This is a genomic window from Bradyrhizobium sp. CCBAU 25338, from assembly GCF_028128965.1.
In the GTDB taxonomy this organism is placed as follows: domain Bacteria; phylum Pseudomonadota; class Alphaproteobacteria; order Rhizobiales; family Xanthobacteraceae; genus Bradyrhizobium; species Bradyrhizobium liaoningense.
On the sequence record NZ_LFKY01000003.1, the window covers coordinates 64140 to 120160 of the forward strand.

The following is a 56021-nucleotide window of genomic DNA, read 5'->3' on the forward strand; positions in this document are numbered from 1 at the left end:
CAAAATCACGCGCGCGCAGTCATGCTGATAGATCCGCGCGCGAATGGAATTACATGAGCAGCAACGCTTGTTGGTTCGGGTTGTAAGGCTGGCCCAGTTAATAAACTTCTATAAATGCGGGTCGTCCGCTTTGCCCGCAACAAACGATCGACGGCATACATCCTGTAACATTTGCGGGATGCAACTTGAAGCACGAAGCTGAATTCCAGCGCCCGGCCATCGAGCCGCGCAGAAAATCCTCAAGGAAGGCGGCATAAACGCACCGAGAAAGGAATACATGATCTCGCGTACACACTACTTGGGTTCGAGCGTCTGATCCGGCCGCAAAACGATCGCACAAAAAAAGTTCGTTGCCGACAGGCCGTCGACGAAGGCTGTACGTCAACCGACAGATTCAGGTTCGAAGTCGGCGACCACTTTCGAAGCAGCCCGAGGGCCTGGCAGTGGATGTTATCGCGTACGTGCTCATCCCTTTCACACTTTCGATAGAGCGGTGCAGACACTTGGAGAGAGCAAATCGCCCAATTGAAGTCGCAAACGGAGTCCGCGAAAGAAGTACCGTGTGCAAGCTTCGCACTGCGGCGGGTCCTCTTTCAGCCCGCGCGACTAAGGCGGGCCGTTGGCGATCGCCCGAGAGGATTTTATGCGCATGTAGCGCCCTGCAAGAGCATGATCTTCTGCCGAGCCGGCTGATAGATTACATCACGTGATACAGAAAATGTCACGAGGCACAGCAGCCCAATCGGCCAAGAATGGTCAGTCCAGGTAACCCCAACCGAGGTTAGCCAATGCAGAAGCCAACACGCTGTCCCCACGTCGACGACGGTGCGCCGTCCGGTGCGCTGCTTACCCGTTACGATGAGGGACATCTCGCCACCTATTCGCGGATGCTGGATGCCGACAGGGAAGGGGCCGATTGGCGCAAGGTGTCACGGATCATCCTGCATATCGATCCCGAACGCGAGCCAGCGCGTGCTAGGCGCGCTTTCGACAGCCATTTGGCCCGCGCGAAGTGGATGACCGAGTATGGTTACAGACAGCTATTGCGTGGCGGTGTTACGGGCCATGAGCTGAGCGACGGCAAGCTGTCGTGACCACAGTTGGTCCGCTGACCACCAATGACGGCCGGGGGTCTTTCTCTATCCACCCGCCCTTCCATCTCCGTGAGGCTGAGCGAGCTGAACTCGGCATTCTCTTAGCCACGACCTGACAGGAAGCGACGGCGCCTATCGGCGGAAGGCGCCGATCGTGTTGCGCCGCGATCCCAAGCGTGAACCAAACGATGCCCACAGAATGCTTGAGCTCAATTCAATAAAACAAGGCAGCCGGACGGCCATTCAAAAATGCGGGGTTATCGCTGATGACTTAACGTGACACCGAGTTTCAACGCCCTTCTGCCGCAACGCGGCCGCGCTCCGCTTCAACAGCTTTGCGATTTCCGATACGGGTGTTCGCGCCCTTGAATTTGCTTGGGGAGTTTGACGTCGGTCGGCGTGTAAGCCTTGCGCTTTAGCCAATTACATCTCGAATAGCGTCAAATTGCGCAGCACGCGGTTTGGTTGATCAAGTGTGAGAGACCGGCAAACAGTGCAACCATTTATGAACGGAATGGACCGCGTCGCCAGCCTCGGCATTGGATTCAGTGAGGACGAGCTTGTCGGCTTAAACGACGAGGCTGCCGTGTTCGCCCTTGCGCACGTTGGCCTTATGGTCCAGCGCCTGTTTGAACGTCATCCAAATCGGCGATCGGTAGCCTTTGGTTACGGCTTCCGGTCACAGCATGTGAACATTGATACCTTGCTACGGGATGCCATTGGCGCCCAGGGGCCGCGCGATATGCCCGCTGTCATTACCGGCATTCCAAGGCTTGATCCAGGGTCGCACGCCGTCTTCGACCTCGCGGACGATTTGGTCGGATGCGTTGACAGATGTCTGCGTCCTTGTCGTTGCCTTTCATGGCTTGAGGGTTGCGGCATGCAACCGACTAGCCGCGCGGCGATGAGCGGGGGTAGCGGTCAGGGTAAAAAAGCAGGGGGGTTGCGACCCCGGATGCTTGGTCCGGGACTACACGGCCCGTGCTTTTTGGCCTTGACAGAGGGCCGCAGGCCCCTCGACCAGTTTCTCGGTTCGGAACATCGCACTTCTCCTTGTGCGGCGAGAACACGGACTTTCATCTAAATGGTAGGCGATAGCCAGTGTTTTAACCGATCGAGGAATGGCAAGCTTCGAGACATGAAGCCTCGTGCGCTACTGGCCTGGAACGTCCGTCGGATCCGCATCAAACGTGGCATGTCGCAGGAACGATTGGCTCGCACGGCGGGGATCGATCGTTCCTACTTGGCCGGTCTTGAGCGCCAATCGAAAAATCCGACGATTGATGTTCTCGATCGCATTTCCGAAGCGCTCGGCGTTCATCCGTCCGATCTCTTTGTTGATCCGTCGAGCTGTGCGAGCATTCTCAAGATTTCGCCCCGGCCTAAGCGGCCGCGTCTGCTTCGCAAGAACGGGTAGCATTCATACGCGACGGGAGAGCAACACAAGCCATCTCGATAACGCGACGCCGGTCGGCAGGATTATGCAGCGCTCAGAATGTTTTCCCATGAGGCACGTCTCTTCGAGAGGCATAGCGCGAAGCCATAATGACTGCACGAAAATATTTTATCTAATCCCTACAGGTTCTTTGGCCGAATCGACGCAAGCCGCTCGCTCGCTACCGCGCCCTGGAGGCCGCGCTTTGCGAGCGGCCCGCTCAGACTCGCGGCAGCTGATTCAGGAGACACTAGGGTGCGCTTCGGTAACATTGTCATCTGAGCCAATATGAGGGGGCAGTTTTCCATGGCGCGCGGCACAATTACGATAACACGCACGATTGTGGTCATACGATTTCTCGAAGTGAGCACGACAGATGTCGGATGCATGCGTGCCTATTCCATCCTTCCTATCTGGCACATAGAAGCGCGCCACGGACTTTCTCCAATTTTGATTTACGGAATCACGACTACGGATGGATGAGATCTGCTGCCCTCTCTCCGATCATAATAGACGTTGCGTTGGTATTCCCAGCGATATGACGAGGAAAGATGGAGGCGTCCGCAACCCACAAATTCTCAGTACCTCTCACTCTGAGAGAAGGCGTGAGAACCGCACGATCGTCTGTTCCCATGCGGCAAGTTCCGACGGGATGAAAGAAGGGGACAGTCGCTTTCCGAATATACGCTTCATCTGCCTGCCGCCCGGCCCCTGGTACGGGTGCGTCCCTGAACTTGACGACATGAGAGCCGAACGGAGGCATAGAGCAGATCTTCCGGACCCAATCCAATCCACGCATAACTCCCTCAAAATCATCAGGATGTTCAAGCAAGCGCGGAAAGATGGCGATTGGAGCGAGAGGATCGTTCGATGTCAGTTCGAGATGACCCGTGCTCTTCGGATAATTGACGTTCACGAGGATGGTCACCAGGTTAGCTCTCGGGGTTTTCAGCCTTCCATTCTCCTTGGTGAGGCCGAACGGGAAGAGGTGAAATTGCAGATCCGGCTCAGCAAGCTCAGGAGACGATCTGAGAAAGGCGAGGACTTGCGCCGTCGGCACGCTCATGAACCCCGACCGTTTGAAGACCCACTCCGCCAAGGCGAGTGCTCCCCTTACCGGATGCGACAGTGCATTCGCGGTCTCTACATCGAGTTCGGCAAGGACATACAGACCCGGGTGCTCCATCAAATTCCGTCCAACCTCAGGACTTTCCACACGGGGAATAATGCCATGTTTTGTGAGATGACGGGGATCACCGACACCGGAAAGCATCAACAAGTGCGGGGAATTGATGGAGCCGGCCGAAAGAATGACACCCTTTCTTGCGACGAAATCGACATCTTGTCCGCGATGCGTGGCGGCAACGCCCCTCGCGCGCGTCTTGTCAAACAGAATGTGGCGAACGATCGTCTCGTCCAAGAACGTCAGATCACTGGCTGATAGCTTTGGCCGTATGAAGGCCTCGAAGGCCGAAAGCCGACGCCCGGCGCGCGTCGATCCTTGGTTCCAGGCAACTCCCTCGTGCGAGGCACCGTTCAAATCCTCATTGAAGGGAATGCCAGCGGCTTGAAAGCTATCGATAAACTTTTGTGAAATGGGGTGACGCCAACGTAAAGCTGAGACCCGTTGAGGTCCGAGCCCTCCGCGAAATTGATTGTCTCTGTCCTCATCCGCCGTCTCCATTTTTCGGAAGTACGGCAACACGTCCTTCCATCCCCATCCTCTGTTGCCCAGCGCCTCCCAAGCGTCATAGTCCCGCGCGGCCCCGCGGATGAAGATCATCCCATTTATGGCAGATGAACCTCCCGGCACCTTGCCACGAGGCCAGTCCTCGACCACGCCGCCCCTGCTCGGATCTGGCTTCGTCTTGTAAGCCCAGTCGTACCGTCTATTCCCGATCGTATAAACGAGGGCACCCGGAACATGAGACAGATTGAGACGCTCCTTCTTCCCGGCTTCCAGCAACAGGACCGATTGTTTTCGCTCAACCAATCGCGCCGCCAGAGGACATCCCGCACTTCCGGATCCTACGACAATGTAGTCAAACTCCATGCTGTTCACTCTCCGAATAGGAGCGCCATTGGATGGCCGCGCAATCCTGCAAAGTCATTGATGGTGCGGGTCTATTTCTGTCAGATGGCAAGCAGCCAATTCATCGCGTCCGCGTGCCGCGAGCGGCGGATCATCAATGGCGCACTTATCGAGCGCGAACGGGCAGCGTGGTCTAAAACTGCAGCCTGCTGGGATGTGGATTGGGTTGGGCGGCTCACCTTCCAGGAGGTAGGTCTCAGCCTTGAAAGGACGTTCCTCAACCGCCGGTACCGCGCTCAAGAGCGCACGGGTATAGGGGTGTCTCGGCTCGATGAAGGTGGTCCGATTGTCAGCCAGTTCCACCAAGCGCCCCAGATAAATCACGGCGATGCGATTGCAGGCTCGCCGCACCATCCCAAGATCGTGTGAGATGTAGATGTAGGTAATTCCGCGTTGGTCCTGAAGCCGCTGAAAAAGGGCGAGCAGCTTGCGCTGCTCGACCTGGTCGAGCGCCGATAGCGTCTCATCAAGAATGAGCAACTCGGGATCGAGAACGAGGGCCCGGGCGATACTCACACGTTGACGCTGCCCGGCGCTCAATCCGACCGGAAGTTTGCCGAACAGGTCGAGAGACAGTCCGACTTCCTGCATGGTCGCCGCAACCCGATCGCGGATCTCGGAACGCGACAACCCTCCATGGACGTAGAGAGGTTCGGCGATGGTTCGCCCGATCGAAAGATGAGGCGGAATGGAGCTAAACGGATCTTGCAGGAGAAGCTGGAATTTCCTTCGGAGCGCCAATAGGCGCTTGGCCTTCATAGACGCGATATCTTCGCCCATGAACAAGATCTGCCCTGAATCCGGGACCTCCAGGCGGCTCAGGAGACGCGAAAGCGTTGACTTCCCGCACCCCGATTCGCCGACGATCGCCAAATTGTCACCTCGTCGAACGTCGAACGAAGCGTCCCGCACCGCGTGCACGAACTGGTTTGCAAACAGCTTGTTTCTATCCCTCGCGGGATAAATCCGGCTGACGTTTCGCACCGACAGAATGACATCATTTGCGGCAGGTGACACCTCATCTGCAACGGCTTCAGTCGAGCTCTGCCATATGCGGGGGATGTCCGCTATCAACTGCTTTGTATAGGCATGTTGCGGAGCCGCGAGCAATTTCTGAACGCTTTGCGTCTCGACGACGCGGCCGCCTGCGAGAACAAGAACCCGGTGCGCGATTTCGTTGATGACCCCGAAAGAAGATGAAACGAACAGAATCGCCGTCTTGAAATCCCGCTGCAACTCGCGCAGGAGCCGAAGGATTTGAGCAGCGACGGTAACGTCAAGAGGTTGCGTAATGTTGTCGGCGACCAGAAGGTCCGGGTTCGTCACGAGCGCATCCACGATCAGGGCGCGTTGCATCATTCCGCCGCTGAACTGGAACGGAAACTCCTCAAATCGCTGTTTCGCGCCGGGCATCTTTACGGCATCGAGCAGGCGTATGACACGTCCCTCTGCCTCGCCGTTGGAGATATCAGGCTCGATGGATTTGAGTTTTTCGACGATTTGCCGGCCAACCGGAAGGGTTGGATCGAGAGCACTGGCGGGATCGGAGCCTATGTAGGCAATCTTGCGCCCACGGAGCGCCTGCATTTTTGCCCGGGGTAGTCTCAGAAGATCGTTGCCGCGATAACTGATAGCGCCCGATTCGATTTCGAGTGGGCTGGTGACCCACCTGACAAGCGCCCGCGACAGCACCGTCTTTCCCGAGCCGCTCTCGCCGATGATGCCGAGCACTTCGTTTTCACCGACACTCAGATTGACGTCGGTGAGCACGGCGCGCGTTCCGCGCGGCCCGAGATCAAGGGTGACGGTCAGATTGCGGACATCAAGAATGTTGACCGGCGATATCATTCGAATCCTAGCAAGATCTTGTTGCGAGATCGCTCGAGAGCTCCTCCCATGATGTTGATGCAACAGAGTGTGATCGCGAGCAGGAGGCCTGGCACCGTGGTGATCCACCAGGCATTCAAAATGTACTTCGTGCCGTCAGCGATGATGGTGCCGAATGTCGGGGTGGGCGGCTGAATGCCGATCCCGATAAAGCCCAGCACAGCCTCGAAAATCATCATGCGGGCAATGTCCAGGATTGCGACAAAGGCGATCGGAGGCAAGATGTTGGGCGCGATATGAACGAGCAGGACCCGCGCGTCTGAGGCGCCGAGAATCTTTATCGCTCGAACATATTCTTTGCGGCGCTCGGACAGGGTCACACTGCGCGCTACGCGAGAATACGCCGGCCAGCCGGCAAGAATCAGAACAAGGATGATGGCCAGCGGAGTGGGACGTGAAACGCCGAGAACTGTGATCGCCAGAATGATCGCGGGAATCGACATCTGCGCGTCTGTGATCCGCATCAAGAGCAAGCCGGCCCATCCGCCGAAATAGCCTGAGATCATGCCAATGGCTGAGCCAAGGATGAACATTCCCGCAACGCTCGTGATGCCGATCAGCAGGGCATTCCGAAGACCGATGAGGGAGCGGGTAAACAGATCACGGCCGAGTTGATCGGTGCCAAACAGATAAGGCCAGCTCGAATGATCCAGCAGTGCCGGTGACAGGAATTTCTTGCTGACATTGAATTGGGTCGGCGACAGATTGAGAATGTAGGGTCCCAGGACAGAAAGGATGATCAGCAGGCAAAACAGGGCAAATCCAATCCTGAACTCAGTTGTTCGCCATGCCTGCACGAAGATGCTGGCCGCGATGCCGCGACCTCGTGTTGCCGCAGGGCTGTCGGTCCTGGCCGAAAGTTCCGTCGATGCTAGTATTGGAGCCTCCTGTCGATCGCCATCGCTGCAAAGTCGACGAGAATATTGAGCATCACCAAGGTCGCACAGGCGAGGATCGCGATGGCCTGGATAACTGGGAAATCCCGTTGGAAGACCGCGTTGATCATCAAAAGGCCAACGCCGGGATAGTTGAAGACGTATTCGACGACGAACAGACCACCAAGCAAAACCCCAATGGCCTGTATCCCGAGTACATTGAGGACGGGGATGCTCGAATTGCGCAGCACGTGCGCGACAATCATTCGGCTGCGCGAGAGACCGCGAATCTCACCCTGCGACACGTATGGCTCGACAAGATTTCCGCTCACCGAGACCGAGACGGACCGAATGAGGGTCGGAGCAAGTTCGATCGCGAGAACAATGGCGGGCAAGATTGCGTAGCTCGGCCCCTGATAGCCGATCGCCGGCAGCCATCCGGCCTTGGCGGAGACGAGAAAGATGAGAACGAGGGCCAGCCATACATTGGGAAGTGAGACCAGGACGGAAGCCAAATGCAGTGCAAGCCGATCCGGCCATCGTCCTGATCTCAAGCCCGCGGCTATGCCGATCGGGAGCGCGATTGCCAAGGCAAACAGGAATGCAAGGCCAGCAAGGAGCAGGCTGAAGGGTAGACTGGTTGTGATGAGGCCCAAAACGGATGCACGGTTGGCGGCATCGAAAGTCGAGCCGCCTCGCGAGCCGCCAGTGCTGCCGCCTTGTGCGCTTCTGACGAAAGAGCTCCCGAAATCCCCCGTCAGGATTTGCGCGACATAGCGGCCGAATTGAACCGGGATTGGATCCCTCAGGCCCATATCTTTGGCGGTCTGCTCTGCGACAGATACTGACGCCATTGGCCCCAGCATCATACGCACAGGGTCGCCGGGAACGACGCGCAGCAGCGTAAAGATGAGCATCGTCACGAGGACGACCAATACCAACCCTTGTGCAAGGCGCCGAGCGAAAAAGTCGAGCGCAAACAGCATGTCGGCTCCTGGCCTCCCAAAGACTTTTGCTGCGGCCCCTTTAGCTCAGGTCCGCCTTGCTCAGGTCAATCGGCCCGTTGGGGAAATAGTATGCCCCCGTCAGATTCCTGGCTGCGGCATGGAAGGTCACGGCGGAAAAGAGCGACAAGCTCGGAACCTTGTTTGCGAGAGTGGGAAACGTCTCATTCTTGAAAATGCTGCGGCGCTCTTCCGGGTTTGTAGCGGCGCGTTCCTTGTCTAGCGCCGCGTCAATTTCCCGGTCGTTGATCCCAGTGATCAGCGCGGCGCTTGAATGCCAGTTCGGTCGAAGCACGAGATCCGGCTCCGGCGATCCGGTCATCCAGCCGACGTCGCACATGTGGCCCTGGCCCTGGCCGTCAGCGCGGCGATAGATCGCCTGCTCCCACGCGGCCGGTTCAAGAACAGTCAGGCGAACATCAAGCCCCTGTTCTGCGAGCATCGCTGTGATCAGCTCGCCATACTCTTTCGTCTTCGGATAGAACCCGATCGAGGTGATATATTCGAGTTGCGGCAGCCCCCTTCCCTTGGGAAACCCTGCCTCGGCGAGAAGCTTCTGGCAGGCATCCGGATCGAACTTGGGATAATCAGGAATGTCCGTGAAGCCGAACTTGGTCGGCGAAATATAGCAGTTAGACGGTGTGGCCGCCTCGCCCATCAGCGACAGGATTTGATCGCGGTCGATGGCGTGGCAAACTGCGCGGCGAATGCGTGCGTCGTTGAAGGGAGGCTTGTTGCACCGGAAGTGCAAATATTTGTTTTCGGTCGTCAGCGCCCTGTGGGTGGTGACTTTCGGGTTGCTTGACAACGAGGCGTATTGCTCGGGCTCCAGCCGTTCGGCAATGTGATATTCGCCGTTCAACAGGCCCAGCGCGCGCGTGTTGGCGTCCGGAACGTAGGCATAGACGATCCGATCGATCTTGGGACGTCCGCCGTAGAATTCATCATTCGCTTCGAGGCTGTTCCTGTCTCCCTGCGTGCCCGCATATTTGAAGGCGTTCGTGCCGTTCGGGCGCTTTTGGAGGAGCGCGGGATCGGCAATATCCTTTGCCGACAGGATTGGAAGGAAGCTCGAAATGAACCAGAAGGCAGACGCGGGGTAGCCGTGTTTTTCGGTCTTCAACCGGACCGTCAGTTTGTCGACGACCTCGACATCAACGCGGCCCGGATAGAGGGCGGATGCCGGGCGCGCCGGATTGGAGGCATACTCCATGGTCGCCTTAACATCTTCAGCACCGAACTCCTTGCCATCGTGGAATTTGACGCCGTCCCGAAGCTTGAACTCCAGGGTGTGCGCATCAATCAGCTTCCAACTGGTGGCGAGGTCCGGGGTCAGCTCTTCAGACTTACCCTCCCGCATTTCGCAGCGTGTCAGATGATTGAATACGAACTTTTCTAACTTCAACTGCCCCAGGGTCGTGTGAGAGGTCGGATCCCAATTGCCGGTGACCGCGCCCATCGACGCCAGCACGAGGGTTTTACTTTGCGCCGCCTTCGCTGGGAGCGGTTTGAGACCCGCTCCGCTAGCCACGGCAACTGCTCCGGCTCCTGCAAGCAACTCTCTCCGTGTTACCATTTCGGGTCCCCTCTTCTTGGGTTAGACGCGCAAACAGCGCGCTTGATGAGCGCTCTCTTCACATAAATTGGTCCAGGACCGCGCTTTCCAGCGCGATGCTGATCTGCTTCATCTCGCCCGCGAGCTGATCAGGCAGGCCTGCGCGAACCTTCGTGCCTTCACGAAGAGCGCAATTGCGCGCAGCAGCGCGGCTAGGTGATGGTCCGCCGACGACGCTGTTGAGACGAATGTAACTATGGCCCATGTCACAACGCCTCCGTCCTTCAGGCAACGCGGTAGCGGTTGATCACACCTGGATCAGGGTCGAGGCCAAGCCCCGGCCCCGTCGGCACGGCAACCTTTCCATTGACCGGAAGCGTAGCACCGCCGTAGATCTCGGCCTCGAAGTCGCAATAGAGCCGCTCGAGCATCGGGACTGATCGCTGCGCCGCATTGAGGTGTATGGTCGCGACCTGGCCGGGGCCGAAGATTGCACAATGCGGCACGAATTCGATTGATTCAGCCTGACAAAGCGATGCGATCTTCACGAGCTCGGAAATACCGCCAGCTTTCGCGACATCAGGCTGCGCAATGTCGATGGCCCCTGCGGCGATCATCGCAACAAAATCATGCAGGCTGCCGGCATTTTCGCCGGCGGCGATGTGGTGCCGCCCGGTTGAACGAATGCGGGCCAGCCCAGCATAGTTCTCTGGTGGCCAGACCGGCTCCTCCAGCCAGTACAGATTGAGAGGCTCGAGAAGCCGATCGTATTTGAGCGCCTCCGCCACCGGCCATGGGCAATTGGTATCCAGCATGACGGCGGCCTGCGCCCCTGCGGCTTCGACGGCGGCGTGGATTTCGTCCTCGGTGATCTCGTGCAACTTGATGTAACGATATCCGCGCTCAATTGCCTGCCGGGTGGCCCTGACGACATCGGCGCAATTGCCGTAGCGCATCAGACTGGCATAGACCTCGACTTCGCTGGCGAATGCACCGCCTAGCAATGCGGTGAGCGGCAGTCCGGAGATCTTGCCGAGGATGTCCCACAGGGCGATGTCGACCGCCGAGACGCCATAGATGATAGGGCCCACGCGGCCAAAATTCTGGAGCCGGAATTCCACATCATACTTGATCTTGCCGATTTCCAGGGCGCTCCTGCCGATCACGAGCGGTAACACGCGCGTCTCGATCATCGCCTTCAGCGACTTGTCCTCGCACCGCGAGAAGGCTTCGCCCCACCCCACGATGCCCTGTTCGGTTTCCAGTCTCACCAACAGCGTGTCGAACTGCAGTTTCGGCGCTCCGCCGAAGCTCCAAGGCGGCACTCCGCCGGATTCGAACGGAATCGATACCAGGATCGCATCCGCCTTTACGATCTTGTGAGAGGCGGCTGACGACGAAAGGCGCTGCAGACCGGCGAAGCTAACGCCCTTGGTTTCGGAAATGCGCAAGCAAGGCCCCGCTCAACTGCCGATTGTCGACAATTAACAAACAGCACGATTTCTCTGGTGTCAATGGCGAATGTTCGCCAATATCTGCCGGGACCTCAGAACGAACATTCCGCGCAAAACGCGGTTGGAGGAAAAATGGCTGCTAAGATCATCTCGGGATTGGTCGAGAAGCGGAGTTTGGACCGTGCGGCTGCCGATGTTATCCGGCAGGCGATCACCAGTGGCGCCTTGACGCCAGGAAAGCGACTGACAGAGACCGAACTGTCCACGGAGCTCAACCTGTCGCGCAGCACGATACGAGCGGCGCTGCAGCGGCTGATGAGCGAGGGCCTGGTGAAGCAGAAGCCTTACTTGGGCTGGGAGGTCGCGAGCTTGTCATCCAATGATGCATGGGAGCTCTACACACTTCGATCCAGCCTGGAGAGCCTTGCCGCGCAGCTCGCTGCCGCCAACCCGAATCGGAGGCAACCGATCGAGGCGGCTTTCGAGGATCTGAAGGCGGCCGCGAAAAGCCGCAACCAGAAGCGGATTACTGATAGTGATCTTGCGCTTCACAAGGCGATCGTCGTCCTTTCCGGGCACAAGCGCCTCGCCGATCACTACGGGTTGGTCGAACAACAGGTTCGGATGTACATGGCTTCTTCGAACGCAATCCTCGAACGGCCCGAGATGGTCATCTCAAACCACCAGAAAATGATCAGCGCGCTGCTCAGGGGCGATGCAGCCGCCTCCGAACGTTACGCCCGCGAGCACAACAAGACCTCAGGCCAGCTTCTCATTCGGCACATACAGGAAAAAGAGACGAAACAGACCAACAAAGCGACTTCGCGCAAGCTCTAGGGAGGTAAGGCATGCGCAGTCAGCGACCGCAAAATTCGCGCAGCCGGCTGGGCCGGATCATTCGTGACATTCGCGGCAGGATCGAGGAGCAGCCGTGTTGGAGGATCGGCAAATACAGCGACAACCCGTTGCCTTCCAGGTTGCAGATGCCTTGCGTTCAGAATCGAGGTCCCCTCCCGTTGATATCGGTTACCAACCCAGTCCCCATGCCGAACGTTGCCGGAATGATCTGCCAGGCGATAAACGGGCCTTGCTGATCGGCCTAAGATCTGCCGAGCGTACGATTGAAAGCCGCGGATCGTCCTCAGCCACCTGCGCACTGTGCTCTTGATTGTCCTCTGAACAACGGACGCAAAAGCGGAAGAGAGAGAGAGGGAGAGGGAGAGAGAGAGAGAGAGAGAGAGAGAGAGAGAGAGAGAGAGAGAGAGAGAACGGAATTTATCAGACGGCGAGTAGCCTGTAGTTGTCTTTTTCTCTCAAGCACCTAAGGATTGAAACAACCTCGGTGCTGGAATACGTATGCCGGCCGAAGTCGGAGGAGCTGACGCAACACAATTTATGGAGGGGCAAGAAAACACTTGGCCCCAAAACTCACCATAGGGCTTTGAGCGTGGCTGTGGAATTTCGAGATCTACGCTGGGCGATCGCTGCGTCCCAGCATCGAAGCATCCGTCAAGCGGCAGAGACGCTTAGAATCAAGCAGTCGACGCTCAGTCGCTGTCTTCGAAATCTCGAACACACGTTGGGCAGCAAACTATTCGAGCGTACCAACGGAGGTACGCGACCAACGATGGAAGGTCGAGAATTCCTCGAGGATGCCCGGCGCATCGTAGGCGAAGCCGAAGCAATGGCCGCTCGCCTCAAGACCCGCTCGCGTCGCGAGAGTGGTCGGTTGACCATCGGGATCCACACCTCCCTGTCAGCCGGCAATCTCCGAGCCACCCTCCTCGAGCACCGGCACCGCTTTCCCGATGCCGATAGACAGTTTGTCGACGGCGCGAGCGAGCATCTCATTTCGGACCTCGCCAGCTCAGCCATCGATGTCGCTGTCGTGGCAGATCCCAATCCGAATTGGAGCGGCAAGTCATTGGTGCTCTGGAGCGAACGTGTTATTGCAGCCCTCCCTGCGAAACATCCTCTGGCAAGTCATGACGTAGTTCACTGGGGCGAACTGCGGCGCGAACCGCTTTTGATGTCACAGCGTGGCCCCGGACCGGAACTCCTCAAGCTTCTCATCAGCAAATTAGGATCTTCCGATCCTTGCAAGCTGCTTCGCCATGATGTGGGGCTCGACCGGCTTCTTTGCATGGTGGGCATGGACTTCGGTATTCTCCTCGCCCTGGAAAGTGCGACTGGCGCGACTTATCCCGGTGTCATCTTCCGGGAGGTGCATGATGCAGAGGGGCCGACGCGGCTAAGCTTCCGCGTCTATTGGCGGCAGTCCAACGGCAATCCATTAGTACGTCCGTTTCTCGACTTGATTCGCGAACGCTATCCAGATCTTTCCGCCGACCCGGGCGGGAGTTGAGCAGCACTTCGCCGGGCCTTCGCAAAGGAGCGGTCGGTCGCCATGAAACGCTCGGTCATCGGCGCGATCAATTTAGGCTCGGCCGGCGTCGTAGCACCTCAGCTGCGCGTCAGAATCTCGGCGTAGCTTTTGAGATCCCTGAAGACCGCCGCGGGCAGCTCGATCGTGGGTTTAACCGGTTTGTCATCTTCAAGCGGTCCTCCAAGCTTGAGCTTCGTCACTGTCTTCCTCCCTTGTACGGCGCGTCGTGGTATTGGCCGTATCCTTTGCAGCCACCCAGGGATGCTGGATCAGTAGTGTTCCGACCTCCAACTCATGGCTGACGGCGGTACTGTTAAAAAAAGCCAGGACGGCAACACCGGCAATCGGCGAAAGCAATGCCCTTGCACTCGCCATTCATCGTGGGTTCGCGCCGAAGCCGCCAACGATTATCCAAACCCATTAAGCGATTATGCCGCCATCGGCGATGGTTCCGTCGCTGACCGGCACGATGTCCAGATGGTCGTCCTTGCGCCGGCTCAGGGCGGCGTCGCTCCTGCTCGCTCCATCCGTCGCATTGGGCTGCGGCGTTGCCATCGGATCGGACCGACGGCAGCGCGCGCAAGCCGCTGCCTCCCGCGCGTTCAGGCCGGCGCACGCTGGCTTCCCCCCGCAGGGTCGCTGCGGTAGCGGCTGGCCGAGGTCTGGTAGTACTGCGCGCGGATGGCCGCCATGGCCTCGATCAACGGTCCCCACGGCGCCGGAAAGCGTTCTTCCGCCATCACCCGGTGCAGCATGCGCGTATGAGGCGCTCGATCACCAGCTCTGTCACTTCCGGCTGGCGTTCTCCAGCTTCGAGCACGCCCATGTCGTGCTCGGCGGCGAAAGCTTCGTCGCTCTGGTCGAGGGCTTGCAGAACGCCCTGTGGGCGCTCGGCGGCGTGCCGCGAGGGCATCGCAGCGATAGCCTGTCAATGTCGTTCCGGAATCCGGCAGCCGACGCGCGGGAGGATCTGACACAGCGCTACGCCGCGCCGCATCAGACATTGTCAGAACTCCGAAGGAACGCTTTCTAAGCTGGACAACAGCTGCCCGTCAGCTCGCCATCAGCTTGTCTGGGTATCCTCGCAGCAGGGCCTAAGCAGCCCGAATTGATGCGTAGAGACTAGCGCAGCACAGAAAGGTGAATCGTCGTGTATGATCGAATCAGTGGCTCATCCACATGCACTAGACAAGCTGACGAACCGAGTCAGTCGGTGGATAGCGGCAGCTTTACGGAAACACTTGCAGATCTCGCGCCTCAGTGGAGCTCACAACCGGGGGAGTTGCCTGACAAGATGGGGACCTGCTGCAGCAAGCCACATACCTCGGATGCAAACGTTCAAACTTCTAGCGCCTCCGACCCCAGTACATCCTCTCCAGAGAGTCCGGCCACCTCCTTGTTTGAATACAGAACGGCCGACCTGCGTGATGCGAATGTGGACGGGATCTGCGTTGGGCTGACTGCGGAGTGGTTCCGCAATCTTAACAACAGCCCATCAACCCGAATGAGTGCGCTCACACCCGGATCGCAAACGCATACCTCAGCGGCTGAACGGCAGCAGCAATATCAAAATCTCAAGGATCAGTTGCGGAGCAGGGGAGCAGGATCTTCTCAGGCCGACCTTCAGGCACAAAATACCATTTTGGAGGACGCAGGCTTGGAACCGGCTGGAGAAGAGAAGAGATTCGCATTCGGCAAGTCTTCGAACGTCAAGCGCATGGTGAACGAAATCAACGAAGATGGATCGAACCATTTGCTCAGCTTGTATTTCGCCGAAGGCGGCGCACACACAGTGGCGACGTCGGCCTCGAATGGAAGGACCACGGTTTTCGACCCTAACTATGGAGAATTTACTGTTCGATCAGATCCGGACCAGATGGCTTCATTGTTACAAAGCCTCGCCAATCGTTACAGGAATCCCAACGGGCAGCATTTGTCGACAATCACGACGCAAAGGATGCAGTGAGTTGGGCCTTCAGGCCGGTGGTGATTGACGCCTTCTGTGGGCGCGGATGCGTCGGCCGGACGGTCGCGGCGTCGGGGACCAAATCTGCGGCGGATAGCCGGCTGCGTGCCGGCTGGCGAGTGTGCCGGCATCGAAAGCGGGGGCGCCGGCCCCCCGCTATCCATGACGGCCGGCACAAATTGCAGTTCTGTTTCGGGTTGATATGCCTACCCGCGGGCCGGCTCGGGCGCCGACCACGTGGCCGGTCGACAGTCTGAAGGTATGGATGGCCAGCGAAGTGGCTGCTTCGGCTCATTATCGTCAACTGGATCACGCCGTAGGGGACGTCCTGTGTACCCTTAGAATCAGGCGATCGGCACGACGAACAGCGCGATCCCATCGCTCGCTCGCCCGCGTCTGCCAGGCAGAGGATTCCAGTCCGCGGCCAAATTGATGGTGTGTTTTCAACATTACGGAGCTTGTCGTTCTGCGCGCTGGCGTTTTGCTCCATGGAACAGAACGCGCTACTGATCAGATCGGATATTCACCAGTATCTCCCCGGAGACGATTTCGGGGTCCCCAAGATGGAGGTCATGCAGACTCGCTTGAACGATCTCCAAGACCTTTTTGTTCGCTGCATTGGCGCTTTCGCGACCCTCGAATATCATCACAGCGATACCGACGCCTTCACCTCCGTCGAGGACATAGTACGATTTGAATCCATGAGATTCCCTTAGGATCTGACCGATGCCGCTTTTCGCGCGGCGGGCGGCATCCGCAACCGAACGAATCTTGGTGTACTTGCGAATGACCATGTACATTGAATCACCACACATCTCATTTCTACCTTACGTATCAAAGCACACTGGACCGGCGCTAGACTAGGTCCTAGTTCCATGAATGAGCATGCGGCTGGGCAAAGCCGCGCGTGATGGATCCCAGAGGATCTCCTATGCCGGAAACGCGTTCTCGTTGGATTGTCCTACGCACAGATGGCGCGTACGATCGCACCGTGCGCGGCAGGCCTATCGCGATCATCTTGCTCGCGCTAAATGAATGAACGAGGAGCGCGAATCTTCTGCGCGCTAAAAGCACACGTTTCCACCAGGACCATCTTTGTACGCCTGCCGACGTTTGGATCGGTCCGATAGATAGAAGGGCGTGTCTCGAGTACAAGCAATGACAATTCGGCTATCCGGATTTTTCGTGTGGACTCGCGGGCGAGTTCACGTTTCTCCGAACTGACGTGCTTAGGCCGGCCGGTCCCGACGGACCGGGCGAGGAGCCCGGGTCGCCAGCGCCGGCCAAGCCGTCGTACCGCGCTTTCGGTGAGGACGTGATAGCGTCGCTTCCGTGGCTCATGGTTGCGAGTTCGGATCTTCGATGGCAATCTCGGAGGCGTAGGCATGGAAGTCCGTTATCTGATCCGCGGCTTCCAGCATTTTTCCCAACGTGGCAGCATCGCCGTAGATCGACAGCCGATCTTCGAAGGCTTGGTCGAGTGCCATTCCGCGCGCTAGCGCCTCGCTTTCGCCAGAGACCGGGTTTCTGCGTCCGAAGAAGGGGCGGAAACCTGCTCGACCTTGAATTCGATGCTGTCGTCTGACGGCGGCGTCTCGGCACGAAGTCGCGTCTCGACATGGCCGCGACGCGCTCGGACACCCGTCCTTGGATGGCTCTCAAAGCCGCTTCGATATGTTGGAGATCGACCCTGTCCTTGCCTCTCGGGCTCTGTTTCGTCAGGCGCAGTCCTTCGAGGTCGAGTACGTTGATCGGACCCCATTGCGTCGAGGTCCTCCGGACGTGCGGTTTGAGTTCATGGTAGGCCAGTCCGCATGCCGCCGGCAAAACGTCGACGACGAACTATCGATCACCCGGATCACGCCCGGGCCGCTCGGCGTACCGGCATCCCTCACCGTGAATTGGTCGTCGGCGATCTCGAAAGGCTCCTTCGCCGCGCCGTCCGGCAGTTCGCTCAAGGCCGCGGTCCAGCGTCGATTGTTTTCCGGGGTCGTGGGACGAGAATATCGACGTCACCGGTCTGGCGCGTCAGTGCGTTGAAGGAAAGCGCATAGCCGCAGATTAGCACGTTGGCAAAATAAGTCGGGTTGTCAACTTTGCCGTTGGTGCGGTAGCGGCGGATCGTGAAGTTGGCATCGAGGGCAAGGCCGGCCGCAGCAGCGCGCGTGCGTCCTTCGGGTCTCCCAGCAGCGCCAGCGCAGGGCATCTACGATCGGTCGCCATTGCGGTATTGGTAGCGCGGGCATGTGACGCTGCTCGGTGACGCCGCCCACCCGATGGTGCAGCATTTCGGGCAAGGTGCCGGGCAAGCCATCGAGGATTTGCTGCTGTTGCCGTGGTCGGCATATCTACACCGGCTTTTTCAACTTCCTATGAAGTTGGGGCTTGGGCTAAGCGCACCCGAAAACAAGGGGACATAATACGGCGTCAAAGAAAAACCCCGGCATTGGTGCCGGGGTTCTGTAATTCTCGTTTCGCGGCTGGATCAGAAGTCCATGCCTCCCATGCCGCCGCCCGGAGGCATGGCCGGGCCGGCTGCGGCCTTCTTCGGCAGCTCGGCGACCATCGCTTCCGTCGTGATCAGCAGCGCCGCCACGGAGGAGGCATTCTGGATAGCGGTGCGCACGACCTTGGTCGGGTCGATGATGCCCTTGGAGACGAGGTTGCCGTACTCGCCGGTCTGCGAGTCGAAGCCGTAGGCGTACTGATCCTTCTCGAGGATCTTGCCGACGATGACCGAACCGTCTTCGCCGGCGTTGATCGCGATCTGGCGGGCCGGCCAGGACAGTGCCTTGCGCACGATCTCGACGCCAGTCTTCTGGTCGTCGTTCTTGGTGCGCAGACCCTTGAGCTGTTCGGAGGCACGGAGAAGAGCGACGCCGCCGCCCGGGACGATGCCTTCCTCGACAGCCGCACGGGTCGCATGCATCGCGTCATCAACGCGATCCTTGCGCTCCTTCACCTCGACCTCGGTCGCGCCGCCGACGCGGATCACCGCCACGCCGCCCGCGAGCTTGGCGAGACGCTCCTGGAGCTTCTCACGGTCGTAGTCCGAGGTGGTCTCCTCGATCTGCGCCTTGATCTGGGCAACGCGAGCCTCGATGTCGGCCTTCTTGCCGGCGCCGTTGACGATCGTGGTGTTCTCCTTGTCGATCATCACCTTCTTGGCGCGACCGAGCATCTGCAGCGTGACGTTCTCGAGCTTGATGCCGAGGTCTTCCGAGATCGCCTGGCCGCCGGTCAGGATCGCGATGTCCTGCAGCATGGCCTTGCGGCGATCGCCGAAGCCCGGAGCCTTGACGGCCGCGACCTTCAGACCACCGCGGAGGCGATTCACGACCAGGGTCGCAAGCGCTTCGCCTTCGACGTCCTCGGCGACGATGACCAGCGGCTTGCCGGTCTGCACCACGGCCTCGAGCAGCGGCAGCAGCTCGTTCAGCGAGGAGAGCTTCTTCTCGTTGATCAGGATGTAGGCGTCGTCCATCTCAACGCGCATCTTGTCGGCGTTGGTGACGAAGTAGGGCGAGATGTAGCCGCGGTCGAACTGCATGCCCTCGACGACGTCGAGCTCGGTCTCGAGCGACCTGGCTTCCTCGACGGTGATGACACCCTCGTTGCCGACCTTCTTCATGGCGTCGGAGAGGAACTTGCCGATCTCGGCATCGCCGTTGGCGGAAATGGTGCCGACTTGGGCGATCTCCTCGTTCGAGGTGACCTTCTTCGAGTTCTTCTGGAGATCCGCGACGACGGCTTCGACCGCGAGGTCGATACCGCGCTTCAGGTCCATCGGGTTCATGCCGGCGGCGACCGACTTGGCGCCTTCGCGCACGATGGCAGCGGCGAGCACGGTCGCGGTGGTGGTGCCGTCGCCGGCCGCGTCAGCGGACTTGGAGGCGACTTCGCGGACCATCTGCGCGCCCATGTTCTCGAACTTGTCGTCGAGCTCGATCTCCTTGGCCACGGTGACGCCGTCCTTGGTGATGCGCGGCGCGCCGAACGACTTCTCGAGCACCACGTTGCGGCCCTTCGGGCCGAGCGTGACCTTCACGGCGTTAGCGAGGATATCGACACCGCGCAGCATGCGGTCGCGGGCGTCGACGCCGAATTTCACTTCTTTGGCTGACATATTGGTTTCCCTGAGTTGTCTTGGTCTCATCTCACCCTTGGCGAGACGCCCGGCAGGCGCTCCTCAGGGGTGAGCGGTGCGAGCGGTTGGTTAGGCGGCCTTCTTCTTCGAAGCGGGAGCTTCGAGCACGCCCATGATGTCGCTTTCCTTCATGATCAACAGGTCCTGGCCGTCGATCTTGACCTCGGTGCCCGACCACTTGCCGAACAGGACACGGTCGCCGACCTGGACGTCGATCGGGGTCAGTTTGCCGCTCTCGTCGCGGCCACCGGGGCCAACGGCGATGACTTCGCCCTGCGAGGGCTTTTCCTTGGCACTATCCGGAATGATGATGCCGCCAGCGGTCTTCTCTTCTGCGTCGATACGCTTGACCACGACGCGGTCGTGAAGCGGACGGAATTTCATGCAGCCCTCCTAAGCATTTGCACGAGTTAGAGATTTTGGAATGCTAGCAATCGATGCCCGTGAGTGCTAGTCACGGGCCGAGCTGAGATAGGATAGGATTTTTGCGGGAGCAAGGGGCTCTGGCAGAAAAATAGGCGCTCAGGACGGTCGCCTGCCATCAGTCTCTATGGCTAACTGGAGACGTGCTCGGCTGAGGTTAGCTGGTATACCTGTCGCACGCCCAATCAAACCGGCAAGTCGCCAGCGCTCGCCCAAAACGTAGTGGCTACGGTCGGCTTACCAACGCGAATAGAGACCACGCCTTCCAGCCCGTCTTGCAGGCATGCTTGAACATATCCTGGCCGTCGATCTCGAAGCTTTCGCTGAATTGGATCGCCGTGCCAGAAATGATCTTACGCAGCAGCGTCTTGCGCTCGAACAACGTCACACTGCGCAGATCGCGACCGTTCAGGTATAGAAGGTCAAAAGCCACCATCACGATCTTCGTCGAGCGGCCTTTGAGTTCATTCTGAAGAACAGAGAAGTCGGTCGTGCCGTCGTCAGCCGGAAGGGCTCCGCTCTTGCCCCTCGATCGACCGCGCCGCCCGACGGCCAGTGGGTGTTTCGAACTCGTGATGGAAATAGTACTCGACCGCTTCCTTGCCGCGTCCTTCAAAGACCTTGCACCCCTGCGAAAGAACCATGCCCCGGTTGCAGATGCGGACGAACTCCATCTGGACTTATCCGTCTCGTCGATCCCATCACCCGGATCTCCCGTGAAGTGCCGACCGACAAAAAGATTTCAACGGCGATGGCATTTCGGATATCCGGATCTCTCGGCCGATCCAGGACCGAGGTGAACAGCATTTCGCCGTACCTTCGCAAAGGCGCGGCCGGTTGCCATGAAACGCTCGATCATCGTCGCGATGAATTTGGCAGGCTCAGCCGGCGTCGTCGTGGCTCCGCTACGCATCAAAATCCGCGTAGCTTTTGAGATCCATGAAGACCGCCGCCGGCAGCCCGATCGTGAGCTTGACGGGCCCTGTCGTCTTGAAGTGGTCGAAGCTTGAGATTCATCCCGGTGTTCCTCCCTTCACCTTTCAACAGGAGTGCGGTATTGCGCGAGTTTCTCACTGTCGCGACTAGGCAGGAACGGCGAACGAAGACGTTGCGTCCAGCATTATCGGCTGACGGACCGACGTAGCCGCGGTGTCGCATAGAATGGCGCCAGTGCTTGCTGTGATCGTCCCACAGTACCGGAAGGCTGAACCTCCGCCGCCGCCGACGCTGGCGCTCCTAATCGCTGAACCTAGCGCTGGCGGCCGAAGCACCCACCGGAAAGCGAACCAGACCCATGCGATGATCTGAAGGACAAGATTGGAGATAAAGGCTGTCTGGTAGGCGATCTCCGGATAATGCCCCGCCTGAGGCGTCCAATGTTCAAGGACGACGCCAGTGGCATATTGCAGGACAAACGCTCCACCGATATGGAGCACGTTCAGCGCAGCATTGGCCCGTCCGGCAAGTTCTTTCGGGAAATAACTAGCCAGGAGCACATAGCTAAGCACTGTAGCTGCGCCGACGGCGGCCACAGCGGCCCACAGGACGTATGATGACAACGGCCATCGCAGGATAATCGCGAGTTGCACGGCAATGAACAGAAGGCCGACGACCGCGAGGAGCGCCTCTGTTCCAATGCCATAGCGACGCAGCCGGTCAGCCAGAACGCCTAGCAGGAGCGCACCCAGGCTGAGCGCGACGGCCATGACAAACAAATGTTGCACCAAAGCAGCGCGATCAAGTCCCTCGACGTCAGTGAACCACTGCGCCGCCCAAAGTCCCTGCAGCGCCCAGGCGGTGCCGACGGAAGTCGCTGATAGCGGCGCCAGACGCCAGAAATGCGGATCGGTATAAATCTTCTTCAAGCTGGCCATGGCTGTTCCACGCAGGACCGGCGTTGCCGATGCACTCTCCGGCACCAAGAGATAGATCATCGCCGAACAGCCGGCCGTGACGACAGCGAACAATGCGAACAGCGTCCTCCACCCCACCCAAGCCAGCAACAGCTGCGCCGGCGAGGTCGCGGTTACCGCTCCCAATGCACCGAGCATGACCATCAGGCCGTTGAGAAACGGAAGACGGTCGTTCGGAAACCAGAGAACGAGGGCTTTCAATCCGGCGGTCAGGCTCGCGGCGACGCCGAGACCGAGTAGCGCCCGGCCTAGAAGCAGCATGAGCAAATTGTCTGACGTAGCAAACAATGCGGCGCCGACCGCAGCAGCAACCAGCAGCACACTCTGGATCAGCCGCGGACCATACCGATCCAGAAGGATGCCGACCGGTATCTGCGCCGCCGCGAAGGTGAGAAAATAGACCGATGTCAGCAAGCCAAGATCACCAGCGTCGAGCCCCAACTCCAATGTCAGGGGAGCGGCGACCAAGGCGTTGATTGTCCTGCGTAATCCAAACTGCAAGGCGGCATATCCGCCCATGCTCAATCCGACCAGGTGTGCGTGTTCGACGACGAGGCCACGCATGACGGCGGCGATATCGTTCACAGCAAGCTCCCAGCCATACAGAGTTGGATCGTCAGGAACGTCGCTGGGGGCATATCCGCGGGCATTGAAGGTGATGCAGCGATAAGCACGAGAAAAGTAGCGAACCTGGGTTTCCCATTCGCGGCTATCTGAGCCGAGCTCGTGCAGGAAAATGATCGGATGACCTTCCCCGGCTTCCTCAAAATAAAGATTCACACCCGCGGCATCGATATATGGCATCTGACTTCACCTGAACGCGTCTACGTGAGCAAAATCCTGGTCTATGACCGGATTTGACTTGATGGGCTTCGGTCCCGGCCACCTCTCGAAGGCAACACTGAACGATCGTCCCTTTGCGTCCGTTCCTTGACCTGCTTCGCGAGCGTTATCCGGATCTTTCCGCCGGCCCTGGCGAGGGTTGAGCAGTATTACGCCGTGCCTTCGCAAAGGCACGGTCGGTTGCCATAAAGCGCTCGATCATCGGCGCGATCAATTTTGCAGGCTCGGTCGCCGTCGTCGCGCCCCCGCTACGCGTCAGAATCTCGGCATAGCTTTTGAGGTCCCTGAAGACCGTCGCCGGCAGTTCGACAGTGAGCTTGACCGGTTTATCGTCTTCGAGTGGTCCAAGCTTGAGCTTCGTCATCGCGCACCTTTTTGCCCATAGGCAGCCAGCACCAGGTCACGCGTGACGATCACGCGGACCGGGAAACCTGGCCGGATGGTCAGCGTCGGCTGAATGTTGAGCTGGCGCTGTACGATCTGCTGGCCGGTCTGGCTGATGCTGTTGGACGCGCCGCTACGGATCGCTTGAACGAGATTGTTCTCGTTCTGACTGGTGCCCGCCTCCGCTCCCACGCTGAGCATGGTCGAGAGAGCGGCAGCCTTGAACAGCATGCCCCAGTGGTTGTCGACCTCGTCCTCGAGGCCGGCATAACCACCTGTGTCGGCGCCGGGCTGGCGCTCCAGCACAATCGAGCTGCCGTCGGGCATGATGATGCGGGTCCAGACCAAGAGGATGCGGGACTGGCCGAACGCGACGGAGCTGTCATATTGGCCGATCAGCTTCGCACCCTGGGGGACCAAAAGATATTTGCCGGACGGGCTGTCATAGAGCGCCTCGGTCACCTGGGCGGTGACTTGGCCAGGCAGATCGGACCGAATGCCCGTGATGAGCGCGGCCGGGATCACGGTGCCGGCCTGCACGACGTAAGGTGAGGCCTTAGCTTCGAGCCGATCAGGACTGACCGTGCGCTTGTCCGTTGCAGCAGTGAGGAAGGCCGTCTTGCGGTCCTGCATGTTCTGGACCAATCCGACATCGACGGGTGGTGTCGCCGTCGGGGACGTCGCGGTTGTGGTCGGCGTATTCGGGATGAGTTGGCCGACGCTCTGTGGTTGCTGAGCAGTTTGAGCGAAAAGGCGGCTGACCCGCGCCGCCTCGATTTCTTGGGATCTGTGCTGCATCTCCGGATCAGACGTCGTGGCCATGGTATTCGGCGCAGCTCCGGCGTTGAGGATCGGCTTGCCGAGATCGCCGGGCAGCGGCGGCCCGAGCGGCGGCGCTTGACGTGGCAGGCCGGTATAGTCCTTCGGCAAGGCGGCGAGGCCTTCGGCCGAAGGCCTGTTCTGGGTGCTGAGCAGCTCTTGGCCGGTCTCCGACTTGTTGCCGGTCTGCAGCGCATAGCCGAGCGCGCCCGCGACCGCGAGGGCGGACAGCGCGCCGAGGCCGATAAGGACCTTGCGCGAGAGCCGCGTGACACGGGGCCGCTCGCCCCGGAGCCGAAGGTCCGGCGGCGCTACAGGCGGGATGTCGCCTTGATGTTCGTGTTCGCCATCTATCGCCATGCGCGCGGCCTTCCGTCGGTGCGGACAATGCGCACGCGCCGCTCGCTGTCCTTGTCGCCAAGACGCAATTCGGCAGCGGCGAACAGGCGGTCGACGATGTAGTAATTGCGGTTCGCGCGGTAGTTCACCAGCTCGGACCCACCGGCTGGACCGATAACGAACAGCGGCGGCATTTCGCCCTGAACGATGCCGCTCGGAAACTCGATGTAGACCTTATTTCCGTCGTCAAAGGCGCGCAGCGGACGCCAGGCCGGATCATCGCCCTCGATCGCGTAGCGGAAGTTGATCGCGGCGAGGTCGACGCCGGCCGCGATGGGGGCTGCGGTTTCAGCCGCCGCATTCTGCCGCCGAAGCGCAATGAGCTGGTCCTCGGGATATTGCCAGGAGACCGAGGCCATGTAGGTCTTCTCCGTCGAGCGCAGCTCGAGGAGGTAGGTCCGCCGGTCGGTGTTGATCACGAGATTGGTGACCAATTCCGGCCGCGTCGGCTTGACCAAGATGTGGATCTTCTTGGTCGCGCCCGCGCCGCTCTCGGTATCGCCGATGATCCAGCGCACAGTGTCACCCGCGGCAACCGGTCCGGAGCCAACGAGTTGCTCGCCCTCCTGGAGGGCGACGTCGGTGATCTGACCGGGCGCCGTATAGACCTGGTAGAGGGCCCCGCCCGAGAACGGATAGACCTGTACCGCGTTGATAAAACCATTGCGGACCGGCTGCACCCGTGCCGCGGCGTTGGCCTGTTTGACGCGTACCTTCGGATCGGCGGCTTCGGGGACGTGTTTGCCCGCGGCGAGCGGTTTCAACTGTCCGGGCAGTGGCAGTGGCTTGGGCAATTCCACGATCTTGACGGGGGACGGCGGATCAGTGGTGAGAGTCGCCGGCTCCGCAGTGTCGTAATTGATATCCGGCGGGATGAAATTGTGTGCGCAGCCGCCGAGTGTCGAGGCGGATATCAGCAAAGCCGCAAAGGCGGATTTACGGAAGTGCGTATTGCTATCTTTCCGGCCTCCGCGAACGATGGAGAAGCGTGAAGCCGGACCGCCGGCTCTCAAGAAAATCGGCGGGCTCATTGTCCCAGCTCCTTTGACCAGTTGATGGCGTTGACGTAGATGCCGAGTGGATTCTTACGCAGCCGATCGGCGTCGGTGGGCGGCTGGATCGCGATGGTGAGGATCGCGGTCCACCGTGTGGTGCCGGCGAGCGCGCCGTCCTGATAGCGGTGCTCGACCCAGGCCACGCGAAAACTGTCGGGCGAGGCGCGGATGACGCTGGAGACGTCGACCGCGACCTGCTGCTTGCCGAGATTGGCGAAGGGATCATTGGCGCGGGCGTAATCGTTGAGCGCCGCCGCGCCCGCCGTCGTCGTGAAATCATAGGCCTGCAGCCAGTTGTGCCGCACGATGATCGGGTCGGCCGGAAGTGAGCGAACGATCTGGATGAAATGGGCGAGATACCAGGCAATCTGCGGGTCGTTCGGCCTGTAGTCGGCGACGGCGGGCGCCACGGCTTGCGCCTCGCCGAGCTTGTCGACCTGCACCACCCAGGGCACGACGGTGCCATGCGTGGATTGCCAGACGAGCCCCCCGGCGAGGCCGGAAGCGAGGATCAACGAACCGAAAGCCATCAGCCGCCAGTTCCTGGCCTGCACGCGGGCGGAGCCGATGCGTTCGTCCCAAACTTGCGCAGCGCGCTGATAGGGCGTTTCGGGTTCGGGTGTACGGCCGTAGCGCACCGACGATCGCCGAAAGACTGACATCAATTATTCTCCTCCCGAGAGGTCGACGGAGTGACCGCCACCGTGGCTGTCGCCTGATTTGAGGGCTTGTGCGGCCGTCTGCGCGCCGTGAATGGCGGCCTGATTGCGCTTGACGCGCCGGGCCCAGGCGGGCGGGCTCGCTGCTTGAGACGCGGCCCCATCATTTGCGGCCTCGCCACTCCCGATGGTTCCCATGGTCGAGGTGCCACCCGTGTTGACGACGCCGGCACGGGCACCGGAGGCGAAGCTCTCCCTCATTGCCCCCGCCGCTTGCGAAGCGGCGCGTCTGACGGGAACTGTCCCGTGACTAGCCGCCGCACGACCTGCGCCACTGAGACCGGCCGCGACGCCGCCGGCGCCAGACCTGCCGACCGGTGCGAGGCTGTAGGCCGTGGACATGCCGCCGGCCATCGACGCACCACCACGTGCGGCGGCCGCAGCACCGGAGCTCGCTGCCATCGCTCCCCTTCCGGCCAAACCGAACGCCGCGCCGCCGACCATCGCCGTACCGGCGACGGCGAGACCGGTGCCGACGGCAGCGCCCGCGCCAAGCTGCGGCGCCCCCGAGACAAGACCGCTGGCGATGCCGGGACCGAAGATGCCGAGGCCGAGCATGGCGAGCGCTGCCAGCACGACTGAGAGCGCCTGCTCGATGGTCGGCTGGCCGCCGGCATAGGCTGTGGTGAATTGAGAGAAGAGCCCAGTGCCGATGCCGACGATCACGGCGAGCACCATGACCTTCACGCCGGAGGCAACGACGTTACCCAGCACCTTCTCCGCGAGAAAGGCGGTCTTGTTGAAGAGCGCAAAGGGAATGAGGATGAAGCCGGCAAGCGTCGTCAGCTTAAACTCGATCAGCGTGACGAACAGCTGCACAGCCAGAATGAAAAAGGCGATCAGCACCAAGAGCCAGGACACCATCAGCACGGCAATCTGGACGAAGTTCGCAAAGAAGCTGGTGAAGCCCATCATCTGGCTTGCTGCGTCCAGCAGGGGCTGCCCAGCGTCGAGCCCAACCTGTGCGAGCCTGCCGGGACGAAGGAAATCCGCGGTCGAGATCGACGAGCCGCCGGCCTTCAGGCCGAGGCCTGCGAAGCTATTGAAGATGATGGATGAGAGCTTGGTGAAGTTGGTGATGATGAAGGCGAAGAAGCCGATGTAGAGGGTCTTCTTCACCAGCCGTTGGAGGATGTCCTCATCTGCGCCCCAGGCCCAGAACAGGCCGGCGAGCGTGATGTCGATGACGATCAATGTCGACGACAGATACGTGACTTCGCCCTTGATCAGGCCGAAACCCGAATCAATGTAGGTCGTGAACGTATTGAGGAAGGTGTCGATAACGCCGACGTTGTTCATGACCTCCCTCCCTGCGGAGCGCTCGTCATCGGCAGTGTGGCCGGCGCGGCCTGCGGCAGAAGTGGCCGCGCCGGCCTGCCGAAGAAGCGCGCGCGGTTCTCCTTCCAAACCGCCTGGCAGTGCGGATCTTCGGCATCCTGGGGTCCAAGCTCAGCGCAGCGGAGCAGCTCGGCCGAAAGGTCATCGGGAGCGGAGACAGAGGGGACGTCGGATACCGGCCGCTCGGCCGGACGCCGATGGATGACATGCAGCGCTGCGAGGAAAATCACAAACACGATGATCATCGCGCCTGCGCGAAGGATGTCCGGGCGCTCCATGACCGGGGCCTCAGTTGCCGCTGAACATGGTGACGTTGCCGGGCCGATAGCCGCTGCGCGTCGAGAAGATCTTGTATTGTTGCTGCCCTTGCGATTCGGTCGCCGTCACGCGCGCCTGCTCCAGCGCGTCCGCCCTCCCCTTTGCGGCAAGAACCGCGACAAGATCGGAAAGTTGCTGGGAGTGCAGAGCAAGAAGCTGGTTGCCGGCCTGAGCAGCCTGCAGGGCGCCGCTTGCGGACTGGCTGGCGGTGACCAACGAGCTCATTGCGCTGGAGTTGGTCGAGATATTGCCGACGACGCCGGCCTGCACCTTCAGCGAGTCTTCGAAAGCGCCCACCGAGGTCTGCCAACGACTTTGAGCCGCGGCAAACATTGTCGCATTGGAGCCAGTGGCCGCCGCTGTGCCGTAGGTGCTGGAGTACGCGGTCTGGATCCGTTCAACGTTGAAGGCGATATTCTGGGCCTGGCTCAGCAGCGACTGGGTCCGTGCGACCTGTGCCTGGAGCTGGGTCAGCGTCGACAACGGCAGGTTGGCCAGGTTCTTTCCCTGGTTCACCAGGCTTTGGGCCTGGTTGTTCAGCATCTGGATCTGATTGTTGATCTGCCGCAGCTCGCGCGCCGCGGTCAGCACGTTCTGGCTGAAGTTGGAGGGGTCGTAGACGATCCACTGCGCGGAGGCCGGCGCCGTCACAAGCGGCGAGATCGACAAGGTGAGCGAGAGAGCGGTCGCAGCAGCCAAGCCAGCGCGCCGCACGTCATGAGTCGTCATGATTGCACCTCCAGGTTTGTCAGGTCAGGGATGAGATCGGCGGCCCAGAGCAGCTCGTGATCCGCGAGCCAGGCGGCCGTGAAGTCGTCGCGGCCGTGCTCGGCGAGCAGCCGTTCGATGGCGGCATGGTCGTCCCTGGAGGACGCAGCGCAGAAGGCGAGCGCGACCGGCCCGAGGCCGAGTTCAAAGAGCCGATTGCCGCGGCGGGACTGGCAGTAGTAGTCCCGCTTCGGCGTCGCCCGCGCGATGATCTCGATCTGGCGATCGTTTAGGCCAAACCGCTGATAGATGGCGGTGATCTGCGGTTCGATCGCGCGCTCGTTCGGCAGAAAGATGCGCGTCGGGCAGCTCTCGATGATTGCGGGTGCGATATTGCTGCCGTCGATGTCGGAGAGCGACTGGGTGGCAAAGACGACGGACGCATTCTTCTTCCGTAGCGTCTTCAGCCATTCCCTGAGCTGTTGCGCAAAGGCAGGATCGTCCAGGACAAGCCACCCCTCGTCGATGATGAGGAGGGTCGGCCGGCCGTCGAGCCGTCCCTCGATGCGATGGAACAGGTAGGTAAGGACGGCAGGCGCAGCACCGGCGCCAATCAAGCCCTCGGTCTCGAACGCCTGCACCGAGGCAAAACCGAGCTGCTCGGCCTCCGCGTCGAGCAGGCGGCCGGAGGAGCCGCCGACGCAATAAGGTTGCAGCGCCTGCTTGAGCGCGGTCGATTGCAGGAGAACCGTGAGGCCGGTGATCGTGCGCTCCTCGACCGGCGAGGACGCCAGCGAGGTCAACGCCGACCAGACGTGCTCCTTCACGGTCGGATCGATGGTGACGCCCTCCTTGGCGAGGATCGCGGTCACCCATTCGGCCGCCCAGGCGCGCTCCGCCGCATCGCCGATGCTTGCGAGCGGTTGAAGCGAGACTGAATCCTCGGCGCTGTTCGACAGGCTGCCGCCGAGGTCGTGCCAGTCGCCACCCATGGCAAGCGCCGCCGTGCGGATCGAGCCGCCGAAATCAAAGGCAAAGATCTGGCTCTTCCGATAGCGGCGGAACTGGATCGCCATCAGCGCCAGCAGCACGGACTTGCCGGCGCCGGTCGGGCCGACGATCAGGGTGTGGCCGACGTCGCCGACATGGAGCGAGAAACGGAACGGCGTCGAGCCTTCCGTCTTGCCGAAGAACAGCGGGGCGCTGCGGAAATGCTCATCGCGGTCTGGCCCGGCCCAGACCGCCGAAAGCGGAATCATGTGGGCCAGGTTCAATGTGGAGAGCGGCGGCTGACGGACATTGGCGTAGGCGTGCCCCGGCAGAGAGCCGAGCCAGGCTTCGAGCGCGTTGACGCCTTCCGGCATGCAGGTGAAGTCGCGACCCTGGATGACCTTCTCGATCAGGCGAAGCTTCTCAGCGGCGAGGCCGGGATCCTCGTCCCAGACGGTGACGGTCGCGGTGACGTAGGCTTGGCCGACGTCGTCAGTGCCTAGTTCCTGCAAAGCGAGGTCGGCATCGACGGCCTTGTTCGCCGCATCGCTGTCGACCAGTGTCGAGGCCTCGTTGGTCATCACCTCCTTGACGATGGCAGCGATCGACTTTCGCTTGGCGAACCACTGTCGGCGAATCTTGGTCAGCAGCTTCACCGCCTCGGTCTTGTCGAGGAGGATCGCGCGCGTTGACCAACGGTACGGGAACGCAAGCCGGTTCAACTCGTCGAGAATTCCGGGATGGGTGGCGGTCGGAAAGCCGACCACCGTGAGCGTGCGAAGGTGGTGGCGGCCAAGGCGCGGCTCGAGGCCGCCGGCGAGCGGCTCGTCCGTGAGCAACGCGTCGAGATGCATCGGCGTCTCGGGGACGCGTACGCGCTGTTGCCGGGTCGAGATGGTCGAATGCAGGTAAGTCAGCGCCTCGCCGTCATCGAGCCACGCCACCTCCGGCATGAACCCTTCGACCAGTTGCAGGACGCGGTTGGTCCGATCGACGAAGCCACGCAGCAGTTCATGAGGATCGACGCCGCTCCGCGCGCGTCCCTCATAGAGCCAGCCCTCGATGCGCGAGGCGTCCTCGGCTGGCGGGAGCCAGACGAAGGTCAGGAAATAGCGGCTCTCGAAATGCGCACCGGCCTCCTCGAAAGCGTCCCGTCGCTCCAGATCGACCAGCGCTGATGCGGCATCGGGAAAAGTATTGTGCGGATAGGTATGGGCAGCGATGCGCTGGGCCTCGACGAAGATCGCCCAGCCTGAGCCGAGACGCCGCAACGCGTTGTTGAGGCGGGCCGTCACGCCGACGAGTTCGGCAGGCGTCGCGCTGTCGAGATCCGGACCACGGAAGCGCGCCGTGCGCTGGAACGCGCCGTCCTTGTTGAGGACGACGCCCTTCTCGACCAAAGCGGCCCAGGGCAGGAAGTCGGCGAGACTGTGGGGCCGGTTGCGATATTCGGCGAGGTTCAGCATGGAGGGCTCACGCGCCGAGGTAGGAGGGATAACGGAGGTGACGTCGAACGACGTCCACGAACTGCGGGTCGCGCTTGGCCGCCGATACCGCTGCGGCATGGCCCACGGCCCAAATCAGCGCTCCGGGAATCCAGAGGTGGAGGCCGAGCGCTATTGCCGCCGCCAACGTGCCGTTGGCGATCGCGACCGTGCGGGGCGCGCCGCCCATCAGGATCGGATCGGTGAGCGCGCGATGCACGGGCGCGAAGAAGCCCGGCACTTCTGGATCGACGATGCCGGCCATCACACCAAGGCCCCGCCGGAGAAGCTGAAGAAGGTCAGGAAGAAGCTCGACGCAGCGAAGGCGATCGACAGGCCGAAGACGATCTGGATCAGCCTGCGGAAACCGCCGGACGTATCGCCGAACGCGAGCGTCAGGCCGGTCACGGTGATGATGATGACCGACATGATCTTGGCGACCGGACCTTGCACCGACTCCAGGATCTGATTGAGCGGCGTCTCCCACGGCATCGAGGAGCCGGAGGCGTAGGCCGCGGGGGCCAACGCGATGGAGATGAAGGCAATCGCCGCGAGGTCGGTGAAGTGGCGACGAGCACGGCGGATCGCGGGAGGGAATTGGATCATACTGGGTCTCCGGAAGCTGAGGATTGGCCGCCCGCCTCGGCGGACTGGACGCGGTAATCGCCGGTGGCGGGATCGAGGCCGGCGACGAGAGCGAGCTCGGCGAGGCGGCGTTCGCTGCCGCGCCCGCGCAGCACCGCGACGAGATCGATGGTCTCGGCGATCAGCGCCTTGGGAACAGTAATGACGGCTTCCTGGATGAGCTGCTCGAGACGGCGAAGCGCACCCAGCGCCGTGCCGGCGTGAATCGTTCCGATCCCACCGGGGTGGCCCGTGCCCCAGGCTTTGAGGAGCTCCAAGGCTTCGCTGCCGCGTACCTCGCCAATCGGAATCCGGTCGGGACGCAGACGCAGGGAGGAGCGAACAAGATCGGATAGCGACGCGACGCCATCCCTGGTGCGCAGCGCGACCAGGTTCGGAGCGCGGCATTGCAGCTCACGCGTATCCTCGATAAGGACCACGCGATCGGTGGTGCCGGCGATCTCGGCCAGAAGTGCGTTCGTCAGCGTAGTCTTGCCGGTCGAGGTACCGCCGGCGACCAGGATGTTCTTCCGGGCGGCGACGGCTTCGCGGAGCCTCCCCGCCTGGCCTGACGTCATGATACCGGCCGCCGCGTAGTCATCCAGGGTGAAGACAGCCACCGCAGGCTTGCGGATCGCAAAGGCCGGCGCAGCAACGACGGGCGGCAAAAGCCCCTCGAACCTCTCCCCCGTCTCGGGAAGCTCGGCCGAGACGCGCGGCTTCTCGGCATGCACCTCAGCGCCGACGTGGTGCGCGACCAGGCGCACGATCCGCTCGCCGTCGGCGGCGGACATCGTTCGTCCGCTATCCTCAAGCCCGCCGGACAGCCGATCGATCCAGAGCCGGCCGTCGGGATTGAGCATCACCTCGACGATCGACGTATCTTCAAGGAAGGTCGTGATCGCGGAACCAAGCGCGGTGCGCAGCATGCGCGCACCACGCGAGAACGCTTCCGAATGGAGTGAAGTGCCCGCCACGATCGTCCCCCGAAAGCCAACCGCGGCAAGCGATCAGCAACGGGATGGATAGAAAAGGCAGGAAATAGGTTAGTTCAACAAGTATTCAGCCGTCGTAGGGACCCGGCGAAGAGCAGAGAAAAAATACTTGCGATATCGAATAGGTGCTGATCGAACCCTGACCTCTGCAATAGCTTGCGTCAATCAGGCCTAGCTAGCCGCGGAGCCTCCGCCTTAGTCGGAAATTCGGCTCCGACGTCTGCTGTTCAGGCTCGACCGGAAGAGAGCGCCGAGTTGTGAAAGCAACCCTGTTGACTCATTGCGGTCATGGCGCCCGGTTCGGTTGGCCAAGTCCTTGAGTCCAAGCTTGATTTGAGTAAGGTTGAAGTAAGTGGTGACAGATGATCTAACAACATCGCATAGTGGGAAGTTCGGATGCTGGACTTCATTAGGGCTGGGATCGAGGACTACTCGACGTGGCTCATTGTTTTCAGATTCATAGGCTTGGCGATCGCCGCGGGCTCTTCGATCTGGGCCACCGTTTCCGAGCTCACCGTCAAGGAGCATGACGGACGCAAACGACTCACGCGGTCGGGCGTCATCGCGATTGGCCTAACCATCAGCGGGTTGGTCGTTAGCATCGTCTTCGAGGATCTGCAGAGGCGGAACGCAGCGCGCGAACAGGCGGCGCGCGTGATCGCCGAGGCACAGCGCACAAACGAGGTCATCCTCGCCACTCAACCCCTGACCAGCGCCGTGGTGCAATTGCAGTTTTCCTCTGCAAACGATTCCCTGCGGAAGGCGGTAATGCAAGGGAAACGCGAGATCAGAAAGAACGCTAACGAGTCGCAGGGCGGTAGCACTCCGATCCCCTTGGACGCCATGGACTACGACTGGGTACTGCTACCCATCGTGTCATTCCTGGCGCACCCCGGAACGGTCACGGTCAAGGCGCCCCCCGAGGGCGTCACGGCCAAGCCCGAATCACGCAAATCCAAGAGCACCCGCCGGAAAAAGCGCAACGACAAGGAAGAGGCAGATGAAGGCGACGACAGGGAAACCGAAAGGGCCTTCCAGCAAGCCGAACACGCGGTGGCAGCAATCGTGCTCATTCCTTTGGACGACGCACAGAACACGGTCCTCTCCTTTGGCAAGCTTTCATCGAAGGTGGAGTTCAAGAAGGACTATAAGATCTCGGCGGGGTTCGCTCCGTTTGAGCCCGATGCCCGAAAGGGATACTCTGTCCCTCGTGCTACCTACAAACTGGCCGCCCCAGGGTCTCAAGCTCCTTCGACCTACGACATCACTTGGAAGCTCGACCCCGGCACTTTGACCGCCTCGATCGATCGACAGAATCCGACGGTGACGCCGACGGGCAGGACTCGCAAGACGCTGCAGATTGCGATCTTCTACGACATGGAGCGCTTGCCGTTCAGCAACTACGATTTCAGCCGCATCTCGATCGATGAGCTATGGACCGAAGGCAAACCGTTCCGCAACGCTATAGAGTTCGGCAAAGAGATTATGGATGCGTCGCTGACGCTCGAGGTGAACGGCGCGCAAGAGCTGCCGCGTCGTTACAGGCTGAAGCGGATGTTCAGCGTGGATGTCGATCAAGATGACATGGGCCCTGGTATGTATAAGTCAGGGTGTACGCTGCTTGAATTCGATTCTATGTGATCGTCGTTTACTCCATACCACTCGGGCTGTTCATGATTGAAGCCAAGGCCGAGACGAAGTGATCGAATGAGGATGCGCTGCATCTGCTCACGACCTTTAGTGGCCCTTCTGCGACGTGGCAGCCGTCACCGAGCAGGTCCGAGTAGAGAGGTGGACCGGAAGTCACCCAGTTAAGAGCAACGTGACCTAAATCCTTTGGGGCGGCACTCCCGAAAATCGAGGACCGTAAACGCGGTCTCTACGCTTGGAAAGCCGATGTTGAAAAGGATGCATCCGCGTGCGTTGTGAAGAGATCGGCTGCGCACTATCGATTCTCACACAGGAACTGCTTGCGATGCATGGTCTCGAATCGACACCGCGGCTGGATCTCCAGCCACGCGGTAAGCGATCCTTGGACGACTAGACGGCTATCCCTCACGTCGGCTCGTCCCCGCGCATATCGTCCGGGATCTCCTGTCGCAGCTTCGGCCCTTGACTGAGCCGTCGCCCGAGCGCTGCGACGAAATTGTCGTAGCGAGCTGCAGCCTGCGCCCGCGCCGCCCTTGCCGCGGGTTCGGGGAGTGGCGGTGTCGTCGTGAGCCAGAAGCGGATGAAGAGAGCGATGGTCTCGACCGAAATTCCAACATCCCGCTCAAGTCGCGCGATCCGGCGGTCGATTTGGTCGAGTCGCTTGGCAATAGCGGCCTCCCGCCGCTCGTCAGCGTCCGGCGACAGAAAGGAAGCAATCGCGGCTTCGGCGATGAGCGACAGCGATTGCTCGCGCCGGGCGGCATAGGCCGACAGCGCCTTCATGACTTCAGGATCGAGATAGACCGACATCTGAGCTTTCTTCTTTGTTCCGCTCATGCCTGCCTCACAAGCCGAGATCGTCGCCGGGATCGAGCGAGGCCTGGCGCGCCACGCCCTGCATCATGTCGCTCATGCGCCTGATCCGCGGGGCGGCTTCATCGAACTCGTCGGCGAGGTCAGACGCGAACTCGTTGTCGACCGACTCCTTCTTGTCCACCATCTCTTGGTCCAGTTCCGGCTGCCGCCGACGGTCGGCAGTCTTGGGATCTTCGTCATCCGCCTGGTCGTCCGTCGGCGCCTGTAATGCCAATGGTCGCGGCGGCAGAGGCCGTGAGCTCCAATCGTCTGGCCGCCTGTTGTTGGCCTTGGTCAGCCTCGGCGGCGCCATGATGCGCTCCTGGAAGCGCGCGTCCTCGTAATAGCGCGCCTTCTTGGCCCGGATCGGATGAAGACCCGACATCATGACGATCTCATCGGATAGCGGCAGCTGCATCATCTCGCCGGGCGTCAGCAGCGGACGGGCGGTCTCTGACCGGGACACCATGAGGTGGCCGAGCCAAGGTGCCAGCCGGCTGCCGGCATAGTTCTTCATTGCCTTCATCTCGGTCGCCATACCGAGGGCATCGCTTACTCGCTTCGCGGTCCGCTCGTCGTTGGTCGCGAAGCTGACCCGGACGTGGCAGTTGTCAAGGATCGAGTTGTTTGACCCGTAGGCCTTCTCGATCTGGTTCAGCGATTGGGCGATCAGGAAGCTCTTGATGCCGTAACCCGCCATAAAGGCCAGCGCGGACTCGAAGAAGTCGAGCCGGCCGAGCGCCGGAAATTCGTCGAGCATCAGGAGGAGCCGGCGCCGTCCGGCCTTGGCTTGTAGATCCTCGGTCAAGCGGCGGCCGATTTGGTTGAGGATCAGGCGGATCAGCGGCTTGGTGCGGTTGATGTCCGACGGCGGCACCACGAGGTACAGCGTAGTCGCTCGCTCTCCTCCGACGATGTCGGTGATCCGCCAGTCGCAGCGGCGCGTCACCTCCGCCACCACCGGGTCTCGGTACAGGCCCAGGAACGACATCGCGGTACTCAAGACACCGGAGCGTTCGTTGCCGGATTTGTTCAGCAGCTCTCGCGCGGCGGAGGCGACGACGGGATGGACGCCGTCCTCACCGAGATGCGGCGTCCGCATCATCGCGGCAAGCGTCGATTCGATCGGCCGCTTCGGATCGGACAGAAAGGCTGCAACGCCGGCGAGCGTCTTGTCTGCCTCTGCGTAGAGGACATGGAGGATGGCGCCGACCAGCAGTGCGTGGCTGGTCTTCTCCCAGTGGTTTCGCTTTTCCAGGCTGCCCTCCGGATCGACGAGGATGTCGGCGATGTTCTGGACGTCGCGCACCTCCCACTCGCCGCGGCGGACCTCCAGCAGCGGATTGTAGGCCGACGACTTCGCGTTCGTCGGATCGAACAGAAGAACGCGGCCGTGACGGGCGCGGAAGCCGCCGGTGAGCTGCCAGTTCTCTCCCTTGATGTCGTGGACGATCGCCGAGCCCGGCCAAGTGAGGAGCGAAGGGATGACGAGGCCGACGCCCTTGCCACTCCGGGTTGGTGCGAAGCACAGAACGTGCTCCGGTCCGTCATGACGAAGATAGGTGCGCTCGAACCGGCCGAGCACGACGCCGTCCGACCCCAGCAATCCGGCCTGCTCGATCTCCTTTGCCTCCGCCCAGCGCGCGGAGCCATAGGTCTCGGCATTCTCTGCCTCGCGGGCGCGCCAGACCGACATACCAATCGCAACGGCTGCCGCGATGATGCCGCCGGATGCTGCGATGAAGGCGCCCTCGGTGAAGATCGAGGGCGCGTAAGCATCGTAGGCGTACCACCACCAGAAGAAGGCCGGCGGGAGATAGACGGGAAAATGGAGCAGCTCGAACCAGGGCTGTCCGAGCTGCGGCTGGAAGCCGAGCCGCCAGGCGGTCCACTCCGTCGCGGCCCAGATCGTCAGCACGACGATCGCCAAGACGGTGATGACCTGCCCCCACAGAATCTTGGTCGCGGACATGGCGGCGGCCCTCTCCTGACGTCGGTGATTGGAAGGATCGCTCACAGGCCGAGCCCCCGGTTGCGCCCAAAACCCCAATCGATGCCGCCATCCGCGCGAGCGACTCCGGAAACATGCCGGCCGAGCTGCTTTTCGAGCGAGGGCGTCCAGGGCACGAGCTGAAAGCCGAGACCATCGTCGATCATGGCGAAGCGGCCGGAAGCGAGTGCGAAGCGCTGCCGATAGGTGCCAGCGACGTACTCGCCAGCGGCCGATGGATTGAACGGCTGGCCGGTCTCGGTGGCGAGCTGCTTGCCGAGATCCTCTAACTCCCGGCGGCGTAGCGTGCCGACGAGATTCTTCGCGAATACCAGCCCATGCGCCTGGCGGTCCGCGAGCCCCTGCTCGATGAGCTGCTCGGCCCGCCGTTGCATGGCGTCGCGAACCTCAGCGCCGAAGCCGCCCTGGCCAAGCGCCACAGGGTCGCGCGCAACGGCCTGCCGGTCGAGCCATGTCGCGCCGCTCGCCGTCACCTGCGCCTCGATCGACAGATCAGAGCGGACGGCCAGCGCCACGCGACGCTGCCCGCGCGCGTCGTCGAACTTGCGCAGCTCGACGATCGAGCCAGGCGCGCTGTCGCCGGCAGCGTCGAGATCGGGGAGCCTGATGTGGTGGGTGCGGCCATCGACGCCATCAACCACGGCATAGGCGGTCGCCTTGAGTTCGTCATCGAGACCGCGATCGACGAGACGTCCGATGACGGGCACGTCCAGGCTTTCGCCTGATAGCACGTAGCTTGAGGTCCCACGCTCGATGCCGCGTTCGGTCAAGCTGTGGTGAATACGCTTGATGATGTCGCCGCGTTCGCCGAGCTCGCGCAAGGTCGTCTCGGTACTCTCATCCATGACCCATTGGCCCGGCCCGATCTGATGAGCGAGGCCAAGGCTCTCCAAGCGTCGCAGCCGGCCCACCTTCAATGCATGGAACTGATCGGGCTGCCCCGCCGGATCGGGAGCAAGGTCGATGATGCCATGCCGGTCTGCATCGCGAACGAGCTGGCGGTCGAGCTGTGTCCAGCGTTCGGCTTCGACCTGACGCTCGAGCGAGCGGCGGATGTCGAGATCGGAGCGCAGTCCGAGCTCTTGTGTGACCAGGTCCTGGGCGCGGGACCGCATCCCCACCTTGATGTAGTCGCGGGAGATGACGAGGTCCTGGGCGTCTTCGGCGACGCCGCGCACGATGATGTGGACGTGGGGGTGCTGGGTGTTCCAGTGATCGACGCCAACCCAGTCGAGCTTGGTGCCAAGATCTTTCTCCATCTGACCGACCAACTCGCGGGTGAAGCCTTTGAGGTCGGCCAAATCGGGCGCGTCTTCGGGCGAGACGATGAAGCGGAAATGGTGGCGGTCATCCTGACATCGCTCGGCGAAGGCTTTGGGATCGGCATCCTCCGTGTCCGGGCCGAACAGGTGGGCCTTCTCCCCGCCCCGAGTGACGCCCTCCCGCCGGAGATAACCGAGATGCGCGGCGAGCGGCGCCGATTTCCCTCTATGCCGGACAACGCGCGTCTTGATCGTCACCAGGCGCGAGCGGCCGGTGAGCAGACGGTTTGCCCGCACGCTGGCGAGGCGGCCGCGGCCGAAGCGCGAATGACGGCGGCTCACGAGATGGCCGGCCCGCGAAATGCCTCCGCCGGCGCGCTGAGCGGCCGCAAGCGCCTGGGCGATGAACGGCTTGGCGCGTTGGGCCCTGGAAGAGCGGATGCGGCCTGGCCGGGGCTGAAATTCGTTCTCTTCAGCCATTGCCAGCCTCGGCAATGTGCGAAATGCAGAATCCGTGCAATGAGTTGATAGTGGGGCGCACGTTGCGTGCCGACGCCACACATTGCCGGATCAGCAAAAAAGGAAAGCAACAACAACCGACCGACCGAGCCGCACATTGCGGCCTTTTATCTCGCCATCGTCCGGTCGGTACTTGCGGAAGTCCCAACTGTTTGCGAGCGTTTGCGATAGCGATCGTTACCCGAAGGGCCGAGACACCCCTAGGGTGGCTCGGTGAGGAGCGAAGCGACGAGTAGAGCGCGGGCCGAAGGCATCGCCCGCATGACCGTGTTGCAGCGTTTCGAATGCAAACCGAATGTCCGTCACGGGGCGCCAGCGAACCTGGAAACTGACGGCTGATATCACGAGCTGCCCGATGTGCAGCCGCCGCAACAAGAGTGCGTGCAGACGTACCGCGATCCGCGCATTGACGTTGAAGATGCCGTGCAGTCATTGCGATCGCCCCGTGGCCGAGAGCGCGACGAACAGGCCCTCCGACTGGGGCGCTATCGCAGAGAGATCGTGCACGGGAACGGCAGCCGATCTGTCGAGCACTGGCCGACCGAATGCTGCCTGGGCGGCGGACGACGGACCGTCAACGTGGCCGAAAAACAGCGGCGCCCGCGTCCAGGATGAACGAGAAGCGGCCGCGAGGAGAAGAGGCCCTGGTGCCCCCTCCGCATCGACAGAAGGGACGATGGCCGCGACATAGGCTGTCGTCTCGGCGGGCAGTGGACGGTGTCTATCGCGAAACTCCTCGTAGCGGCCCGGACCTGCATTATAGGCCGCGAGAAAGCCCGGCGAGCCGTAGCGGTCGTGCAGTTCGCGAAGGAAGGCGGCGCCGGCGAGGATGTTGTCACGGGGATCGAAGGGATCGCGCCCGAGACCATAGCGCGCGCGCATGTCCGCCCAGGTCTTGGGCATGAGTTGCATCAGGCCGAGTGCGCCTTTGGGTGAGACGGCACGCCGATCGCCATTGCTCTCGACCCGCATGACGGCTCGTATCCATGCAGCCGGAATGCCAAAGCGCTGCGCGGCCTCTGCCACATGAGATGCGTAGTGATCGCTCGCCGGTTGACTTCGTGCCGGTGCTCTCTGCCCGGACACTGCTGCCGTTGGCCCGCCAATCACCAGCAGGCCGGTAAGGAGGAGAACGGCAAGGCTCGCCCTGTCTCCGCCATCATGGCGAGGCGTCTTGCTGCCTACCGGCGGTGCGCACGGACCACCGGTTTGACCGCCGCTGTGCGCGGCGGCCGGCCGACGCTTGCGCGGACCGGAGGGACGAGACGGCTTTGCCGCGAGCAAACGGATGGAGCTTCGATACGCCTTGTCGGTAGCACGCGTGACGGGACCCTGCATGCAATCAGTCCCGCTCGGCGCGTTGGGGCAGACGATTCCAGTTCAGCGTCCAGGCCGATTTGTCCTCGCCCGACTGGAAGAGATTGGCGCGGATCGGCCGCGGCAGCGCCGGGTCGTCGATGACGAGCGAAACGTATTCGCCGGCCTTCTCGCCGGTACGCTTCCAGCCTGCCCCGATCTCCGGGCCGTCGGCATCGCCGAGGCGGATGCGGTAGTCCGGCGCGTTCTCGGCATCCGAGGATTCGGCCGGGACGAGGGTGAGAATCCGCTCGAAGAACAGCGTCTCAACGCGTCCGGTGAAGCCGGACTTATCGCGGGTGAACTGGCCGATTTGTGCCATGGGAAAGCTCCTGGTTGGCGGGTTGAGAGGCGAGTCAATGGGTGGCGGCGCGCCAGACGAAACGGCCGTCGCCGGCCTCATTGGTCCAAAGCGGGACTGCGCGCGCGACGATCGAAGTAACGGGAAGCGCGCCGAAATAGCGGCCGTCCAGGCTGTCCGGGACGTTCGGGTTCATGAGAAATACCTCGCCCGGCTCGAGGGTATGGCAACCGCTCCAACACGGCAGCGGACGGCCGCGATGATCGTGGTCGTGTGCGGCGCCGACATCGACATGATCGACGGAAACGGTGTCGCCTGACCGGCAAACAGTCTGCCCGGGCAGCGCCATCACACGCTTCAGCAGCGGCACACCCTTGGGAAGAAAGCCGCCATCGGCAAGGAAGCTCGCGATCGGCTCCGGCAGCCGTACCGCGACCAGTTCGAGGGCGTGCAGTTCTTCAACCGGATGCAGCACGTAGAGTCCTATCGGCGTGCTCGCGGTAGCGTTCCAGATCAGCCGCGGCGCAGGATGAATGAGGGCCAGGGCGCCAGCGACCAGCGCCGCAAGGTAGGTCAACATGAGATAGCCGAAGGGGGTCATGGCGTGACGCTCCGGCGCTTGAGCCAGGCGACATGCTGCTCGCGCGTGTAGGCGCGCGGCACATGGTCGGCAGCGAGACGGTTGTGGAGATGCCGCCAGTATTCGGGCGCAGCGTCAGCCGGGTCGATGGAGAGCGCCTCAATGGCGTCGATTGCTTGCAACACGCGCTCGACCTTCGGCCAGCTATCAACGCGCAGCAGGATTTCGCCGCCGGGGCGGACAAATGGTAGCGTCTGATAGCGCTGCCCGGCCTCCACCGCGCGCACGATGTCCATGCGCGATACAACGGTGCCGTAGTCATTCGACGCCCAACGCACAAAACCGAAGACGCTGCCAGGCGTAAAGCTCGATACACTGCGGCGGCGGTCAAGGATCTTTTCCTCCGCGCGACGGCCGAAGCGGAGCCAGTGCTCGACCCGCTTCTCGATCCAGGTCAGCTCGACCTGGGTGAGCGCGATACCGCGTCGATGCGAGGTCGGCACGGCACGCGGCGGCAAGGCCTCGTTGTCATTCATGACGGCTCTCCGGCGTCAGTGGGGAACTCTCGCGCCAGCACTTCGCGCAGCATGTCGGCAACGGTCACGCCGCGCTGGAACGCGGCGACCTTGATACGGCCGCGCAGCGCCGGCGTGACGTCGATGGTCAGGCGCGCGGTGAATGCGGCTACGTCATTCACGCTGCGTGGCGGTACATCGCTGGCCTTGATCCAACTTTCGGCATCGCCGGGACGCGAGGCGAAGCCGCGTTTGGTGGAGCGCTCGCTCATGGCGCGAACCTCGCAACTTCTGCCGCGAGCGCGGCGATCTCGCGGGCAATGATCGTGCGCGCACCGCAGCGGTTGAGCACAAAGCGAGCGGCAAGCTGCGGCCGGTAGATGCGCGCCTCGCGCAGCAGAGCGAGCGTCTCGGCCGAGGCCCAGCCGTCAAAAGGCGAGGGCTGCACGGGGATGAGCACCAGATCAGCTGCCAGCAGCGCCGAACGCATCAATCCAGCGACGCGCGGCGGTCCGTCAATGACGACATGATCGGCGGTGCGTGCGATCTCCGGCGCCTCGCGGTGGAGGGTATCGCGCGCGAGGCCAACGACGCCGAACAGCCGTGCGACGTTCTCCCGCGCGCGCTGCTGCGACCAATCCAATGCCGAGCCCTGGGGATCGGCATCAATCAGCGTCACGCTCTTTCCGCGCAGCGCCCACTCACCGGCAAGATGCAGGGCGAGCGTGGTCTTGCCGACACCGCCCTTCTGGTTGAGCACGGCGACGATCATCGCTTGCCTCCCGTCTTGCGACCTGGAAGCGGCAGAGATGGTTGGGCTGGGTCCTTGGTTGGTGGCTCAGCGCGAGCGTCGTCTTCATCCGCAGGACGTACGGGCCCACTACAACAGTTAGATTCTAAGTTAGACTCTAAGTTAAGGCCGGGAATCGCGGTTTCCGGCCAAAGCGTTAGTTGCGGTTCACGCGTGCGAAGTCCCGATAGGGCTGCGTGCGGAATCCCGATATGGTTTGCGTGCGAAGTCCCGAGCGCTTCCACAGCGCCGTCCACAGGGGCAGTGGATAGTTCGGCCGGAACAATGCGCAGCAATTCGCGACGCGCTTCACGCTCGATGCGCAAGCGGTAGCCGGGAAGCGGCTGACGCGCGGCGATGCGCCGGATCTGCAGCGCAAAATCAGAGACACGCACCAGACTGCCCGACTTCGCATAGAGGTGTGCGACCTCGAACCGCCATCCTCTTGGCTGGCGGCCGGCATGCTTACGCGCGACGCGATAGAGCCAGCGCTCGATCCCGCCGGTCAGGCTGAAATAGGCCGGATCAATCGTGAGAACGAGCGAGCGATCGATGACGCCGCGATAGAACCAGTCGGGGAGGACAAATTCCATGCCTTCCACGCGGCCGTCGCGCCGCGCGCATTCTTCCCATTCGTTGATCCAGGAGAACTGGTGGCGCCGCCAATGCTCGCCCTGCCGGATACTGGTGCGGATCACGGTCGCCTGCAGGCGCGTCAATGCTCCCTTCAAGAGCTTGTAGTCGCGGGCCCCGGTCTGCCGGCCGACGGCGGTCAGAAGCTGGTAAGGTGTGAAGCGCAGGAAACGTGAAGTCTTCAGGCCAACGTTCTCAGCCTCGACAATCTGGCTGGCCGCCCAAATCAGCACGTCGGCATCCCAAATGGTCGCCATCCCGTGCTCGGGAACCGCATAAACCTCGACGCAGATGTCGCCTGCCTCATAAAGGATCGGCGTCGTGCGCTTGGCCTTGGCGAGCGAAAAGAATGGGCGCTCCATCAGGTCGCGCTGATCGCGCGGACTGGCATCGCCGGTAGCGACAACGAACGGGTCGAGCTTGCTTCGCTCGCTGGGTGTGATGAGGCGACGCGACGACATGGTGGGCGTTGCCTCAGCGATGCGCGTTGCTGGCGGCGCGGGCCTCGAGATAGCGAGGATCCGACGTGGAGCTGCAGGCGGCCTGATCGGCCCAGGCTTCGAGATCGCCGATGGCGTAGACAACGCGGCCGCCGAGCTTGCGAAAGGTCGGGCCATTGCCATGGCAGCGGTATTTTTCGAGCGTGCGCGGCGAGATGCCGAGGAGGCGCGCGGCCTCGGGGGTGCGCACGTAGCGGGTGGCGAGTTGCGCGGGCCTATCGAGCATGGGAGATCTCCGTCTTGCCTCGAAGCGCCGCGGCCAAGTCGCGGCATGTCCGGGCCAAGGTGGCGGAGAGTTCAGGCGTTGGGGGTGGACGAAAATCTACGTGCGTTTGTGTCCCCCACATTCGCAACCGGGCGAAGCCAGGCGTTGCCACGAGGCGCGGATTAACTCATCGGGGCGGATGGCTTGATGTGGCCGATCACAGGCCGCGTAGAAGTTTCAGATAACCACGCTCGACCAAGGCGATCGAATCATGAATGAGGCGGTTCGCCTTACGGCGGGCATGCGAATCCTTCCACTCGACCGAACGACGGTGCGCGTGGTCGGAGGCCAGCACCTTCGCCGCCACGTCTCGCGGGCCGCCACCCAGATCGTGAACGTCGAAGGCGTGAAGAAGCTGTGTCAGTCGCCGTTTCTGAAACGACGTCAGCCGCAGCGCCGCCGGCAGAAGACCAGTGCGCTGGCCAGCAAGGCGGCGGGCCAAGTGCAGCGCCACGTCGGCGCGCAGTTCGCCCATGCTGTCGAGCGGCACAAGCACGGCGGGGTGGCGCATGGCCTGCTCGTCGCGCAACCGGACATGGAGCTCGCCCGAGCCGTCGGAGACAACTAGCTCGCGACCGTCAGCATCCGTCTGCTCAACGGTCGCCAGTCCGAAAGACTTGCGATCAATCGGATGAACGGTCTCAAACTCCGGCGGGGCGGACTGGAGGATCAGTGTTCCCGGTGAAGCCTCGGGCAGCCAAATGGTTGGTTCGAGCCCAACCGGAGAGGCGGGGTCATGGGCGACACCGCAACCTCCATCGACGTGCGAAACTCGTTCTGATGGTTTCGGGATCAGCGCCGTCGCGCGGGATCTGGCGCTCAGTACGGGCGAAGTCGCGGCGGTAGTCAGCGTTGCGGCGAAGGAATTCGAGGGCAAAACCCGGACGCTCAAGGCGATTCAGGCGTTCGATGGTCTCCGGCGAGCGCCAATACTGGGTCGGCATGGTCTGTCTTCTCGTCTCTGTGCCCCATGACACGATCCGAAAAGACAGCACGAGAGACTAGACCCTGAGGTTGCATCACGCGAGATCGCAATTTGCGTGACAGGGGCGCAGTTCACTGCATCCGGGGTTGCAAAAGATCCTGATATCCGGCTTCCGACATCCATCGCGCACGGGCGAGATGGCTGTCATGGACGAGTCTGGCACGATCCGGTTCGCGCGCGGGGTCGAGGCCGAAGATCACACTGACCACCTCACGCCAGTCGGCGCCCTCCTCTTCGGCCATCAACAACCGAACGTAGATTGCAAGATGTTTCTCGTCATAGGCGTTGACGCGATCGGTTATTGGCGGCCAGTCTTGGAATGGCGCGTCGTTCATTGCAATTGCCCCTCAGCATCGATGCAGCGATTAGAATTCATCTAAAGCAAGCTGGGAAATCGTCGCACGCGATTTGTGCCGTGATGCGCAAATCGCATCGCGGCGCTCCCCGGAAGTGGCAAACTCGGCCCAAACCAGACGATATGAATAGCACGGCTGAGCACGAATCGGAACGATCGTTCCTGGAACGATCGTTCCGATGTGAGTTCCCTTATCGCCATGGATCTCAAGGAGGTCATGGCGATCAATTTGCGTCGGATACGCCATAAGAAGGAGATGACGCAGGAAGAGTTGGCCGATGGTGCCGGGCTAAGTGTCCGTTACGTCGGCGCAATTGAACGCGCCGATGTGTCGGCCAGCGTAACCGTGCTCGGCCGAATCGCGGAGGCGCTAGGGGTCGAAGCAACCGATCTGATCAAACGAACGGCGGTTCATCCTCATCGCGCTCGATGATGTGACGAATTTGTGCTCCATCGCAGCCTTGGCACGTTATGAATCAACTCGGCATTCCGTCACGCATAAGTTGATAGGCGACCTAACGTAAATCTGGTCTGTCTCCAGAGACGCATACCTGTCCAGGGATGGAAGGGCGTGCTGAGTGAGATGGAGTGGGCTTTATGACCCTGTACGAGCACTTGCCAGCCGACATCCGCGAAGTCGTGGACGCTTACGTCGGGGACCTCAGGCCCCAACCTTGGCGGATTCGCTTCCTCTTGCTGATTGATCTCCTTCAAGAGAAGTTGGAGAGCGGACCCTCCGCTGAGCATTGGCGTCTACTTCAGCAATGGACTGGCATAGTGACGGCAGTCTTGGAACACTTGCCGCCTGACAGTTCGGTCGGCGAATGTTTGGGGTTGATGAGCATCAGCTTCAACGACCAATGGCGCGCTCAGGCGCTCGGCCAGATCGAGCGCGATCCTACGGTGCTGGATCGCTTGGTCGCAATCTGCCCCGACTGGGGAGACATCGTCGAAACCGTATTGGAGGCCAATCAAAGACGGCCGATCAAGGCGGGGCAGGCTCGCGCTCGCTGATCGGAATCGATCCGGCATGTGCGCCGGCTCGCCAAGCTCTGCACGGCCAGCTCTTGAGCTTAGCGATGCCTCGCCCGGACCAGCCGGGCGAGGCATTGCGGATCGGATCAGTCGCTGTTCCGACGGTTGGGACGAGACCAGATCAAGCTGAAGCCCTCGCCCTCTTCATCGGCGAAGAGGTTCGCGAAGATCGGTGCGGTGAAGCTCGGATCGTCGAGCTTGAGGCCGAGATAGTCGCGGCCCTCGTTGGAGCGCTTGGACCAGGCGGCCCCGATCTCAACCCGGCCGACATAGATCCGGTGGCTTGGGGCGTTGTCACCCGAGCGGCTGGTTTCGGGGACGATGCGGACGTTCCTGGCCTGCAGCGAGAGGGTGACGATTTCGCCGTTGAACTCGTTGTTGCCGGTCTTCTTGAAGGTGCCGATGGTCGCCATGGTAGTTCTCCTTGATCTCTGTTTCCGAGCCCGCACCTTGCGGCCTCGATGGTGATCGACAGGCCGGAGGCGATCGACGGCGCACCCCGAAGGGCCGAAGCGTCAGCGGAGGATGGCAGCCAGGCGACTTTCTTGTATCGCGAGGAATGACGGCGCAGCCGGCAGGGGAAGAAAGTCGATCGGCGCCATTGCGCCATAGGCGGTCGAGGCGTCAGCCGTCCTTCGGCCAGATCAATCCATCGAAGAGGCCGTTTGGTGCGCTCGGTCCGAACAGAGCTGACATCAAGGAGAACGTGGCGATCTGCGAGTCCACTGAAAGAGTTGCCGCAACCGAATGCAATGGTGATGAGCTCTCTTTATTGTAGGTGGACGGATCTCCGCTTCCACGATAGCGCGTCGACAGCACACCACATTCACGAGAGAGGCTGGCCGTATCTGTGATCCGTCGCCGTTTGGTCGATGCGGCATACGAACCGCCACGAAACTGCCACTCTGCGATGATCGGTCGAGGCTCGACGCTTGGGCCGCTCTGAGTGTAGCTCAAGGACAAGAATCGCGAGCACGCTGCATGCCTGATCCGCCCTTTCAATGTGACGTATCGACCGTCGCCAGGCCCTTCCTCGGACGGCGCAGAGGTCACGACATACGAGCCGCGCAGCCCACGGAGGATCTCGTGCAGGACGATGCCCGTTAAGAGCTCGAGGAAGAAGAGAATCAGATGAGCGACAATAGCACCCTCGAAGACAGAACCGTCGAAGCGATACGGCACTATCGCGAGGCCCTCGCCGTGGTCGACGGCCTGGAGCGAAAAGAACGTTCTGCGCATCGAGCGCAGACCAGGATACTGCCTGAATTGGGGCGCGCCTTACGCAGCCAAGACCCGCGGTGTCTTAAGAATAGCATCAAGATCGGCTTGGCAGCTTTCTGGCGGCATGGCGAAGCCGGGGCCAACCTAACCGAGGCGACCGCACGTTTGGATTCAGCCCGCGCGACTTTGGCCGCCCTAGAGCGCCAACTGGGATATCTTCCAAAGGTCTCAAAAGCACGAGATTCAGGCTAGCTCAAAGTCTGCCAGGACGTCGCGCTCCGCCTCATCCTACGCGGAGATTTTCTGCGGCTTGTTCGCCGCTGCGGTTCGTCACCAGCTCGTAGCTGACCTTCGCGCCTTCAACGAGCGAGGTATAGCCGGCCTTCTCTACCGCAGAGATGTGCACGAAAACATCTTTGCCACCATCATCCGGCGCAATGAATCCATAGCCTTTCGTCGGGTTGAACCACTTAACAGGCCCTAACGCCACGTTATTTGCTCCAAAAAGGAAAAACACGTTCACATCTAAATCAATCAACGATCCGGTCGCAAGTCTCCGCGCGAATAGTAGCTTGAAGGGATCCGTTGTCTCGCCCGGTCGCAGGTCTTGCACAGAGGAAATAAAATGCCCGACGTGATGGTCGTACAAGCACCTTGAAATGGGCCGACATTCAAGAACGACGACGCGAAGGTCACATTTTCTTCGAAAACCGCGTGCTAAGTGTTGCCTGGTTGTCGCGGCCGGATGTACGCCGTGGCATCACGGGAGCCCCGGCCTTCATGCCGGGGTTTTTCGTTTTTGGCGCGAGAAGCCCGCCGATTCAAGATGCCTTTTGCGCAGCTGATTTGAGTAGGATCATGACGCGTCGTAGACTGCGACAATTCTGCTTGGATCTGCAGGAACTGTCCGGGACAGAGCGAAAAGCCGAATAGCAGGCCAGACATGGCGCAGAATATTTACGACAATCCCGATTTCTTCGCTGGCTACAGCCAGTTGCCCCGGCAGGTGCATGGACTGGACGGCGCTCCTGAATGGCCCGCGATCCGGGCTATGCTGCCCGATCTGGGCGGGAAACGTGTCGTCGATCTGGGATGTGGCTTCGGCTGGGCCTCGCGCTGGATGCGCGAGCAGGGCGCGGCCTCGGTCCTGGGTCTGGATCTGTCGCAGAACATGATCGAGCGTGCCAAGGCGGACACAGCGGATAGCGCCGTCGAGTATCGCATCGCCGATCTCGACACGCTGGACCTACCTGAGACGGCTTTCGACCTCGCCTACAGCGCACTGACCTTTCACTATGTTCAGGATTTTGGCCGCCTCGTGCGCGTGATCCGCAAGGCGCTGGTTCCTGACGGGCATTTCGTCTTTACAATTGAGCATCCGATCTTCATGGCCGCGGCACATCCGCACTGGATTTCCGATGAGGAGGGCCGCAAAACCTGGCCGGTCAATCGATATTCCGTCGAGGGTGAACGTCGGACGGACTGGTTCGCCAAGGACGTCCTGAAATACCACAGGACGCTTGGCACGACCCTGAACACGCTGATCAGCGCGGGCTTTCAAATTCGGCGGGTCGAGGAGTTTGCCCCGACACGCGAGCAGATCCAGCAGATGCCTCAATTGGCCGAAGAATTGGAGCGTCCCATGATGCTGATAGTGTCTGCGTCCACATCGATTGCCGGTAGTGCTTAGAAGCCGTCGTAATACCCGGTCTGACTAGGTCTTGCCGGGCGTCCAGCACTGATGTCAGCCTCGCGCCACGCGTTGTCTTGCTGGTTCGTCTAAGGCCATCCCGGTGAAGCGAACCAGGGCCGTGATGCTGACGGCAACAGCCCCGACGACCGCGAAAACCATCTGCCACGCGGGTGAAGATATCCCCATCTGGACGATTCCGTGCGTCGCGCTGTAACCGGCGAAGGTAGCAGGCGCGACATAGATGAGGATGATCGAGAGTCGAAGCCAAGTTCGTTGCACCAAGGCGAGCGCGAGTTGGCCAATGCCAATGGTCACACCGCCCGCCATGAGCCCTGCTGCTGCGCCACCGAGCACTCCGGCGCCGGTGTGGAAGGCCCAGGTGCCGATCGTCAGGCCAACGAAGAAGGGCAGTGCGAAGACAGCGAGCGTGAACAGCAGCCAGCAGAAAAAGCCGATGCCAACTAGGATAAGCAGTGGTCCAAAGATGATCATGGTGGTGGTCTCCGTGAGATAAAGGTCTGACGGTCGCGCCTTCCACCACCACCACGGCGCAACCGACAGCATAACCAAAAACGGCGGCGACGGGGAGCGGAAATCCGAAAGAACCTCCGCTCACCCAGCCAGCGATCTGCAGCGCACCTTCGTCATTGGAAGGGATCGAATTCGTAAATCACGTCGGCCGGATCGCCGTCGTATTCGGTGGCCGGCATGACGCCGTATCCGCCCATGCCGGTGCGGAAGATAACGACGCAGACCATGAGGGTGGTGGCGAGATTCCATGCGTTGGCGAAGGCAAGGCTTTGAGACATCTGTCCGGCTCCTGTTCTGAGGCGGGGACCATCCCCTCGCGACAGGCGCCCGATGAATCCGGCCGTAGGCCGCAATCACCGCGCAGGCGAAGACGAAGCGGCGGCACGCTTCAGCGTAAGCCGACCCCTTGCGGGTTGATGGCGTCAGGCCTGCGGCTGGATCAAGGATCAGCGCCGAGCCAGCGGGGCGGTGCCCACCAGACAGTCGCGTGGTTGTCAGGGCTGCGTGGCTCTCGGCTGGAACGTCGTTGCCGTCACGGTGCGGTGGCTGATCGGCTAGAATGGATTGTGAGTCGATGTGCGGTTGGGGGGGCCGACGTGGCGGAGTTCGAAGGGCCGCCACCGTTCGCCGATCGCACCACCATGCTGGACATTGGCCTGTAGGAGCGATGGATGGGAAGTTACTGCGAAATCTATTTCGACCGAACCGAGGTCTGTGGCGCAAAGTCCGTCGTTCCCGATCATTTCTGCGCGCTCTTCCAGGAAAGCGACCGAGCCATCAGGCCGTCGGTCGATGAAGAGGAGGAAAGTTCCAACGTCGTCTACGAGGCGCCCCGAGCGGTCGTCTTGTCCCGCCTGGATCTCTTGGGCTGCACAGCCGCTACGGCACGTGAACGGCTGGAGGCTTGGCTCGTTACAACGCGCGAGATCTGGGAGGAATACTGCGCCGATGGCGGTTGGGCAGAGGAAACGGCTGCCGCACTGCACTCATTCTCTGTCGAGGATTGGTATCGGCGGGCGCCCGATGTGCTCGCGACCATGTACACGCGCGAGGACGCGACGGACGAGATCGATCGCCGGATGCGTGATCGCGACGGCGAGGGCTGGCTTTGGTTCGATGGCTATGGATCCTTGATGAGCCTCCGGGCTTTGTTGGATGCCTGCGTTGGCGTGCGGTACGTCTCTCTCGACATCACGGCGCTGATCGGCGGCGGTTGGATCGAGTCGGGCGCCAGCATTTGCGATGACAAGAGAGCTTCTGCTCCCCTTGATCCCCGTCCGCTAGCAACAGCGGTCATCCTTGCCGAGGGCAGTACGGACATTCGGATATTACAACACTCGCTCATGGCGCTGTTTCCAGAGCGGAAAGATTACTTCTCGTTCTTCAACCATGCTGAGCTGAGCGTGGATGGCGGCGCCGCTTATCTTGTGAAATTTCTCAAGGCATTTGCGGCAGCGCGGGCGCCGTTGCGCCTCGTCGCCGTTTTCGACAACGACACAACTGGACGTCAGGCGTATCGGCAGGCCAGCGCCTTGGGGCTGCCGGACAACATGATCGTGGTCGTGCTCCCGGACACAGAGCTTGCGCGTCAGTATCCGACTTTCGGCCCTCAAGGAGAGCATGTCGTCGACGTCAACGGCAAAGCCGCAAGCATCGAGCTTTACCTCGGCCAAGCGGCTTTGACGAAGGATGGCGCGCTACGGCGGGTACGCTGGAGCGGCTACAATGCCGCCGCCGATGCCTATCAAGGCGAGATCGAGGGAAAAGCCGAGGTAGAGGCTGCATTCCTCCGCGCCGTGGCGAATTGTTCAAATCCGGCCGAGGCACGGATGGAGTTTCCGGAGTTGGCTGAAGTGTGGACCACGATCTTTCGTGCCGTCGAGAAGGCGGGGGAGGAAGCGGAGCGAAAGTTGCACGATCGCGTCGTTCAAGTCGGGCAGTAGAAATTTGCGGCGCTCACGCGCCGCCGAATTTCCAGACCGGGATGCCGAGCTTCTTGGCCTTGTCAGCGAGGTTGTCCTGGATCCCGGTGCCGGGGAAGTGCATCACCCCGATGGGTAGCGTCTCCAGCATCGCATCGTTGCGTTTGAACGGAGCGGCCTTGGCATGCTTCGTCCAGTCAGGCCTGAAGGCGATTTGCGAGACCTTGCGGTTGTCGGCCCATTTGGCGGCGATCAGCTCGGCGCCCTTGGGCGATCCGCCGTGCAGCAGCACCATGTCCGGATGCTTGGCGTGGACCTGATCGAGCTTGGCCCATACTAGCCGGTGATCGTTGAACTCGAGACCGCCGGTCAGCGCGACCTTTGGGCCGAGCGGCAGGAGCACCTGGTTACTCGCGCGCTTCTTTGCGGCGAGGAAATCGCGGCTGTCAATCATCGCGGCGGTCAGATTGCGGTGGTTGACCTTCGACCCGTTGCGCGGCCGCCAACTCGAGTGGGTGTGGCGTTCGAACTCCTCGGCGGCGTGGTCGCGCATCAGCTCGAAGGCGCCTCGTCGCTCGATCAGCGTCTGCCCTTCCGCCGTCAGTCGTTCCAGCTCGACGCATTTGATCTCGCTGCCGTCCTGCTCCCGCTGCGAGCGTTGCTGCGCCAGCTCGTTGTCGTCGAGCTCACGCTCGATCCTGTCGGTGGCGCGATGGAAGACGTTCACCATTGACCAGAGCAAGTCTTCGAGGTCGGGCTCGAGACGGCTATCGGACAGCGCCACCACGAGACCATCGAAGATGTCGGCGACGCTGCCGGCGAGGATGTGCGCTTCGGGAAGCGGCCGCGGATCAGGCTCGTCCTGGAACGCACGGTAGCCATAGAGCTGGAGTTCCTGGAGGACCTGGTCGGTCGGGGATGAGCTGTGGTGCGGCTCGAAATCATCGTCGTGGTCGGTGGTCATTGCGGCTTTCCTCGCCGGGATCGACCGCGCCCATCGCGGCCTTCATGGCGACGAAGGCGGCAGGCCGAACGGACTTGCACCCGCAGCGAAGCGAAGGGCCGAAGCGGAGCGGAGGACCGAAGGGGGCCGACTATTTTGCCTCGCGATGTAAAGGCGGCTCTCCCGCCGACGGAAAATAGTCGCCCACGAGGTTGCCGGTCCGGGCCGCTTGCCGCCCGATCGCCCTCTTAAGAAGGCCGTGGGGCGGTCCTCTCCGGCGCCGAGGGAAGCATGGCCACCGGCCTCGCGGTAACGAAGCGGCCGCGGCACCCCTCCCCGTTCCGGCTATGCCGCCAGCTCTATAAAGCGCGCGACGTCCTGCGCCGCGATCTGCACGCGGCTCGCGGCCCGAAGGGCTTCAAATCCGAGCAGGCGAAGATCCTCGTTGAAGTCGCCGAGCCGTGGCGAGATCACGATTGCTTCGATCCCGACCTCCTGCGCCCGATCGATCAAGGTCGCCATGGCGCCGCTACCTGCGGGATCGTCGTCGCGAGCGATGTAGAGCCGGCGGAGAGTGTCCGGGAAGAGGATGGCGGAGAGATGCGCCGCCGAGAGGGCCGCGACCATCGGCATGGCCGGCAGGACGCTGCGGAGCGACAGCATCGTCTCGATGCCCTCGCCGGCCGCCATGACGTCACCAGCTACGCCAAATCGAACAGCGTGACCAAGCAGGTCGCCCATCGCCCGTTTCGGCGTGTCGATCAACGCCTTGCCGAGCGTCGTCTCGCTGAAGCCTCCGGGGTCAAGCCAGGTGCGATGCGCGCCGGTCAGATGGCCGTTCAGATCGGTGACGGCGGCGATCATTGCCGGCCAGGTCTCGGTCGGGCTGTGGTCATCGGGCCGGTAGTAGCAACGTGGGTGAAAACGCAGACAGCCGGTTTCGTGCAAAGCCGTAATACCGCGATTGCGGAGATACGTTTCTGCCAGTGTGCCTGTGATCGACCGCGACATGCCGAAGAGCCGCCGCGCCGCCTCTGGCGATCCGAGGGGCACGGGCGAATTTCGCGACCGGCGGTGATTTGGCTCGGGCTCCTGTTCTGAACGCGGCAAACTCAGAAAGCGTCGGGCCTCATTGGCGACATCGCGAAAGTTCGTAAAACCGCAGCTCTCGCGGATCACGTCGAGGAGATCGCCATGTTCGGCCGACGCGGCATCAGTCCATTTGCCCGCGGGTCCCTTAATCGATTCCTCGAGCCGCACGAACATCGAGCGACCAGGCGTATTACGGACGTCGCCCACCATCCAGTAGCGGCCCTGGCGCCGCCCATTGGACAAATAATGGCGGCACACCGCCTCCGCGTCACGCGCGAGACGGCGGGCCAGTTCGGATACGTCGTCGCGGGCCATCAGGCGGCCTCCCGCTCATTGACGCGCGCGAGCGGATAGTGGTCGAGCACTTTTGCCAACACCGAGGCACCGGTCTCGTCTGTCGGCACGAACATGCGCAGCTTCCACAAGATGATCTCGCTGAAGAGGCCGTAGGCGCGCAACCGGTCACGCATCGTATCGGTGAAGCCGGACAGCTCGATGCGATGGGCGCCCATCACGCGGACACGACGGAGCTGCAGATCCTCGGCGAGGTTAAGGACGGTGCGCCCCTCCATCAGCGCCGAGAAAGCCTCGTGTGGGGTCAAGCTGCAGGTCGCTGTCGGGCAAGCGTTCGCCGCCCAGGCCGGCGAGACCCTGCGACCGATGATGCGCTCGCCCTCGTCGGTCTGAAGTCGATAGACCCGGGTCGACTCGTTCGGGAGCCGCTTCCAGATGGGCAGCAGCAGACCAGCGACGATGTGGAGGGTGCTCTCGGCGAACTCAGGGATCTCGACGACTTCGGCGTTCCAGGCTGCGGCGAACGTCTCGCGATCTGCAGGCTGCCAGTGGCTTTCGTCCATCACCTTCATCGAAGCATGATGCTGCTCCATGGGGCGGATCAGCCGGACGCGGCGTTCGATCTCGCCGTCATCGAGCATGAAGCTCGGCGCCGGAAACTGCACGGCGGCACGCCCCGAGCGCTCGTTGACCAGCAGCACAGCCCGAGCTTCGGCGAGATAATCGAGTGCATGATCCAGCGTCATTGGACGGTTGCGCCGGCGTTCCGTGATCGTGAGCAGCCGGGTTTCCGCGCCGGTCGCGGGGTGCGTGTAGATCGGGTGCCGATCGGTGACGACGAAGCTGTCAGCCTGCAGAGTCTCCAGGCCGACGTCATAGACGCCGCTGGCAATGGCGCCCTCGACCTTGGCGTTCAGCAACTGCTCGAAGGCCGTGAACAGTAGGCCTTGCAGGTCGATGGTGAGCGCGAGCAGCCGGTTCAGGAACGTCGTGATCGGCGGCAGCTCGTCCTTGATGCCGTTTTCGTCCACGAGAATCAAACCCGTGGCGTCCTCGAAGGTCTGGAGCGAGCAGCCTTCGACCTTCCCGCGCGCGAGCAGCAGGTAGAGCTGGCGCAGCGCATCGCGGGCGTAGTGGCTCTCAAGATTGTCCTCGGGCCGAAACAGGCCTTGGCCGCCGGTCTGGCGCTGGCCGCGCGTGATGGCACCGAGCGTGTCGAGCCGGCGGGCAATGGTCGAGAGGAAGCGCTTCTCCGCCTTGACGTCGGTCGCAATGGGGCGGAACAGAGGTGGCTGCGCCTGGTTGGTGCGGTTGGTTCGACCGAGGCCCTGGATCGCGGCATCGGCCTTCCAACCCGGCTCGAGCAAATAATGGACGCGAAGCCGGCGATTCCGCGCCGAGAGCTCGGCGTGGTAGCTACGGCCCGTGCCGCCAGCCTCCGAGAAGACAAGTACCCGCTTCAAATCATCCATGAACGCAGCGGTCTCTGCGAGATTGGCGGAGGCCGAACGGTTCTCCACGGCAAGGCGGTCACCCCGGCGCACCACGCGCCGCGAACGTCCGGTCACTTCCGCCACGAGGTCCGTGCCAAAACGCTGCACGATCTGGTCGAGCGCGCCGGGAACGGGCGGGAGCGAAGCGAGCCGCTCGATCAACTCATTGCGGCGGGCGACGGCTTCGCGGCTCTCGACCGGCTGGCCGTCACGGAAGACAGGCCGGGATGAGAGATTGCCGTCGCTGTCAGTGAAGGGCTCATAGAGCTGCACAGGGAAGGAATGGGCGAGGTAATGCAGCACGTACTCGCGC

The 56021-nt window shown here is 61.6% G+C and carries 55 protein-coding genes and 7 pseudogenes (1 of these 62 only partly in view); 11 read left to right on the top strand and 51 right to left on the bottom strand.

The features are described from left to right. Positions 1–788: 788 nt before the first annotated feature. Complete coding sequence (locus ACM42_RS05480; RefSeq protein ID WP_036046019.1) at positions 789–1094, top strand: DNA -binding domain-containing protein; 306 nt, start codon at positions 789–791, stop codon at positions 1092–1094. 568 nt (positions 1095–1662) lie between these two features. On the opposite strand, the pseudogene ACM42_RS38475 reads toward ACM42_RS05480, so the two are convergent. Further along, positions 1663–1908 (bottom strand): annotated as a pseudogene (locus tag ACM42_RS38475) (ArdC-like ssDNA-binding domain-containing protein). A gap of 324 nt (positions 1909–2232) precedes the next feature. On the opposite strand from ACM42_RS38475, the gene ACM42_RS05490 reads away from it, so the two are divergent. Further along, positions 2233–2511, top strand: coding sequence for a helix-turn-helix domain-containing protein (locus ACM42_RS05490; protein ID WP_081493968.1), 279 nt, complete (start codon positions 2233–2235; stop codon positions 2509–2511). Between the two features lie 487 nt (positions 2512–2998). Here the strand turns inward: ACM42_RS05490 and ACM42_RS05495 are convergent, their stop codons facing one another. The 6 genes from ACM42_RS05495 to ACM42_RS05520 all read right to left on the bottom strand — a co-directional run bounded on the left by ACM42_RS05495 (position 2999) and on the right by ACM42_RS05520 (position 11393). Next, positions 2999–4582, bottom strand: coding sequence for a GMC family oxidoreductase (locus tag ACM42_RS05495; protein ID WP_081493967.1), 1584 nt, complete (start codon positions 4580–4582; stop codon positions 2999–3001). 54 nt (positions 4583–4636) lie between these two features. Then, the gene (locus tag ACM42_RS05500) at positions 4637–6469 is read right to left on the bottom strand and encodes a dipeptide ABC transporter ATP-binding protein (RefSeq protein WP_244431539.1); all 1833 of its coding nucleotides are present in this window, start codon (positions 6467–6469) and stop codon (positions 4637–4639) included. Then, positions 6466–7305, bottom strand: a complete 840-nt coding sequence (locus ACM42_RS05505; protein ID WP_370057852.1) for an ABC transporter permease — start codon at positions 7303–7305, stop codon at positions 6466–6468. The genes ACM42_RS05500 and ACM42_RS05505 overlap by 4 nt, the downstream gene beginning before the upstream one ends. A 74-nt stretch (positions 7306–7379) precedes the next feature. Next, entirely contained in the window at positions 7380–8366 is a 987-nt protein-coding gene (locus ACM42_RS05510; protein WP_050992061.1) for an ABC transporter permease, read from the bottom strand. A 43-nt stretch (positions 8367–8409) separates the two neighbouring features. Next, positions 8410–9963, bottom strand: coding sequence for an ABC transporter substrate-binding protein (locus ACM42_RS05515; protein WP_036046005.1), 1554 nt, complete (start codon positions 9961–9963; stop codon positions 8410–8412). Between the two features lie 263 nt (positions 9964–10226). Next, positions 10227–11393: a mandelate racemase/muconate lactonizing enzyme family protein gene (locus ACM42_RS05520; RefSeq protein ID WP_050992058.1), complete on the bottom strand. Its 1167-nt coding sequence runs from the start codon at positions 11391–11393 to the stop codon at positions 10227–10229. 135 nt (positions 11394–11528) lie between these two features. On the opposite strand from ACM42_RS05520, the gene ACM42_RS05525 reads away from it, so the two are divergent. Together ACM42_RS05525 and ACM42_RS05530 are read left to right on the top strand one after the other, a co-directional pair. Continuing rightward, entirely contained in the window at positions 11529–12233 is a 705-nt protein-coding gene (locus tag ACM42_RS05525) for a GntR family transcriptional regulator (RefSeq protein ID WP_036046000.1), read from the top strand. A 616-nt stretch (positions 12234–12849) separates the two neighbouring features. Further along, a complete protein-coding gene (locus ACM42_RS05530; RefSeq protein ID WP_225153923.1) occupies positions 12850–13761 on the top strand; it encodes a LysR family transcriptional regulator in 912 nt (303 codons plus the stop codon). On the opposite strand, the pseudogene ACM42_RS05535 reads toward ACM42_RS05530, so the two are convergent. The 3 pseudogenes from ACM42_RS05535 to ACM42_RS05540 form a co-directional block, all read right to left on the bottom strand. Next, positions 13725–13982: pseudogene (locus tag ACM42_RS05535) on the bottom strand (DUF2274 domain-containing protein). The gene ACM42_RS05530 and the pseudogene ACM42_RS05535 sit on opposite strands and share 37 nt — an antisense overlap. A 265-nt stretch (positions 13983–14247) precedes the next feature. Continuing rightward, a pseudogene (locus ACM42_RS38480) lies at positions 14248–14365 on the bottom strand (type 2 isopentenyl-diphosphate Delta-isomerase); the annotation flags it as partial. 19 nt (positions 14366–14384) lie between these two features. Continuing rightward, positions 14385–14552 (bottom strand): annotated as a pseudogene (locus ACM42_RS05540) (terpene synthase family protein); the annotation flags it as partial. Between ACM42_RS05540 and ACM42_RS05545 the strand changes: the two are divergent. After that, positions 14546–14767 (top strand): annotated as a pseudogene (locus ACM42_RS05545) (IS21 family transposase); the annotation flags it as partial. The pseudogenes ACM42_RS05540 and ACM42_RS05545 sit on opposite strands and share 7 nt — an antisense overlap. A 165-nt stretch (positions 14768–14932) precedes the next feature. Then, entirely contained in the window at positions 14933–15748 is an 816-nt protein-coding gene (locus ACM42_RS05550) for a YopT-type cysteine protease domain-containing protein (RefSeq protein ID WP_036045998.1), read from the top strand. A 503-nt stretch (positions 15749–16251) separates the two neighbouring features. Here ACM42_RS05550 and ACM42_RS05555 read toward each other — a convergent pair. The 19 genes and pseudogenes from ACM42_RS05555 to trbB all read right to left on the bottom strand — a co-directional run bounded on the left by ACM42_RS05555 (position 16252) and on the right by trbB (position 32889). Next, the gene (locus ACM42_RS05555; RefSeq protein ID WP_036045996.1) at positions 16252–16548 is read right to left on the bottom strand and encodes a hypothetical protein; all 297 of its coding nucleotides are present in this window, start codon (positions 16546–16548) and stop codon (positions 16252–16254) included. Positions 16549–17085: 537 nt separating this feature from the next. Next, positions 17086–17235 (bottom strand): hypothetical protein, encoded by a 150-nt coding sequence (locus ACM42_RS05560; RefSeq protein ID WP_157785277.1) that lies wholly within the window; start codon positions 17233–17235, stop codon positions 17086–17088. A gap of 998 nt (positions 17236–18233) precedes the next feature. Continuing rightward, positions 18234–19874 (bottom strand): chaperonin GroEL, encoded by a 1641-nt coding sequence (gene groL / locus ACM42_RS05565; RefSeq protein ID WP_225153797.1) that lies wholly within the window; start codon positions 19872–19874, stop codon positions 18234–18236. Positions 19875–19964: 90 nt separating this feature from the next. Further along, on the bottom strand, positions 19965–20279 hold the full coding sequence (gene groES / locus ACM42_RS05570; RefSeq protein ID WP_036046675.1) for a co-chaperone GroES: 315 nt from the start codon (positions 20277–20279) through the stop codon (positions 19965–19967). 290 nt (positions 20280–20569) lie between these two features. After that, positions 20570–20829, bottom strand: a pseudogene (locus tag ACM42_RS05575) (ATP-dependent DNA ligase); the annotation flags it as partial. 231 nt (positions 20830–21060) lie between these two features. Next, positions 21061–21231, bottom strand: coding sequence for a DUF2274 domain-containing protein (locus ACM42_RS38640; RefSeq protein WP_306469165.1), 171 nt, complete (start codon positions 21229–21231; stop codon positions 21061–21063). Beyond that, complete coding sequence (locus ACM42_RS38485) at positions 21224–21331, bottom strand: DUF2274 domain-containing protein (RefSeq protein WP_333921499.1); 108 nt, start codon at positions 21329–21331, stop codon at positions 21224–21226. The genes ACM42_RS38640 and ACM42_RS38485 overlap by 8 nt, the downstream gene beginning before the upstream one ends. Before the next feature lie 69 nt (positions 21332–21400). Beyond that, on the bottom strand, positions 21401–23035 hold the full coding sequence (locus ACM42_RS05585; RefSeq protein WP_271526997.1) for an MFS transporter: 1635 nt from the start codon (positions 23033–23035) through the stop codon (positions 21401–21403). A gap of 145 nt (positions 23036–23180) precedes the next feature. Then, positions 23181–23438 (bottom strand): DUF2274 domain-containing protein, encoded by a 258-nt coding sequence (locus tag ACM42_RS05590; protein ID WP_036046681.1) that lies wholly within the window; start codon positions 23436–23438, stop codon positions 23181–23183. After that, the gene (locus tag ACM42_RS05595; RefSeq protein ID WP_036046683.1) at positions 23435–24637 is read right to left on the bottom strand and encodes a TrbI/VirB10 family protein; all 1203 of its coding nucleotides are present in this window, start codon (positions 24635–24637) and stop codon (positions 23435–23437) included. The genes ACM42_RS05590 and ACM42_RS05595 overlap by 4 nt, the downstream gene beginning before the upstream one ends. Then, entirely contained in the window at positions 24628–25707 is a 1080-nt protein-coding gene (gene trbG, locus ACM42_RS05600; protein ID WP_225153801.1) for a P-type conjugative transfer protein TrbG, read from the bottom strand. Before trbG ends, ACM42_RS05595 begins: the two co-directional genes overlap by 10 nt. Then, positions 25704–26393 (bottom strand): conjugal transfer protein TrbF, encoded by a 690-nt coding sequence (gene trbF, locus ACM42_RS05605; protein ID WP_225153803.1) that lies wholly within the window; start codon positions 26391–26393, stop codon positions 25704–25706. Before trbF ends, trbG begins: the two co-directional genes overlap by 4 nt. Before the next feature lie 3 nt (positions 26394–26396). Then, positions 26397–27749 carry a P-type conjugative transfer protein TrbL gene (gene trbL / locus ACM42_RS05610; protein WP_225153805.1) on the bottom strand — a complete coding sequence of 451 codons (1353 nt, stop codon included), beginning with the start codon at positions 27747–27749 and terminating at the stop codon, positions 26397–26399. Next, on the bottom strand, positions 27746–28066 hold the full coding sequence (gene trbK-alt / locus ACM42_RS05615; RefSeq protein WP_128930982.1) for a putative entry exclusion protein TrbK-alt: 321 nt from the start codon (positions 28064–28066) through the stop codon (positions 27746–27748). The genes trbL and trbK-alt overlap by 4 nt, the downstream gene beginning before the upstream one ends. Before the next feature lie 10 nt (positions 28067–28076). Further along, complete coding sequence (trbJ, locus tag ACM42_RS05620) at positions 28077–28835, bottom strand: P-type conjugative transfer protein TrbJ (RefSeq protein WP_036046541.1); 759 nt, start codon at positions 28833–28835, stop codon at positions 28077–28079. After that, positions 28832–31270 (bottom strand): conjugal transfer protein TrbE, encoded by a 2439-nt coding sequence (gene trbE, locus ACM42_RS05625; RefSeq protein WP_036046538.1) that lies wholly within the window; start codon positions 31268–31270, stop codon positions 28832–28834. Before trbE ends, trbJ begins: the two co-directional genes overlap by 4 nt. Before the next feature lie 7 nt (positions 31271–31277). Beyond that, a complete protein-coding gene (locus ACM42_RS05630) occupies positions 31278–31553 on the bottom strand; it encodes a VirB3 family type IV secretion system protein (RefSeq protein ID WP_036046536.1) in 276 nt (91 codons plus the stop codon). Next, positions 31553–31894, bottom strand: a complete 342-nt coding sequence (locus ACM42_RS05635) for a TrbC/VirB2 family protein (RefSeq protein WP_036046534.1) — start codon at positions 31892–31894, stop codon at positions 31553–31555. Before ACM42_RS05635 ends, ACM42_RS05630 begins: the two co-directional genes overlap by 1 nt. Further along, positions 31891–32889: a P-type conjugative transfer ATPase TrbB gene (gene trbB / locus ACM42_RS05640; protein ID WP_036046531.1), complete on the bottom strand. Its 999-nt coding sequence runs from the start codon at positions 32887–32889 to the stop codon at positions 31891–31893. Before trbB ends, ACM42_RS05635 begins: the two co-directional genes overlap by 4 nt. A gap of 414 nt (positions 32890–33303) precedes the next feature. Here trbB and ACM42_RS05645 point away from each other — a divergent pair, with 414 nt between their 5' ends. Next, positions 33304–34548 carry a hypothetical protein gene (locus tag ACM42_RS05645; protein ID WP_036046529.1) on the top strand — a complete coding sequence of 415 codons (1245 nt, stop codon included), beginning with the start codon at positions 33304–33306 and terminating at the stop codon, positions 34546–34548. 414 nt (positions 34549–34962) lie between these two features. Here the strand turns inward: ACM42_RS05645 and ACM42_RS05650 are convergent, their stop codons facing one another. The 14 genes and pseudogenes from ACM42_RS05650 to ACM42_RS05715 form a co-directional block, all read right to left on the bottom strand. Further along, a complete protein-coding gene (locus tag ACM42_RS05650; protein ID WP_036046527.1) occupies positions 34963–35394 on the bottom strand; it encodes a CopG family transcriptional regulator in 432 nt (143 codons plus the stop codon). Positions 35395–35401: 7 nt separating this feature from the next. Next, on the bottom strand, positions 35402–37384 hold the full coding sequence (locus ACM42_RS05655) for a conjugal transfer protein TraG (RefSeq protein WP_036046525.1): 1983 nt from the start codon (positions 37382–37384) through the stop codon (positions 35402–35404). Positions 37385–37425: 41 nt separating this feature from the next. Further along, positions 37426–39165 (bottom strand): relaxase/mobilization nuclease domain-containing protein, encoded by a 1740-nt coding sequence (locus tag ACM42_RS05660; protein WP_036046523.1) that lies wholly within the window; start codon positions 39163–39165, stop codon positions 37426–37428. 468 nt (positions 39166–39633) lie between these two features. Further along, positions 39634–40542: a lytic transglycosylase domain-containing protein gene (locus tag ACM42_RS05665; RefSeq protein WP_225152169.1), complete on the bottom strand. Its 909-nt coding sequence runs from the start codon at positions 40540–40542 to the stop codon at positions 39634–39636. A 4-nt stretch (positions 40543–40546) separates the two neighbouring features. Beyond that, complete coding sequence (locus ACM42_RS05670) at positions 40547–40882, bottom strand: DUF736 domain-containing protein (protein WP_097669224.1); 336 nt, start codon at positions 40880–40882, stop codon at positions 40547–40549. A gap of 34 nt (positions 40883–40916) precedes the next feature. Next, positions 40917–41462, bottom strand: a complete 546-nt coding sequence (locus tag ACM42_RS05675) for a S26 family signal peptidase (protein WP_225152171.1) — start codon at positions 41460–41462, stop codon at positions 40917–40919. Further along, positions 41459–41977 (bottom strand): DUF2840 domain-containing protein, encoded by a 519-nt coding sequence (locus ACM42_RS05680; protein ID WP_036046883.1) that lies wholly within the window; start codon positions 41975–41977, stop codon positions 41459–41461. The genes ACM42_RS05675 and ACM42_RS05680 overlap by 4 nt, the downstream gene beginning before the upstream one ends. After that, on the bottom strand, positions 41974–42228 hold the full coding sequence (locus ACM42_RS05685; protein WP_036046882.1) for a hypothetical protein: 255 nt from the start codon (positions 42226–42228) through the stop codon (positions 41974–41976). Before ACM42_RS05685 ends, ACM42_RS05680 begins: the two co-directional genes overlap by 4 nt. Before the next feature lie 17 nt (positions 42229–42245). Further along, positions 42246–42728 (bottom strand): annotated as a pseudogene (gene parA / locus ACM42_RS05690) (ParA family partition ATPase); the annotation flags it as partial. Further along, positions 42725–43840, bottom strand: a complete 1116-nt coding sequence (locus ACM42_RS05695) for a replication initiator protein A (protein WP_225152173.1) — start codon at positions 43838–43840, stop codon at positions 42725–42727. The gene ACM42_RS05695 and the pseudogene parA, both read right to left, overlap by 4 nt. Before the next feature lie 13 nt (positions 43841–43853). Then, positions 43854–44105, bottom strand: a complete 252-nt coding sequence (locus ACM42_RS05700) for a helix-turn-helix transcriptional regulator (RefSeq protein WP_225152175.1) — start codon at positions 44103–44105, stop codon at positions 43854–43856. 196 nt (positions 44106–44301) lie between these two features. Next, the gene (locus tag ACM42_RS05705; protein WP_225152226.1) at positions 44302–44967 is read right to left on the bottom strand and encodes a DUF2285 domain-containing protein; all 666 of its coding nucleotides are present in this window, start codon (positions 44965–44967) and stop codon (positions 44302–44304) included. Further along, entirely contained in the window at positions 44879–45088 is a 210-nt protein-coding gene (locus ACM42_RS05710) for a transcriptional regulator domain-containing protein (protein ID WP_081493989.1), read from the bottom strand. The genes ACM42_RS05705 and ACM42_RS05710 overlap by 89 nt, the downstream gene beginning before the upstream one ends. 112 nt (positions 45089–45200) lie before the next feature. Continuing rightward, complete coding sequence (locus ACM42_RS05715) at positions 45201–45464, bottom strand: hypothetical protein (RefSeq protein WP_036046503.1); 264 nt, start codon at positions 45462–45464, stop codon at positions 45201–45203. 219 nt (positions 45465–45683) lie between these two features. On the opposite strand from ACM42_RS05715, the gene ACM42_RS05720 reads away from it, so the two are divergent. Together ACM42_RS05720 and ACM42_RS05725 are read left to right on the top strand one after the other, a co-directional pair. Next, positions 45684–45917, top strand: coding sequence for a helix-turn-helix domain-containing protein (locus ACM42_RS05720; protein WP_036046501.1), 234 nt, complete (start codon positions 45684–45686; stop codon positions 45915–45917). Between the two features lie 164 nt (positions 45918–46081). Continuing rightward, on the top strand, positions 46082–46498 hold the full coding sequence (locus tag ACM42_RS05725) for a hypothetical protein (protein WP_036046498.1): 417 nt from the start codon (positions 46082–46084) through the stop codon (positions 46496–46498). Between the two features lie 107 nt (positions 46499–46605). Here the strand turns inward: ACM42_RS05725 and ACM42_RS05730 are convergent, their stop codons facing one another. From ACM42_RS05730 to ACM42_RS05740, 3 genes are all read right to left on the bottom strand, one after another. Then, a complete protein-coding gene (locus ACM42_RS05730; RefSeq protein ID WP_036046495.1) occupies positions 46606–46932 on the bottom strand; it encodes a DUF736 domain-containing protein in 327 nt (108 codons plus the stop codon). A gap of 211 nt (positions 46933–47143) precedes the next feature. After that, complete coding sequence (locus tag ACM42_RS05735; protein ID WP_036046493.1) at positions 47144–47758, bottom strand: hypothetical protein; 615 nt, start codon at positions 47756–47758, stop codon at positions 47144–47146. Positions 47759–48023: 265 nt separating this feature from the next. Further along, positions 48024–48230, bottom strand: coding sequence for a cold-shock protein (locus ACM42_RS05740; RefSeq protein WP_036046514.1), 207 nt, complete (start codon positions 48228–48230; stop codon positions 48024–48026). A 453-nt stretch (positions 48231–48683) separates the two neighbouring features. Here ACM42_RS05740 and ACM42_RS05745 point away from each other — a divergent pair, with 453 nt between their 5' ends. Then, a complete protein-coding gene (locus ACM42_RS05745; protein WP_036046490.1) occupies positions 48684–49430 on the top strand; it encodes a class I SAM-dependent methyltransferase in 747 nt (248 codons plus the stop codon). A gap of 54 nt (positions 49431–49484) precedes the next feature. On the opposite strand, the gene ACM42_RS05750 is transcribed toward ACM42_RS05745, so the two are convergent. Together ACM42_RS05750 and ACM42_RS05755 are read right to left on the bottom strand one after the other, a co-directional pair. Then, entirely contained in the window at positions 49485–49925 is a 441-nt protein-coding gene (locus ACM42_RS05750) for a hypothetical protein (RefSeq protein ID WP_036046512.1), read from the bottom strand. 152 nt (positions 49926–50077) lie between these two features. Beyond that, a complete protein-coding gene (locus ACM42_RS05755; RefSeq protein WP_193375114.1) occupies positions 50078–50242 on the bottom strand; it encodes a hypothetical protein in 165 nt (54 codons plus the stop codon). Positions 50243–50635: 393 nt separating this feature from the next. Between ACM42_RS05755 and ACM42_RS05760 the strand changes: the two genes are divergently transcribed. Further along, the gene (locus tag ACM42_RS05760; RefSeq protein ID WP_063710716.1) at positions 50636–51907 is read left to right on the top strand and encodes a HEPN/Toprim-associated domain-containing protein; all 1272 of its coding nucleotides are present in this window, start codon (positions 50636–50638) and stop codon (positions 51905–51907) included. A 13-nt stretch (positions 51908–51920) separates the two neighbouring features. Here ACM42_RS05760 and ACM42_RS05765 read toward each other — a convergent pair whose 3' ends face one another. The 3 genes from ACM42_RS05765 to ACM42_RS05775 form a co-directional block, all read right to left on the bottom strand. Next, complete coding sequence (locus ACM42_RS05765; protein WP_036046488.1) at positions 51921–52850, bottom strand: DUF2493 domain-containing protein; 930 nt, start codon at positions 52848–52850, stop codon at positions 51921–51923. A gap of 324 nt (positions 52851–53174) precedes the next feature. After that, positions 53175–54236 carry a DUF7146 domain-containing protein gene (locus ACM42_RS05770; protein ID WP_036046485.1) on the bottom strand — a complete coding sequence of 354 codons (1062 nt, stop codon included), beginning with the start codon at positions 54234–54236 and terminating at the stop codon, positions 53175–53177. Continuing rightward, on the bottom strand, positions 54236–56021 hold the final stretch of the coding sequence (locus ACM42_RS05775) for a bifunctional class I SAM-dependent methyltransferase/DEAD/DEAH box helicase (protein WP_225152176.1). The gene runs 2546 nt beyond the window's last position; only the last 1786 of its 4332 coding nucleotides appear in the window; its start codon lies beyond the right edge, outside the window; it ends in the stop codon at positions 54236–54238. The genes ACM42_RS05770 and ACM42_RS05775 overlap by 1 nt, the downstream gene beginning before the upstream one ends.

Excerpts from the sequence above, each read along its gene's own strand:
- trbK-alt (WP_128930982.1), bottom strand. The coding sequence starts at position 28,066 with ATGGAGCGCCCGGACATCCTTCGCGCAGGCGCGATGATCATCGTGTTT.
- groES (WP_036046675.1), bottom strand. The coding sequence starts at position 20,279 with ATGAAATTCCGTCCGCTTCACGACCGCGTCGTGGTCAAGCGTATCGAC.
- ACM42_RS05515 (WP_036046005.1), bottom strand. The coding sequence starts at position 9,963 with ATGGTAACACGGAGAGAGTTGCTTGCAGGAGCCGGAGCAGTTGCCGTG.
- ACM42_RS05595 (WP_036046683.1), bottom strand. The coding sequence starts at position 24,637 with ATGGCGATAGATGGCGAACACGAACATCAAGGCGACATCCCGCCTGTA.
- ACM42_RS05490 (WP_081493968.1), top strand. The coding sequence starts at position 2,233 with ATGAAGCCTCGTGCGCTACTGGCCTGGAACGTCCGTCGGATCCGCATC.
- ACM42_RS05770 (WP_036046485.1), bottom strand. The coding sequence starts at position 54,236 with ATGGCCCGCGACGACGTATCCGAACTGGCCCGCCGTCTCGCGCGTGAC.
- ACM42_RS05670 (WP_097669224.1), bottom strand. The coding sequence starts at position 40,882 with ATGGCACAAATCGGCCAGTTCACCCGCGATAAGTCCGGCTTCACCGGA.
- ACM42_RS05650 (WP_036046527.1), bottom strand. The coding sequence starts at position 35,394 with ATGAGCGGAACAAAGAAGAAAGCTCAGATGTCGGTCTATCTCGATCCT.
- ACM42_RS05525 (WP_036046000.1), top strand. The coding sequence starts at position 11,529 with ATGGCTGCTAAGATCATCTCGGGATTGGTCGAGAAGCGGAGTTTGGAC.
- ACM42_RS38640 (WP_306469165.1), bottom strand. The coding sequence starts at position 21,231 with ATGCGTAGCGGAGCCACGACGACGCCGGCTGAGCCTGCCAAATTCATC.
- trbL (WP_225153805.1), bottom strand. The coding sequence starts at position 27,749 with ATGAACAACGTCGGCGTTATCGACACCTTCCTCAATACGTTCACGACC.
- ACM42_RS05675 (WP_225152171.1), bottom strand. The coding sequence starts at position 41,462 with ATGACCCCCTTCGGCTATCTCATGTTGACCTACCTTGCGGCGCTGGTC.
- ACM42_RS05645 (WP_036046529.1), top strand. The coding sequence starts at position 33,304 with ATGCTGGACTTCATTAGGGCTGGGATCGAGGACTACTCGACGTGGCTC.
- ACM42_RS05695 (WP_225152173.1), bottom strand. The coding sequence starts at position 43,840 with ATGTCGTCGCGTCGCCTCATCACACCCAGCGAGCGAAGCAAGCTCGAC.
- ACM42_RS05590 (WP_036046681.1), bottom strand. The coding sequence starts at position 23,438 with ATGACGAAGCTCAAGCTTGGACCACTCGAAGACGATAAACCGGTCAAG.
- ACM42_RS05730 (WP_036046495.1), bottom strand. The coding sequence starts at position 46,932 with ATGGCGACCATCGGCACCTTCAAGAAGACCGGCAACAACGAGTTCAAC.
- ACM42_RS05720 (WP_036046501.1), top strand. The coding sequence starts at position 45,684 with ATGGATCTCAAGGAGGTCATGGCGATCAATTTGCGTCGGATACGCCAT.
- ACM42_RS05750 (WP_036046512.1), bottom strand. The coding sequence starts at position 49,925 with ATGATCATCTTTGGACCACTGCTTATCCTAGTTGGCATCGGCTTTTTC.
- ACM42_RS05680 (WP_036046883.1), bottom strand. The coding sequence starts at position 41,977 with ATGAATGACAACGAGGCCTTGCCGCCGCGTGCCGTGCCGACCTCGCAT.
- ACM42_RS05480 (WP_036046019.1), top strand. The coding sequence starts at position 789 with ATGCAGAAGCCAACACGCTGTCCCCACGTCGACGACGGTGCGCCGTCC.
- ACM42_RS05630 (WP_036046536.1), bottom strand. The coding sequence starts at position 31,553 with ATGGCCGGCATCGTCGATCCAGAAGTGCCGGGCTTCTTCGCGCCCGTG.
- ACM42_RS05685 (WP_036046882.1), bottom strand. The coding sequence starts at position 42,228 with ATGAGCGAGCGCTCCACCAAACGCGGCTTCGCCTCGCGTCCCGGCGAT.
- ACM42_RS05760 (WP_063710716.1), top strand. The coding sequence starts at position 50,636 with ATGGGAAGTTACTGCGAAATCTATTTCGACCGAACCGAGGTCTGTGGC.
- ACM42_RS05655 (WP_036046525.1), bottom strand. The coding sequence starts at position 37,384 with ATGTCCGCGACCAAGATTCTGTGGGGGCAGGTCATCACCGTCTTGGCG.
- ACM42_RS05495 (WP_081493967.1), bottom strand. The coding sequence starts at position 4,582 with ATGGAGTTTGACTACATTGTCGTAGGATCCGGAAGTGCGGGATGTCCT.
- ACM42_RS05735 (WP_036046493.1), bottom strand. The coding sequence starts at position 47,758 with ATGCGCAGAACGTTCTTTTCGCTCCAGGCCGTCGACCACGGCGAGGGC.
- ACM42_RS05500 (WP_244431539.1), bottom strand. The coding sequence starts at position 6,469 with ATGATATCGCCGGTCAACATTCTTGATGTCCGCAATCTGACCGTCACC.
- trbJ (WP_036046541.1), bottom strand. The coding sequence starts at position 28,835 with ATGACGACTCATGACGTGCGGCGCGCTGGCTTGGCTGCTGCGACCGCT.
- ACM42_RS05745 (WP_036046490.1), top strand. The coding sequence starts at position 48,684 with ATGGCGCAGAATATTTACGACAATCCCGATTTCTTCGCTGGCTACAGC.
- trbE (WP_036046538.1), bottom strand. The coding sequence starts at position 31,270 with ATGCTGAACCTCGCCGAATATCGCAACCGGCCCCACAGTCTCGCCGAC.
- ACM42_RS05700 (WP_225152175.1), bottom strand. The coding sequence starts at position 44,105 with ATGCTCGATAGGCCCGCGCAACTCGCCACCCGCTACGTGCGCACCCCC.
- ACM42_RS05765 (WP_036046488.1), bottom strand. The coding sequence starts at position 52,850 with ATGACCACCGACCACGACGATGATTTCGAGCCGCACCACAGCTCATCC.
- ACM42_RS05660 (WP_036046523.1), bottom strand. The coding sequence starts at position 39,165 with ATGGCTGAAGAGAACGAATTTCAGCCCCGGCCAGGCCGCATCCGCTCT.
- ACM42_RS05665 (WP_225152169.1), bottom strand. The coding sequence starts at position 40,542 with ATGCAGGGTCCCGTCACGCGTGCTACCGACAAGGCGTATCGAAGCTCC.
- ACM42_RS05560 (WP_157785277.1), bottom strand. The coding sequence starts at position 17,235 with ATGGCACTCGACCAAGCCTTCGAAGATCGGCTGTCGATCTACGGCGAT.
- ACM42_RS05755 (WP_193375114.1), bottom strand. The coding sequence starts at position 50,242 with ATGTCTCAAAGCCTTGCCTTCGCCAACGCATGGAATCTCGCCACCACC.
- trbG (WP_225153801.1), bottom strand. The coding sequence starts at position 25,707 with ATGAGCCCGCCGATTTTCTTGAGAGCCGGCGGTCCGGCTTCACGCTTC.
- groL (WP_225153797.1), bottom strand. The coding sequence starts at position 19,874 with ATGTCAGCCAAAGAAGTGAAATTCGGCGTCGACGCCCGCGACCGCATG.
- ACM42_RS05635 (WP_036046534.1), bottom strand. The coding sequence starts at position 31,894 with ATGATCCAATTCCCTCCCGCGATCCGCCGTGCTCGTCGCCACTTCACC.
- ACM42_RS05585 (WP_271526997.1), bottom strand. The coding sequence starts at position 23,035 with ATGCCATATATCGATGCCGCGGGTGTGAATCTTTATTTTGAGGAAGCC.
- ACM42_RS05725 (WP_036046498.1), top strand. The coding sequence starts at position 46,082 with ATGACCCTGTACGAGCACTTGCCAGCCGACATCCGCGAAGTCGTGGAC.
- ACM42_RS05555 (WP_036045996.1), bottom strand. The coding sequence starts at position 16,548 with ATGTACATGGTCATTCGCAAGTACACCAAGATTCGTTCGGTTGCGGAT.
- ACM42_RS05715 (WP_036046503.1), bottom strand. The coding sequence starts at position 45,464 with ATGAACGACGCGCCATTCCAAGACTGGCCGCCAATAACCGATCGCGTC.
- ACM42_RS05710 (WP_081493989.1), bottom strand. The coding sequence starts at position 45,088 with ATGCCGACCCAGTATTGGCGCTCGCCGGAGACCATCGAACGCCTGAAT.
- trbF (WP_225153803.1), bottom strand. The coding sequence starts at position 26,393 with ATGTCAGTCTTTCGGCGATCGTCGGTGCGCTACGGCCGTACACCCGAA.